This is a genomic window from Nocardioides islandensis, assembly GCF_015352455.1.
GTDB classification, from domain to species: domain Bacteria; phylum Actinomycetota; class Actinomycetes; order Propionibacteriales; family Nocardioidaceae; genus Nocardioides; species Nocardioides islandensis.
Genome location: NZ_JADKPN010000004.1, coordinates 229377 through 285849 on the forward strand (window position 1 = coordinate 229377; position 56473 = coordinate 285849).

At 71.8% G+C, this 56473-nt stretch carries 38 protein-coding genes (1 of these 38 running past the window's edge); 14 read left to right on the forward strand and 24 right to left on the reverse strand.

Features of this window, described 5'->3' with window-relative positions:
- Window positions 1-152, reverse strand: partial view of a DUF3046 domain-containing protein gene (locus ISU07_RS09930; protein WP_194706619.1) — the 5' portion only. 43 nt of this gene lie to the left of the window's left edge; 152 of the gene's 195 nt are visible here — the first part of the coding sequence; it begins with the start codon at window positions 150-152; the stop codon falls past the left edge of the window.
- A 17-nt stretch (window positions 153-169) separates the two neighbouring features.
- Window positions 170-1351, reverse strand: coding sequence for a methyltransferase domain-containing protein (locus ISU07_RS09935; protein WP_228521587.1), 1182 nt, complete (start codon window positions 1349-1351; stop codon window positions 170-172).
- Window positions 1352-1407: 56 nt separating this feature from the next.
- Here ISU07_RS09935 and ISU07_RS09940 point away from each other — a divergent pair, with 56 nt between their 5' ends.
- From ISU07_RS09940 to ISU07_RS09960, 5 genes are all read left to right on the forward strand, one after another.
- Window positions 1408-1920 (forward strand): GNAT family N-acetyltransferase, encoded by a 513-nt coding sequence (locus ISU07_RS09940; RefSeq protein ID WP_194706620.1) that lies wholly within the window; start codon window positions 1408-1410, stop codon window positions 1918-1920.
- On the forward strand, window positions 1917-2714 hold the full coding sequence (locus ISU07_RS09945; protein ID WP_194706621.1) for a hypothetical protein: 798 nt from the start codon (window positions 1917-1919) through the stop codon (window positions 2712-2714). Before ISU07_RS09940 ends, ISU07_RS09945 begins: the two co-directional genes overlap by 4 nt.
- Before the next feature lie 328 nt (window positions 2715-3042).
- Window positions 3043-4959 (forward strand): M3 family metallopeptidase, encoded by a 1917-nt coding sequence (locus tag ISU07_RS09950; protein WP_323742527.1) that lies wholly within the window; start codon window positions 3043-3045, stop codon window positions 4957-4959.
- Between the two features lie 57 nt (window positions 4960-5016).
- Complete coding sequence (locus ISU07_RS09955) at window positions 5017-9582, forward strand: ATP-dependent helicase (RefSeq protein WP_194706622.1); 4566 nt, start codon at window positions 5017-5019, stop codon at window positions 9580-9582.
- A gap of 3 nt (window positions 9583-9585) precedes the next feature.
- On the forward strand, window positions 9586-10389 hold the full coding sequence (locus tag ISU07_RS09960; protein ID WP_194706623.1) for an Fpg/Nei family DNA glycosylase: 804 nt from the start codon (window positions 9586-9588) through the stop codon (window positions 10387-10389).
- A gap of 8 nt (window positions 10390-10397) precedes the next feature.
- On the opposite strand, the gene ISU07_RS09965 is transcribed toward ISU07_RS09960, so the two are convergent.
- Both ISU07_RS09965 and ISU07_RS09970 read right to left on the reverse strand, forming a co-directional pair.
- A complete protein-coding gene (locus ISU07_RS09965) occupies window positions 10398-10712 on the reverse strand; it encodes a helix-turn-helix domain-containing protein (RefSeq protein ID WP_194706624.1) in 315 nt (104 codons plus the stop codon).
- Between the two features lie 63 nt (window positions 10713-10775).
- Window positions 10776-11309, reverse strand: a complete 534-nt coding sequence (locus ISU07_RS09970) for a CinA family protein (RefSeq protein ID WP_323742528.1) — start codon at window positions 11307-11309, stop codon at window positions 10776-10778.
- A gap of 18 nt (window positions 11310-11327) precedes the next feature.
- On the opposite strand from ISU07_RS09970, the gene ISU07_RS09975 reads away from it, so the two are divergent.
- The gene (locus ISU07_RS09975; RefSeq protein ID WP_194706625.1) at window positions 11328-13106 is read left to right on the forward strand and encodes a glycoside hydrolase family 15 protein; all 1779 of its coding nucleotides are present in this window, start codon (window positions 11328-11330) and stop codon (window positions 13104-13106) included.
- Between the two features lie 74 nt (window positions 13107-13180).
- On the opposite strand, the gene ISU07_RS09980 is transcribed toward ISU07_RS09975, so the two are convergent.
- The 7 genes from ISU07_RS09980 to ISU07_RS10010 form a co-directional block, all read right to left on the reverse strand.
- Window positions 13181-15514 (reverse strand): bifunctional metallophosphatase/5'-nucleotidase, encoded by a 2334-nt coding sequence (locus ISU07_RS09980; protein ID WP_194706626.1) that lies wholly within the window; start codon window positions 15512-15514, stop codon window positions 13181-13183.
- A gap of 202 nt (window positions 15515-15716) precedes the next feature.
- Window positions 15717-20882 (reverse strand): ExeM/NucH family extracellular endonuclease, encoded by a 5166-nt coding sequence (locus tag ISU07_RS09985; protein WP_194706627.1) that lies wholly within the window; start codon window positions 20880-20882, stop codon window positions 15717-15719.
- A gap of 131 nt (window positions 20883-21013) precedes the next feature.
- Complete coding sequence (gene pgsA, locus ISU07_RS09990; RefSeq protein ID WP_194706628.1) at window positions 21014-21619, reverse strand: CDP-diacylglycerol--glycerol-3-phosphate 3-phosphatidyltransferase; 606 nt, start codon at window positions 21617-21619, stop codon at window positions 21014-21016.
- Entirely contained in the window at window positions 21616-22995 is a 1380-nt protein-coding gene (rimO, locus tag ISU07_RS09995) for a 30S ribosomal protein S12 methylthiotransferase RimO (RefSeq protein WP_194706629.1), read from the reverse strand. The genes pgsA and rimO overlap by 4 nt, the downstream gene beginning before the upstream one ends.
- A 91-nt stretch (window positions 22996-23086) precedes the next feature.
- Window positions 23087-24079, reverse strand: a complete 993-nt coding sequence (locus ISU07_RS10000; RefSeq protein WP_194706630.1) for a hypothetical protein — start codon at window positions 24077-24079, stop codon at window positions 23087-23089.
- Window positions 24080-24269: 190 nt separating this feature from the next.
- On the reverse strand, window positions 24270-25922 hold the full coding sequence (locus tag ISU07_RS24765) for a helix-turn-helix domain-containing protein (protein ID WP_194706631.1): 1653 nt from the start codon (window positions 25920-25922) through the stop codon (window positions 24270-24272).
- Window positions 25919-28522, reverse strand: a complete 2604-nt coding sequence (locus tag ISU07_RS10010; protein WP_194706632.1) for an FtsK/SpoIIIE family DNA translocase — start codon at window positions 28520-28522, stop codon at window positions 25919-25921. The genes ISU07_RS24765 and ISU07_RS10010 overlap by 4 nt, the downstream gene beginning before the upstream one ends.
- A gap of 202 nt (window positions 28523-28724) precedes the next feature.
- Here ISU07_RS10010 and ISU07_RS10015 point away from each other — a divergent pair, with 202 nt between their 5' ends.
- The 4 genes from ISU07_RS10015 (at window position 28725) to ISU07_RS10030 (ending at window position 39028) form a co-directional block, all read left to right on the forward strand.
- Window positions 28725-31952 (forward strand): M4 family metallopeptidase, encoded by a 3228-nt coding sequence (locus ISU07_RS10015; protein ID WP_194706633.1) that lies wholly within the window; start codon window positions 28725-28727, stop codon window positions 31950-31952.
- 137 nt (window positions 31953-32089) lie between these two features.
- On the forward strand, window positions 32090-34981 hold the full coding sequence (locus ISU07_RS10020; RefSeq protein WP_194706634.1) for a M4 family metallopeptidase: 2892 nt from the start codon (window positions 32090-32092) through the stop codon (window positions 34979-34981).
- Window positions 34982-35103: 122 nt separating this feature from the next.
- Window positions 35104-37419: a glycerol-3-phosphate 1-O-acyltransferase gene (locus ISU07_RS10025; protein ID WP_194706635.1), complete on the forward strand. Its 2316-nt coding sequence runs from the start codon at window positions 35104-35106 to the stop codon at window positions 37417-37419.
- Window positions 37406-39028 (forward strand): HAD-IB family hydrolase, encoded by a 1623-nt coding sequence (locus ISU07_RS10030; RefSeq protein ID WP_194706636.1) that lies wholly within the window; start codon window positions 37406-37408, stop codon window positions 39026-39028. Before ISU07_RS10025 ends, ISU07_RS10030 begins: the two co-directional genes overlap by 14 nt.
- A gap of 108 nt (window positions 39029-39136) precedes the next feature.
- Here the strand turns inward: ISU07_RS10030 and ISU07_RS10035 are convergent, their stop codons facing one another.
- The 5 genes from ISU07_RS10035 to ISU07_RS10055 form a co-directional block, all read right to left on the reverse strand.
- Window positions 39137-39742, reverse strand: coding sequence for a hypothetical protein (locus ISU07_RS10035; RefSeq protein ID WP_194706637.1), 606 nt, complete (start codon window positions 39740-39742; stop codon window positions 39137-39139).
- A 118-nt stretch (window positions 39743-39860) separates the two neighbouring features.
- A complete protein-coding gene (locus tag ISU07_RS10040; protein WP_194706638.1) occupies window positions 39861-41552 on the reverse strand; it encodes a ribonuclease J in 1692 nt (563 codons plus the stop codon).
- A gap of 8 nt (window positions 41553-41560) precedes the next feature.
- Window positions 41561-42463 (reverse strand): 4-hydroxy-tetrahydrodipicolinate synthase, encoded by a 903-nt coding sequence (dapA, locus tag ISU07_RS10045; protein WP_194706639.1) that lies wholly within the window; start codon window positions 42461-42463, stop codon window positions 41561-41563.
- 148 nt (window positions 42464-42611) lie between these two features.
- A complete protein-coding gene (locus ISU07_RS10050) occupies window positions 42612-43550 on the reverse strand; it encodes an LLM class F420-dependent oxidoreductase (protein WP_323742529.1) in 939 nt (312 codons plus the stop codon).
- A gap of 5 nt (window positions 43551-43555) precedes the next feature.
- Window positions 43556-44011 (reverse strand): GNAT family N-acetyltransferase, encoded by a 456-nt coding sequence (locus ISU07_RS10055; protein ID WP_194706640.1) that lies wholly within the window; start codon window positions 44009-44011, stop codon window positions 43556-43558.
- A gap of 63 nt (window positions 44012-44074) precedes the next feature.
- On the opposite strand from ISU07_RS10055, the gene ISU07_RS10060 reads away from it, so the two are divergent.
- From ISU07_RS10060 to ISU07_RS10070, 3 genes are read left to right on the forward strand one after another with little or no spacing between them, the layout of a single operon-like run.
- Window positions 44075-44650, forward strand: a complete 576-nt coding sequence (locus tag ISU07_RS10060; protein ID WP_194706641.1) for an AAA family ATPase — start codon at window positions 44075-44077, stop codon at window positions 44648-44650.
- 10 nt (window positions 44651-44660) lie between these two features.
- A complete protein-coding gene (locus ISU07_RS10065; RefSeq protein ID WP_194706642.1) occupies window positions 44661-45779 on the forward strand; it encodes an FUSC family protein in 1119 nt (372 codons plus the stop codon).
- On the forward strand, window positions 45776-46642 hold the full coding sequence (locus ISU07_RS10070; protein ID WP_194706643.1) for an alpha/beta fold hydrolase: 867 nt from the start codon (window positions 45776-45778) through the stop codon (window positions 46640-46642). The genes ISU07_RS10065 and ISU07_RS10070 overlap by 4 nt, the downstream gene beginning before the upstream one ends.
- A gap of 1 nt (window position 46643) precedes the next feature.
- On the opposite strand, the gene ISU07_RS10075 is transcribed toward ISU07_RS10070, so the two are convergent.
- The 8 genes from ISU07_RS10075 to gcvT are packed head-to-tail and all read right to left on the reverse strand — an operon-like array spanning window position 46644 to window position 54658.
- Window positions 46644-47135, reverse strand: a complete 492-nt coding sequence (locus ISU07_RS10075; protein ID WP_194706644.1) for a dihydrofolate reductase — start codon at window positions 47133-47135, stop codon at window positions 46644-46646.
- A complete protein-coding gene (locus tag ISU07_RS10080; RefSeq protein ID WP_194706645.1) occupies window positions 47125-47919 on the reverse strand; it encodes a thymidylate synthase in 795 nt (264 codons plus the stop codon). Before ISU07_RS10080 ends, ISU07_RS10075 begins: the two co-directional genes overlap by 11 nt.
- A gap of 9 nt (window positions 47920-47928) precedes the next feature.
- Window positions 47929-48771, reverse strand: a complete 843-nt coding sequence (locus tag ISU07_RS10085) for a PhzF family phenazine biosynthesis protein (protein WP_194706646.1) — start codon at window positions 48769-48771, stop codon at window positions 47929-47931.
- A gap of 36 nt (window positions 48772-48807) precedes the next feature.
- Window positions 48808-50358 (reverse strand): sigma factor-like helix-turn-helix DNA-binding protein, encoded by a 1551-nt coding sequence (locus tag ISU07_RS10090; RefSeq protein WP_194706647.1) that lies wholly within the window; start codon window positions 50356-50358, stop codon window positions 48808-48810.
- A gap of 13 nt (window positions 50359-50371) precedes the next feature.
- Entirely contained in the window at window positions 50372-51946 is a 1575-nt protein-coding gene (locus ISU07_RS10095) for a SigE family RNA polymerase sigma factor (RefSeq protein WP_194706648.1), read from the reverse strand.
- A gap of 36 nt (window positions 51947-51982) precedes the next feature.
- Window positions 51983-53272: a TolB-like translocation protein gene (locus ISU07_RS10100; RefSeq protein WP_194706649.1), complete on the reverse strand. Its 1290-nt coding sequence runs from the start codon at window positions 53270-53272 to the stop codon at window positions 51983-51985.
- A gap of 25 nt (window positions 53273-53297) precedes the next feature.
- Window positions 53298-53558 (reverse strand): hypothetical protein, encoded by a 261-nt coding sequence (locus ISU07_RS10105; protein ID WP_194706650.1) that lies wholly within the window; start codon window positions 53556-53558, stop codon window positions 53298-53300.
- On the reverse strand, window positions 53555-54658 hold the full coding sequence (gene gcvT, locus ISU07_RS10110; protein ID WP_194706651.1) for a glycine cleavage system aminomethyltransferase GcvT: 1104 nt from the start codon (window positions 54656-54658) through the stop codon (window positions 53555-53557). Before gcvT ends, ISU07_RS10105 begins: the two co-directional genes overlap by 4 nt.
- A gap of 165 nt (window positions 54659-54823) precedes the next feature.
- On the opposite strand from gcvT, the gene ISU07_RS10115 reads away from it, so the two are divergent.
- On the forward strand, window positions 54824-56326 hold the full coding sequence (locus ISU07_RS10115) for a leucyl aminopeptidase (protein WP_194706652.1): 1503 nt from the start codon (window positions 54824-54826) through the stop codon (window positions 56324-56326).
- Window positions 56327-56473: the final 147 nt, after the last annotated feature.

The window sequence follows — 56473 nt, forward strand, 5'->3', positions numbered from 1 at the left end:
GCCCACACCGACTTCGGGGTGTCGCCGGCGTCCAGGGCCTCCTGCGGCGTGCGTCCGCCGAGCTCGCCGAGGACGGTGTGGGAGGCCCAGTGCCGGGCGTACGCGGCCCCCAGCGCGGACTCCATCCGGGACCAGAACTCGGTGTGGCGCATCGGTCAGGCCCGTCCCGTCACCGTCGGGTCGCGAACACCGCGAGCCACTCCTCGCTGGGGCGTCCGACGGGCTCGCTCATGCCGTGCTGCACCTCGTCGACCTCCCACCCGGCGGCGGCGAGGTGCTCGCGCAGCGGCTCCTCGCGCCAGAACGTGAAGAACCGCGGTGCGCCGACGTTGCCGTGCACGGACCACCGCGCACCGTCGCCGCCCTTGAGCGTCAGGTGCAGCGCGCCCCCGGGCCGGGTCACGTCCGCGAGCCGCCCGAGGACGGCGGGGAGCGCGTCGCGGCGGACATGCAGCAGCGACGCGTTCGCCCACACCCCGTCGTACGGCGCCCCACCGCGCAGCGGGTCGGTCAGGTCGTCGGTGAGCGGGTCGACGAGGTCGGCCAGGAAGCCGCCGGCGTGCAACCGGTCGACGAAGCCCTGGCTGACGTCGGTACGCCGCACGCTCAGCCCGATCCGCTCCATCTCCTGCGCGTCGCGGCCGGGGCCGGTGCCGATCTCCAGCACCCGCGCCTCGGTGCCGACCATGTTCACGAACCGGATGAGGTTGCTGTGCACCTCGTCGGGCATGACAGCCGTGCCCGCGGCGTACTCCTCGGAGTGCTGGTCGTAGGCCGCGATCGTGACGCGGTCGGCGAGGTAGGCGACGTCGTGCAGGTGGTGCTCGATGTCGTGGAGGTGGTAGCGGCCGAGCGAGGCGATGTTGAAGACGCTGCCGTCGCTGCGGACGCCCTTGCGGCCCCAGTCGTCGTCGGGGACGGAGGCGTACACGTCGCCGACGGCGTACGCCGCGGCGACCAGCGTCGGTCCGATGATCGCCGGCACCTGCTGGTCGTAGCGTCCGGCGACCGCCGCGGAGTCCTGGTCCCAGTTGGGGAAGTGCGGCTCGTGCTCGGTCATCATCGCGATCAGGCGCTCGTGGAAGACCTGGTGCACGTCGTGCACGTGGGCGGCGTACTCCAGCGGCGACCACACGTCCGGCTGGGGGCGCTCGGCCACCTCGGGGACGCCCATCAGGCCCAGCCACACGACGGCGTTCGCGCGGATCAGGTGCGGCAGGTCGGCCACGGAGACCGTCGAGGCGTCGTACCCGCACTCCTCGCACGGGCGGTCGAGGACCCAGGTCCAGTCCTTGGTGTCCGGCGGCACCGGTGCCGGTCCGGACACCGGGCCAGACATCGGGGGGGTCATGGGCGTGATCATGTCAGGCGGATGCCTCGCTTGTCGGGAGTGGGCAGAGTGGGGCCATGGAGATCCGAGCCGCCACCGAGGAGGACCTCGCCGAGGTCTCGGCGATCTACGACCACCACGCCCGCACGTCGGTGTCCACCTTCGACGACGAGTCCCCCGGCCCCGAGCGCTGGGCGTGGAAGGTCTCCCCGTCCGCTCGCCCGGGGGAGCACCTGCTCGTGGTGGTCGCCGAGGACGGCGACGTGCGGGGGTACGCCGAGTCGTCGGTGTTCCGCAACCGGCCGGCGTACGACCGGACCCGCGAGGTCTCGGTGTACCTCGGCCTCGACGCGCGCCAGCAGGGCTTCGGCCGCAAGCTGTACGACGAGCTGCTGGGGCTGCTGCGCACCGACGGCATGCACGTGGCCGTCGCGGTCATCGCGCTGCCCAACCCGGCCAGCGAGGCGCTGCACAAGGCGTGCGGGTTCGCGCCGGTCGGGGTGCTGGAGCAGGTCGGGTACAAGTTCGGCGCCTGGGTGGACACCGCCTGGTGGCAGCTGCGCCTGGACGATGAGGATCCCGCCTCGTGATGATCCGGCCCGCGGAGCTGCGGGCGATCCGGGAGGGCACGATCGACCTCGCGTTCCGGCGCTGGGACCGGCCGCGGGTGGTCGTCGGCACGAAGATGCGGACGATGGTCGGGATCGTCGAGGTGACCTCGGTGTCCGAGGTGGACGTGGACACTCTCACCGAGGAGGACGCCCGCCGAGCGGGCTCGGCGTCGCTGGCCGCGCTGGTCGACGCGCTGGCCTTCAAGGCGGACAAGCCGGCCTGGCGGGTCGGCGTCCGCTACGGCGGGGCGGACCCGCGAGCGGCACTGCGGGACGCGGTGCCGACGCGCGAGGAGGTCGCCACGATCGTGGCCCGGCTCGAGCGACTCGACCGTGCCTCGTCGTACGGCGCCTGGACCCGCGAGACCCTCGACCTCGTCGACCGCTTCCCCGAGCGCCGGGCCCCGGACCTGGCCGCACAGGTGGGCCGGGAGACGGCCGCGTTCAAGACCGACGTGCGCAAGCTCAAGGAGCTGGGCCTGACCGAGTCGCTGGCGATCGGCTACCGCCTGTCGCCCCGCGGCGAGGCCGTCGTCGACAAGCTCCGCGGGCGCAAGCGGAAGCGGCCGCCGCGGCCCGTCGGGACGGACCTTCCGCGGGCCATCGGCGCCCCTGCCACCCGCGCCCTGCGCGCCGCCGGCCTGACGTCGCTGGAGTCCCTCGGCGCCGTCACCGAGGCCGAGCTGCTGGCCATGCACGGCGTCGGCCCGATCGCCCTCGCGCGGCTGCGCGAGGCGCTGGACGACGCCGGGCTGGGGTACCGCGCGGAGTGATGCCCCAGACGCGCGAGTTGCGCCCCCGGCACCTGCGAGTTGCGCCCCCGGCACCTCCGAGTTGCGCCCCCGGCACCTGCGATTTGCGCCCCCGGCACCTGCGAGTTGCGCCCCCGGCACCTGCGAGTTGCGCCCCCGGCACCTGCGAGTTGCGCCCCCGGCACCCGCGAGTTGCGCCCCCGGCACCTGCGACCGCACCCGAGGCGCAACTCGACCGTCCCCGAGGCGCAACTCGACCGCGCCCGAGGCGCAACTCAGCCGTCCGCGAGCCGACAGGAGGGGCCGATAACGCGTTGGGTTTGTCGGTGCCATCGGCAAGGATCGCGACGTGACCGACGTGACGCCCGTTGTCCTGCCCGCCGCCGCCGACTTCGCCGACTGGCTCGACCAGCGCTGCGAGACCGGTCTGCGGGCCGCCCGCGCCGCCGTCGACCGGCTCAAGGGCGGCGAGGCGACCTCGGCCATCGAGGCCCTGCGCATCTGGGACGAGGGCCAGACCGGCATGTCCAACGCGATCGCCTGCGGGTCGGTGTTCAGCGAGGTGCACCCCGACGAGGCGGTCCGCGCCCGGGGCGACGCCGCGGTGCAGGAGGTGCACAAGCTCGACACCGAGCTGCAGCTGGACCGTGAGCTGTACGACGTCTTCGCCGCGCTGGACGCCTCGACGCTCGACCAGTCCGCGGCCCGCCTGCTCGAGAAGACGCTGCGCGACTTCCGCCGTTCCGGCGTCGACCGCGACGACGCGACGCGGGCGCGCATCAAGGAGATCAACGAGCAGCTGACCACCGTCGGGCTCCAGTTCCGGCAGAACCTCCGCGACGACAAACGGTCCTTCAGGATCTCCCCCGACCGGCTCACGGGCATGCCGCAGGACTGGCTGGACTCCCACGAGGTCGACGACGACGGCCTGGTCACGCTCACCAGCGAGTACCCCGACGCGATCCCGGTCCGCACGTTCTGCACCGACCGCGAGGTGCGCGCCCAGATGGTCGAGGCCTTCCTCAACATCGGCTGGCCGAGCAACGACGCCCTGCTCAAGGAGATGTTCGAGCTGCGCGAGGAGCTCGCCAAGCTGGTCGGCTACGACACTTGGGCCGACTACGACGCCGACGTGAAGATGATCGGCAAGGGCCCGGCGATCCCGGAGTTCATCGACCGCATCGCCGAGGTGGCGCAGTCGTCCGGCGAGCGCGACCGCGCCGTGCTCCTCGCCCGGCTCCGCCAGGACCACCCCGGCGAGGACTCCATCGGCGGGGTCGACTACCCGTTCTACGAGGAGCTGGTCCGCAAGGAGCAGTACGACGTGGACGCCCAGGTCGTCCGCACCTACTTCGACTTCCAGGCGGTCCGCGCCGGGCTGCTCGACGTGACGGGCCGGCTCTTCGACCTGTCGTACGCACCGGTCACCGATGTCGAGCTCTGGCACCCGGACGTGACGGCGTACGACGTCGAGCTCGCGGGCGAGACGCTGGGGCGGATCTTCCTCGACCTCCACCCGCGCGAGAACAAGTACAACCACGCCGCGCAGTTCACGCTCACCGACGGCATCGCCGGGCGACAGCTGCCCGAGGGCATCCTGGTGTGCAACTTCCCCAAGGGGCTGATGGAGCACGACGACGTGGTGACGCTGTTCCACGAGTTCGGTCACCTGGTGCACCACATCCTGGCCGGGCGGGTGGACTGGTCGCGGTTCTCCGGCGTGGCCACCGAGTGGGACTTCGTCGAGGCGCCGAGCCAGCTGCTCGAGGAGTGGGCCTGGGACGCCGGCGTGCTCCAGACCTTCGCGCGCAACGCCGAGGGCGAGCCGATCCCGGCCGACCTGGTCGCCGCGATGAAGCGCGCCGACGACTTCGGCAAGGGCTACCACGCCCGCACGCAGATGTTCTACGCCGCGATGTCGTACTGGTTCCACACCGACCGCCCGTCCGACCTGACGGCCGCGACGATCTCGCTGCAGGACAAGTACTCGATGTTCTCCTACGTCCCGGGCACCCACATGTCCGCCGGGTTCGGGCACCTCGAGGGGTACTCCTCCGGCTACTACACCTACATGTGGTCGCTGGTCATCGCCAAGGACCTCTTCAGCGCCTTCGACCCCGAGGACCTCTTCGCCCCCGAGGTCGCCCACCGCTACCGGGACCTGGTCCTCGCCCCGGGAGGCACCAGGGACGCCGCCGACCTCGTCGAGGACTTCCTCGGCCGCCCCTACACCTTCGACGCGTACGCCGCCTGGCTCGCGCGCTGACGCCGTGCCCGGCCCGCGCCGAGAGCCCCTGTCGGTGGCGTTTGTCAGGATGAAGGGGTGCACGAGGCCCTGACCCGCTTCAGCGAACCCACCCGGGAGTGGTTCGCGGCTGCGTTCGCGGAGCCGACGACGGCCCAGCAGGGGGCGTGGGAGGCGATCGGGGCCGGGCGGCACGCGCTGGTGGTGGCCCCGACGGGGTCGGGCAAGACGCTGGCGGCGTTCCTGTGGTCCATCGACCGGCTGCTGACCGCCGAGGTGCCGGACAGGGCCCAGCGCTGCCGGGTGCTGTACATCTCCCCGCTCAAGGCCCTCGGCGTCGACGTCGAGCGCAACCTGCGGGCGCCGCTGGCGGGGATCCGGCACGCCGCCGACCGGCTGGGCCTGGAGCAGAAGCTGCCCGACCTCAGCGTCGGCGTCCGGTCGGGCGACACCACGGCCCAGGAACGACGCGCGCTCACCAGCAGGCCCCCGGACATCCTCATCACGACCCCCGAGTCGCTCTTCCTGATGCTCACCTCCCAGGCGAGGGAGTCCTTGAGAGGCGTGGAGACGGTGATCCTCGACGAGGTGCACGCCGTCGCCGGCACCAAGCGCGGCGCCCACCTGGCCGTCAGCCTCGAGCGCCTCGACGCGCTCCTCGACAAGCCCGCCCAGCGCGTCGGCCTCTCGGCGACGGTCCGGCCGCTCGACGAGGTGGCCCGGTTCCTGGGCGGCCACGCGCCGGTCGACATCGTCGCTCCACCGGCCGAGAAGCGCTGGGACCTCAAGGTCGTCGTCCCCGTCGAGGACATGACGGCGCCCGACGGCGACCAGGTCGACAGCGACGCGGACGCCGACGACGGCCGTTCGGGGTCGATCTGGCCGCACGTCGAGGAGCACGTGGTCGACCTGGTCGAGCAGCACCGCTCGACGATCGTCTTCGCGAACTCCAGGCGGCTGGCCGAGCGCCTCACCGCGCGGCTCAACGAGATCGCCACCACGAGAGCAGGCGGGCAGCTGCCCGACGCGGGAGGCAAGCCACCGGCCCAGGTCATGGCCCAGTCCGGGGCGTCCGCGGGCGCCGAGGTGGTCATCGCGAAAGCGCACCACGGCTCGGTCTCCAAGGAGCAGCGGGCCATCATCGAGGACGACCTCAAGCGCGGCCGCCTCCCCTGCGTCGTCGCCACGTCCAGCCTCGAGCTCGGCATCGACATGGGCGCCGTCGACCTGGTCGTCCAGATCGAGTCGCCGCCCAGCGTGGCCAGCGCGCTGCAGCGTGTGGGTCGCGCCGGCCACCAGGTCGGGGAGGTGTCGCGCGGCGTGCTGTTCCCCAAGCACCGCGGCGACCTCGCCCAGACCGCCGTCGCCGTCGAGCGGATGCGCACCGGCGCCATCGAGTCGCTGCGCGTCCCGGCCAACCCCCTCGACGTGCTGGCCCAGCAGGTCGTCGCGGCGACCGCCCTCGACGCCTGGTCCGTCGACGACCTCTACGACCTCGCGCGCCGCTCCGCGCCGTTCGTGAACCTCCCCCGCAGCGCCTTCGAGGCCACCCTCGACCTGCTCAGCGGCCGCTACCCCTCCAACGAGTTCGCCGAGCTGCGCCCGCGTGTCGTCTGGGACCGCGTCGGCGGCACGATCACCGGCCGCCCCGGCGCCCAGCGCCTGGCGGTGACCAGCGGCGGCACCATCCCGGACCGGGGCCTGTTCGGCGTGTTCCTCGTCGGCGAGGGCGCCGGCCGCCGCGTCGGCGAGCTGGACGAGGAGATGGTCTACGAGTCCCGCGTCGGCGACGTCTTCGCCCTCGGCGCCACCAGCTGGCGCATCGAGGACATCACCCACGACCGCGTCCTGGTCACGCCCGCGCCCGGCATCCCGGGCCGGCTGCCCTTCTGGAAGGGCGACACCCTGGGCCGTCCCGCCGAGCTGGGCGAGGCCATCGGCGGGTTCACCCGTGAGCTCGCAGCGCTGCCCTCGAAGCAGGCCAACGCTCGCGCGGCCGAGGCCGGTCTCGACGCGTACGCCGCGGACAACCTCGTCAGCTACGTCCACGAGCAGGTCGAGGCCACCCGGGTCCTGCCCAGCGACCGCACCCTCCTGGTCGAGCGGTTCCGCGACGAGCTCGGCGACTGGCGGCTGGTCCTGCACTCCCCCTACGGCGTCCCGGTCCACGCCCCGTGGGCGCTGGCCATCAACGCCCGCCTGCGTGAGAGGTACGGCGTCGACGGCCAGGCGATGGCCTCCGACGACGGCATCGTGATCCGCATCCCCGACACCGACGTCGAGCCACCCAGCGGCGACCTGGTCGTCTTCGAGCCCGACGAGATCGAGGACCTGGTGACCGGCGAGGTCGGCGGCTCCGCGCTGTTCGCGGCCCGCTTCCGCGAGTGCGCCGCCCGCGCGCTGCTGCTCCCCCGGCGCGACCCCGGCCGCCGCTCACCGCTGTGGCAGCAGCGCCAGCGCGCCGCGCAGCTGCTCGAGGTCGCCGCCAAGTACCCGTCGTTCCCCATCGTCCTCGAGGCCGTCCGCGAGTGCCTCCAGGACGTCTACGACCTCCCGGCCCTGGTCACGCTGATGAAGCGCCTGGACCGCCGCGAGGTCAGCGTCAGCGACATCGAGACGACCACGCCGTCCCCCTACGCGCGCACGCTGCTGTTCGGGTACGTCGCGCAGTTCGTCTACGAGGGCGACTCACCGATCGCCGAGCGCCGCGCCGCCGCGCTGAGCCTCGACCAGGGGCTGCTGGCCGAGCTGCTGGGCAGGGCCGAGCTGCGCGAGCTCCTCGACCCCGAGGTGCTCGAGGAGGTCGAGGCCGAGCTCCAGCGGCTCACCGACGACCGCAAGGCGCGGGACGTGGAGGGCGTCGCCGACCTGTTGCGGCTGCTCGGCCCGCTGACCGCCGACGAGGTCGCCGCCCGGACCGTGCCCGGCACCGACGTCACGGACTGCCTGACCCGCCTGACCGACTCGCGTCGCGCGGCCGTGGTCCGGATGGCCGGCGACGAGCGGTGGGCCGCGATCGAGGACGTCGGCCGCCTGCGCGACGCCCTCGGCGTGCCGGTGCCCCCGGGCGTCCCCGACGTCTTCACCGAGTCCGTCGACGACCCGCTCGGCGACCTGGTCGCGCGCTACGCCCGCACCCACGGCCCGTTCACCGTCGACCAGCTGGCCACGGCGCTGGGTCTGGGTGCCGCGGTCGTCCGGCACACCCTCCAGCGACTCGGGGGCCAGGGTCGGGTGCTCGACGGCGAGTTCCGGCCGGCCGGCACCGAGACCGAGTGGTGCGACGCCGAGGTGCTGCGCCGGCTGCGCCGCCGCTCGCTGGCCCGCCTGCGCCAGGAGGTCGAGCCCGTCGAACCGCAGGCGCTCGCGCGGTACCTCCCCGCCTGGCAGTCCGTGGCCGACGGCACCCCGGGCGGCCGACGGGGCCTGCGTGGCGTCGACGGGGTGCTCACCGCGATCGACCAGCTGGCGGGCGCACCGGTGCCGGCCTCCGCGCTCGAGCAGCTGGTGCTCGCGGCCCGGGTGCGCGACTACGAGCCGGCGTACCTCGACGAGCTGACTGCGGCCGGTGAGGTCATCTGGGCCGGCCAGGGCGACCTGCCCGGCAACGACGGCTGGGTCGCGCTGCACCTCGCCGACCAGGCCCCGCTTACCCTGCCGCCGCCGACCCCGTTCGAGCACTCCGAGTTGCACCAGGCGGTCCTCGACGCCCTGGCGCCCGGCGGCGCCTGGTTCTTCCGCCAGCTCAGCGACCAGGTGGGCGCCTCCGACGACCGGGCCCTGGCCGCCGTGCTGTGGGACCTGGTGTGGGCGGGGCGGGTCAGCAACGACACCCTCACACCCCTGCGCGTGCTGATCCGCGGGGGCAGGACGGCCCACCGCACCCGCCAGGCGCCCGCGCGCACCCGCACGACCGTCTCCGGACGGCCGCGGATGCCGAGCCGTGGCGGTCCGCCCGAGACCGCCGGCCGCTGGGCGGTCCTGCCGGCCCTCGACGACGACCCGACCCGCCGCGCGCACGCCGTGGCCGAGCGCCTCCTCGACCGGCACGGTGTGGTGACCCGCGGCGCGGTGATGAGCGAGCGCGTGCCGGGCGGGTTCGCGTCGGTCTACAAGGTCCTGTCCGCCTTCGAGGAGACCGGCCGCTGCCGCCGGGGCTACTTCGTCGCCTCGCTCGGCGCCGCCCAGTTCGGCACCTCCGGGGCCGTCGACCGGCTGCGCACCTTCGCGGAGGTGCCGGACGACGCCAAGCCGGTCGCCGTCGCGCTCGCGGCCACCGACCCCGCCAACCCCTACGGCGCCGCGCTCCCCTGGCCCGACCGGCCCGAGAAGGCCGAGGGCGAGGGCGTCGGCCACCGTCCCGGACGCAAGGCCGGCGCCATCGTGGTCCTCGTCGACGGGGCCCTGACCCTGTACGTCGAGCGCGGCGGCAAGACCCTCCTGACCTGGCCCGAGGACCCCGAGCTGCTCGAGCCCGCCGCGCACGCCCTGGCCGACGCCGCGCGGCGCGGGGCCCTGGGCCGGATGACGGTCGAGCGCGCGGACGGCGAGCAGGTGCTCGGGACCGGGCTGACGCCGCTGCGGCTGGCCCTGACCGCCGCCGGGTTCGTGTCCACCCCGCGCGGGCTGCGGCTGCGCGGCTGAGGCATGCCCGAGGGGGACGCGGTCTGGCGGACCGCCCGCAAGCTGCACCAGGCCCTCTCCGGCCAGGAGCTGGTGCGCACCGACTTCCGGGTGCCGGCGATCGCGACCACGGACCTCGCCGGCGGCACGGTCACCGAGACGGTCTCCCGCGGCAAGCACCTCCTCACCCGGATCGACCACCAGCCGACCGACCAGCGCTGGACCCTGCACACGCACCTGAAGATGGAAGGCTCCTGGCGCGTCTACGACCGGGGCCAGCGCTGGAACAAGGCGGGCCACCTCGCGCGCGTCGTCCTCGACGTACCCACCCGCACCGCCGTCGGCTTCCAGCTCGGCGTCGTCGAGCTGGTGCTGCGCGAGCACGAGGACCGCATCGTCGGCCACCTCGGTCCGGACCTGCTCGGTCCCGACTGGGACGACGAGGAGGCGGCGCGCCGGCTCACCGCGGACCCGGATCGTCCGCTCGGCGAGGCTCTGCTCGACCAGCGCAACCTGGCCGGCATCGGCACGATCTACCGCAGCGAGCTGTGCTTCCTCACCGGCTACGACCCGCGCTCACCGGTCGGCGTGGTGACCGACCCGCTGCGGATGGTCCGCCTCGCGCACTCGTTGCTCGTGCAGAACCGCAACCTCCCCCAGATCGCGACCACCGGCGACAAGCGCCGCGGGCGCAGCCTGTGGGTCTACGGCAAGCCGGGCGAGCGCTGCCTGCGCTGCGGCACGCCCATCGCGTACGCCGAGCTCGGCGAGCCCGGCCGGGCGCGGGCGGCGTACTGGTGCCCGTCCTGCCAGCCTGCACGCTCGTGATCGCCGGGTCAGGCGGCGGAGCCGACGACCTCGCCGCGGCCGGCGACGCGGGCCCGGACGGCTTCGAGGGTGGTCAGCTGCGCGGCGGCCTCTTCGAGGGCGACGGCGTCGGAGACCTCACGGAGGACGTCCGAGAGCGGGACGTCGAGGGCGTCGCACAAGGAGTAGAGCAGCTCGCTGGACGCTTCCTTCTGGCCGCGCTCGATCTCGGAGATGTAGCCCAGGCTCACGCGGGCCTCGGCGGAGACCTCACGGAGGGTCAGGCCGCGCTGGGTCCGCTTGTCGCGGAGCACGTCACCGAGCAGACGCCGGAACAGCACCATCGCCCTCACCCTTTCCCATGGACAGGTCCTCTGCACACGTTCCTGTGCAGTACCTGCCCAACGCTACCCGAGGCCTGGTTCTTCCCTCCGGAGGTTCCCCCGAACGGTCCCCAGCAGCGCGTCGAGCGCCTCCCGGCAGGTGCGCTCCTGGATCGCGGCACGGTCGCCGACCAGCTCCAGGGCCAGGGCACTCTCTCCGTCCGGCCCTGCCACGCCGACGTACACCGTGCCCACGGGCTTCCCCTCCTGCTCGTCGGGCCCGGCGACGCCGGTGGTGGAGAGCCCGTACGTCGCCCCCGTGAGGCCGCGCACGCCGCGTGCCATCGCGCCGGCGCACTCGGGCGAGACCACGCCGTACCTCTCGACGAGGTCCTCCGGCACGTCCAGCAGGGCCACCTTGAGGGCCGTCGCGTAGCTGACCACGCCGCCGACGTACACCGCCGACGCCCCGGGTACCTCGGTCACCAGCGCGGCCAGCCGGCCCCCTGTCAGCGACTCGGCGGTCGCCAGAGTCGCCTCCCGCTCGCGCAGCGCGTCCACCAGGGCCGAGGCGGCGGGACGACCCCCTCGATCGGGTGATCTGTTGCCCAACCTCACGCGGCTACTGTTCCAGTCATGGCCCTGCCGATCGAGGACTACGCCCTCATCGGCGACCGGCACACGGCGGCCCTGGTCGGCAAGAACGGCTCGATCGACTGGCTCTGCCTGCCCCGGTTCGACTCCCCCGCGTGCTTCGCCGGCCTGCTCGGCGACGACTCGCACGGCCACTGGCAGCTCGAGCCGACGATCGCCTACGACGTGACGCGGCGCTACGTCGACGACTCGGCCGCCCTCGAGACGACGTTCACCACCGAGGACGGCGAGGTCACCCTGCTCGACGTGATGCCGACCGGCGACCACCGCGCCGACGTCGTGCGCGTGCTGACCGGCGTCCGGGGCACGGTACGGATGCGACACGAGTGGGTGGTGCGGATGGACTACGGCGCGATCCGCCCGTGGGTCCGCCGTCGCGACATCCGTGGCGAGGAGGTCATCACCGCCGTCGCCGGGCCGGACAAGCTCGTGCTCCGGGCCCCCCGGCTCCCGGTGGCACACGACGGCACGCACCGCGACGAGTTCCCGGTCGACGCCGGCGACGAGCTGACGTTCTCGATGACCTGGATCCCGTCGTACGAACGCACCCCGCCCAGCGCCGACCCGCCGATCGCCCAGACGATCGCCGACGAGTCGGAGTGGGCGGCCCGGTGCCACCACGACGTGCCGCACGCCGACGTCGTACGCCGGTCGCTGGTCACCCTCCGGCTGATGACCCACGAGCAGACCGGCGGCATCGTCGCCGCGCCGACCACCTCGCTGCCCGAGGACTTCGGCGGCGAGCGGAACTGGGACTACCGCTACTGCTGGCTGCGCGACGCGGCGCTGACCATCGAGTCCCTCATCGACGCGGGCTACACCGACGAGGCGAGGTTCTGGCGGCACTGGCTGCTGCGCGCGGTCGCCGGCGACCCGGGCGACCTCCAGATCATGTACGCCGTCGACGGTGCCCGCCACCTGCCCGAGCACACCCTCGGTCATCTGCCGGGGTACGCCGGCTCGGTCCCGGTGCGCGTCGGCAACGCCGCCGTGGAGCAGCGTCAGACCGACGTGATGGGCGAGGTGATGATCGCTCTCTCCGCCGCGCGCAGCGCCGGGCTCGAGGACGACGACGACGCCTGGAACATGCAGCGCAGCCTGGTCAACGGCCTCTGCGAGACCTGGCGGGAGCCCGACCACGGCCTCTGGGAGATCCGCGGCCCCGCACGACACTTCACCCACTCCCGCGCGATGGTCTGGGCGGCGTTCGACCGCGCCGTGCGCGCTGTCGAGGACGAGGGCCTCAACGGACCCGTCGAGCGCTGGCGCGAGTGTCGCGACGAGGTGTGCGAGGCGATCATGACCGACGGGTACGACGCCGAGCGCAACACCTTCACCCAGCACGACGAGACCACCGAGGTCGATGCCTCGCTGCTGGTGCTGCCGCTGATCGGCTTCGTCAAGGGCGACGACCCGAAGATGCTGGGCACCATCGAGGCCGTCGAGAAGGACCTGCTCCGCGACGGCCTGCTGATGCGCTACCGCACCGAGACCGACATCGACGGCCTCCCCGGCGACGAGCACCCGTTCCTCGCCTGCTCCTTCTGGCTCGTCTCCGCCTACGCCGCCGCCGGCCGTCTCGACGATGCCAGCGCCCTGTTCGACCGGCTGGTCGGCCTGGTCAACGACGTCGGCCTGCTCTCGGAGGAGTACGACCCGGCCAACCACCGCATGGTCGGCAACTTCCCCCAGGCGTTCAGCCACCTGACGCTCGTGCAGGCGGCGTTCCGGCTCCGCCAGTCCACCAGCACGGTGCGCTGACCTTCTCGCGCGACACGGAGGAGGGGCCCGCGCCCCCCGCGCAGACCCCTCCTGACCGTGGTGTCACCCAGAGCTCAGCCGCGAACCACCCACAGGTTGATGAACTTGTAGGCGCGCTTGAACTCCTTGCCGCCGAGGTACTTGACCTTCAGCCGCTGCTTGCCGGTCTTGTTGAACTTCGGCAGCTTGATGGTGACCTTGCCGTCGACCAGCTTGCCCTTGTACTGCCTGCCGCCGATCTTGACCGCGGCCCAGCCCTTCGGGTCCATGCCGGGGACCTTGACCTCGATGCTCACCGAGGTACGGGTCTTGCCCGCGATGGCCCGCTGGGGCGACTTGCTGGTCGCCAGCCGGGGCTTGGCCTTGATCTGGTGGTTGAAGGTGCCGTGGAAGATCCCGACCATCGTGTCCGAGGGCTCGGCGACGACCGACAGCTGCGAGAAGCGGATCCGCGGCGTCCGGAAGTTGAACTTCGCCAGGCCGTTGGCCACCGGGAACTCACCCAGCTTCACCTGGATCGGCTTGCCCTTGACCAGGGTGGTGGCGTAGAGGCCGGCCTCGGTGTTCTGCGGGCTCCCCTGCGAGGTGAGGTCGAGACCGTTGACCCGGAAGGTGTACTTCTTGCCGGGCTTCACCGAGGTCTTCATGTTCTGCGCCTGCACCTGCTGCCGGGCGAAGTCGGGCGCGATGGGGCCCGCCTTCTGGAGGTAGCCGATCCACAGGTCGCGGTCGACCAGGCCGGTGTCCTTGGACGTGCCGTCCTTGAACGCCGTGAAGTTGTCGCCACCGGTGCCGAGGAAGCTGAAGGTGCTGACCGTGTAGATCTTCTTCAGGTCCAGCGGCAGGCCGTTGACGAGCACCGAGGTGATCCGGCTGCCGTAGGGCTTGGTGGCGTCCTGGGTGACGCGGACGTTGTCGGACAGGCCGAGCGCCAGGAACGCGCGGGCGGCGCCAGCCGGCTGCCACTGCTGCTCGAGGACCGTCTTGAGCTGCTTCCCGGTGAGCTGCACGAGCCAGATGTTGTTGACGAACGGCAGCACGCCGTTGGCCTCGGCGTAGGTGACGACGCCGTCGGTGTTGGCCGGGTTCGAGGCCGGGTCGCCCTTGAAGTAGAGCTCGTCGCGCAGGCCGCCCGGGTTCACGATGCCGATGTCGGCCTTGCCCTGGTCGGCGGGGATCCCGTCGCGCAGGGCGTTGGCGACCAGGTCGCCGAGCGTGGACTCCTGCTCACGCACGTCGCGCTCGCCACCGGCGTACCTGCCGCCGGTGTAGGCACCGAACCGGAACGCGGTGGTGATGTCCGCGGTGATCCGGCCGACCGGCTGGTTGCCCACCGTCTTGGCCGCCGCCAGGGCGGCGTCCACGGTGTTCTTGACCTTCTGGAGGTCGGCACCGTACGTCGGGTTGGCGACGAGGTCGGCGTCGCTGGTCGTCACGCGAGCGGTGTTGCTCGCCGCGTTGGCGGTCACCTTGCCGGTGCCGGTGTTGTAGTCGAGGAGCACCTGGCCGACGTTCTCGCCGTACGAGCCGGTCTGCACCATCGGTCGCGTCGGCTGGTCGCCGCCGGTGACGGGCTGGCTGTACACGTACTTCTGGTGGGTGTGCCCGTTGAAGACCGCGTCGATGTGCGGGTCGAGGTTGGCCATCGCCGCGAACTCGCCGCCGGCCGCGAACGCGTCGACGTAGCTCGAGGTCACGTTGGAGCCGGCGTGGAACGTCGCCACCAGCACGTCCGCCTCGTCGTTGCCGGTGTTGCCGTCGCTGAGCTGGGCGGCCACCCGGTTCACCGCCGCGACCGCGGGGCCGAAGTCCAGCGTGCTGATGCCGCCGGGACTGACCAGGCTCGCGGTCTCCTGGGTGACCGCACCGATCACGCCGACCTTGACCGCGTCGCCGTCGGCGTCGGTCAGGTTGTAGATCTTGTACTCGGGCAGCGCCGGGGTCTGGGTGCCCTTCTGGTAGACGTTCGCGCCGAGGTAGTCCCACTTCGCGTTGGTCTTGTTGTTGATGACGCGGTCCCGCAGGTCGGCCCAGCCCTTGTCGAACTCGTGGTTGCCGACGGCCGAGGCGTCCAGCCCGACCTCGTTCATCACGTCGATCGTGGGCTGGTCACCGGCGCTCGCGGACGCGAAGAGCGAGGCACCGATCAGGTCGCCGGCGCCCACCACGAGCGACGCGCCGGGCGAGGTGCCGGACGTGTCGTACTCGAGCTTCTTGACGGTGCCGGCCCACTTCACGGTGTTGGCGTCGATGCGCCCGTGGAAGTCGTTGATGCCGACGAGGTTGATCTTGATCTGGCCGTCTGCGGCCTGGGCGGGCGCCACGGTGCCGGCCACGATGGCGAGAGATCCCGCCAGCAGGCTCACCGAGGCCCCGAACGCCAGCCGCGCATTCATGCGGTGTCGCACAGGTTCTGCCTTCCGGTCGTGGTTGATCCGTGAGAGCACGTACGTCGGCGGCGGCGTGCGAGCACGCGCGAGACCACCCCGTACACCCGCTCCGACGGCCACCGGGCCCGAGAAGTTCGCGACGCGGACCAGAAAAGCAAAGAAGTCCGGCCCGCCCCACGAGTGGGACGGGCCGGACCGGTTGTTGCTTGGTGCTGCGGTGCTACTTGACGAAGTCGACCTTCTGGCGGTCGGCCACCTTGTTGAGCAGGCTGCTACCGAGGTACCTGGCCTTCAGGGTGTAGGTGCCCGCCGTCGAGACCTTCGGCAGCGTGAACGTGGCCTTGCCCTTGACGAGCTTGACCGTGATCTCCTTGCCGGTCCCCTTGATGGTCAGCTTCACCTTGCCGGTGACCGGGACGCCGTTGGCCGCGGTCACCCGCACCACGACCTTGTCGCCGCCGGCCTTGGACACCTCGTCGGCGACCTTCAGCTTCACCGTCGGCGTCGCCTTGCGCACCTTGAACGTGACGGTGCTCTGCGACGGGGCGAACTCGTTCGTCCCGAGGTACTTCACCGTCAGCGTGTGCGTCCCCGGCAGCATCGACTTCGCCGCGAGGGTCAGGCTGCCCACACCCGCCGAGATGGTGGCGGTGCCGATCTTGGCGCCGGACTCGTCGAACACGTCCGCCGAGCCGTTGGCGTCGGAGCGGCTCACCGCGATGGTGAGCAGGCCGGCCTCGCCGTACGGGAAGGCCTTCACCGCACCGGCCACCGTGGTCGGTGCCGGCGTCGGCGCGGGCGGGGGCGGCGGAGGCGGCGTGGTGCCACCACTCACCGTGACCGGGACGATGGCGCTGGTCCCGGAAGCTCCCTCCACCACCAGCTGCGTGGCACCGGGGGCCGTGCCGGCCGGGATGACCACGTCGACCGACGCGGTGCCCACCTCGTCGTTGCTGCTGGCGTTGCCCGGCGGGCTCAGCACGGTCGCGACCGGGAAGGTCCCGAGGGTCGTGCCACCCAGCTTGACCGACACCTGCGTGTCACGAACGGCGTTGTTCTCCGTCATGACCAGCGAGGTCAGGTCGAACGTGACGTGGTCACCCACGGCGTACGACGCCGGTGCGGCACCCGGGAACTTCACCCCGACCGCCTGCTGTGCATAGCTGATCGGCAGCGGCGGGTCACCCGCGCCGGGGTTGGCGAACTCGGCCATGTAGTCGACCATCGCCTGCAGGTCCACCTTTCCGGTGTCCCGCTTCTGCGTGCCCTGGGCGAAGGTGAGGAAGTTGTCCCCGCCCGACGCCAGGAACGAGTTCGCCGTCACCGAGTACGACGTCCCGGACTGGATCGGTGTCCCGTTGAGCCACATCCCGGTGATGCGTGAACCTGCCGGCTTCGACGGGTCGTAGGTGTAGGTGAAGCCCTTCGACGCACCGAGACGCAGGAAGGGTCGCGACGCGCCCGCGGGCTGCCACTGCTCCTCCAGGACCGACTTGATCTGCGCCCCGGTGAGCTTCATGTTCACCAGCGTGTTGGCGAACGGTTGGACGTCCGCCGCCTGCTTGAAGGTGAGCGTGCGCGGGAAGGCGCCGGTGCCGGTCCCGAGCATGTCCTGACGCAGACCGCCGGGGTTCATGAAGGCGATCTGGGCCGAACCCGACTCGGGGTTCTCGGTCGCCCACCGCTGCACCTCGGCGACGAGGTTGCCCAGCGTGGACTCGCCACCCCGGTTCTCGCTGCCGTCGATGAAGCGGGCACGCCCGAACGGACCGCCGATCTGGCCCAGGGGCACCGCGCCCAGGACGCTCGCGTTCGCCACTGCGGCGTCCACGATCGTCTGGGTCGGGGCGTCGACCGGGTAGTTGAAGGGACCGCCGTTGGCGACCTTCAGCCGGAGGACGTTCTGGCGCTTCGAGATGACCTCGCCGGTGCCCGGGTTGACGTCGAACACGATCTGGTTGAGGGCCGCGCCGTACTGGCCGGCGGAGACCACCGGACGCTTGGTGACCTTGCGTCCCTCGTCGACCCAGTCCTGCACCGTGAAGTCGCAGTTGTACTCCAGGTGCGTGTGACCGGACACGATCGCGTCGACGTTCTCGTCGATGCCGTTGATGATGCTGCCGAAGTCCGAGCTCGGGTCGTCGTCCATCGTGGCGCAGTCGGTGCCACCGGCACCCTCGTGCACCAGCATGATGACGATGTCGGCGTTCTCGACGTCCTTCAGCTCGTCGGCCTGGGTGTTCACCGCCGTGACGATGTCGGTGACATCGATGTCGGCGATGCCGGCCGGCGACACGAGCTCCGGCAGGTGCTCGGTGACCGCACCCACGAAGCCGACCTTCACGCCGTTCATGGTCTTGGTCCACGTCGGGGCGATCTCGTCGACGGGGTCGTTGGTGCCCTTCTTCACCAGGTTGGCGGCGAGGTACTCCCAGTTGGCGCCACCCTTCGGGTTGGTGGTCGCGTCGTAGGGAGCCATGACGCGGTTCACCAGGTCGTCGTAGCCCTGGTCGAACTCGTGGTTGCCCACCGAGGAGACCTCGAGGCCGGCCGAGTTCAGCGCGTCGATCGTCGGCTTGTCCTTGTCGATGAACGACTCGAACGTGGACGCGCCGATCAGGTCACCCGCCGCCGCGAACACGGTGTTCGGGTTGTCCGCCCGGAGCTGCTTGACCGCGCCGGCCATCACCGCCGCGCCGGCCGAGGCCGAGGCAGGATCGTTGGCGATGCGACCGTGGAAGTCGTTCGTGCCCAGGATCTGGATCTCGATGCCGTTGTTCGGCTTGTTGATCCCGACGATCTCCGGGTTGTGGTCGGAGGAGGCGTAGATCGTGTTGCGGTTGAACAGCTGCGTCACGTTGTAGTTGAAGCGGCTGTACTGGTTGAACACGAACTCGCTGGCGTTGATGTCGACCACGTCGGCGCCGGTGACGTCGGCGTACGCCGCGTCGTTGGCGAAGATGTGGTCGAGGGAGCCCGACAGGCCGGAGAAGCTGTACGACTCGTCGCCGCCGGGGCCCTCCTCGACCGCGTGGTAGTCGTCGGAGTTGCCGGCGACGTTGTCCGCACCCTGCTCGATCTCCTGGACCGGGTCCTCCTCGCTGTAGGCGTTGAAGTCGCCCACGAGGAACATCCGAGCGATGCCGCGGTCGGTCTTGAACTGCGTCGCGAAGTCGAGCAGCCCGTTGGCCTGCTTGACCCGGTCGGCGTTCGCGTTGCCCTGACCGTCGGGGTCGGGCGTGCCCGAGCCCTTGGACTTGAAGTGGTTGACGATCACGCCGAAGGCGTTGGCGTCACCGGTGCCGCGGACCTTGAACGCCTGGGCCAGCGGCTCACGGGCGTTGTTGAAGTCGGCGTTGCCGACCAGCACCTTGGAGGCACCGACAGGGATGACCTTGGCCGGGTTGTAGATGAAGCCCGTGCGGATCACGTCCTGCTCCGCCAGCGGCGGGAGGTCGGCGGCAGCCGGCGAGGGCACGTAGGCCCAGCGGGTGCTGCCCGCGTCGGTGTTGAGCGCGGCCACCAGCTTGCTGATGGCGTCGTCGCGGCTCCGGCCGAACTGGACGGAGTTCTCCAGCTCCTCCAGCGAGACCACGTCGGCGTTGAGCGCGTTGATCGACTTCACGATCTTGCTGCGCTGGCGGCGCAGGTTCGTGTCGTCCCAGGCACCGCGCGGGCCGTTGGGCGTGCAGGAGTTCACCGCGATCGGGTTGTCGTCGCGGTCCAGGAACGCCGAGCAGGCGTTGGTGGCAGGGTTCAGCGCGACGTACTCCGCGGCCGAGACCGGGAAGAAGTTCAGCACGTTGAACGTCGCCAGCTTGATGTCGCCGCCCACGGCGGCCGCACCGGTCGGACGGGTGTTCGTGAAGTCCACGCCCGCGCTCGAGCCGTCGTCGGTGACCTGCTGCAGCGGGATCAGCCGGCGGGTGCCGAAGCTGTCGCTGTAGATCATCGGGTCGTTGAACGCGACCGACGAGCCCACCCGGATCGGGTTGGTCGGGGTGTAGTACGGGAACGGCACGTCGTCCTGGCCGGTGCCCGCGGTGTTCCAGAAGGTGATGCTCGAGGCGTCGTCGAGGACCAGCTGGTGGGCCTTGTTGTACGCCGTGCGCGTGTCCACGGCCGCGTGGTCCTGCGCGTCGATCTCCTCGGTCGGCGCGACCAGCGGGTCGGTCGAGTTGGCCGCGAGGCCGACCTCGCCGAACATGCTGCTCGACGACGAGGTGCCCCACGCGTCGCCACCGAAGGCCGACCCGTCGAAGGCGTCGGTCACGGTGAAGTCGCCCGAGGCGTCCCAGAGCTCGCCCTCGTGGGCCTCCTGCGCGGCGGCCAGAGCGGCGCCGGTGAGGCAGGTGTTGCCCGGGAGCGCGCAGTCGGTGCCGGGCAGCGCGCCGGTGTGCGGGTCGATCGGGGTGGCCGCGCCACCGTCGGCCAGCGAGCCGCCGGCCGTGTTGATGTCGATCTCGGTGAGGCCGTTGAACTCCTTGACCAGGCCGACCACGTTGGCCGTGTTGCCCACGGCCGGGATCTGGCCGAGCTTGGAGGAGCCGACGTAGACGAAGATCGCGTCCGAGGCGTCGGGCGTCGGGTCGGAGGCGCCACCGGACCCGGCGGTCTGCATGTAGAAGCCGTCGAAGCCACCCGTGGTGTAGCGCGAGGTCACCACGCCGGTGGTGGTCGCGAGGAAGCCGTTCTTGGTGGCGTTGACCCCGTTGCCCTGGATCTCCGCGATGGAGCCGGTGAACGGCGTCGGGTTGACCTGGTTGACGGCGTCGGGCGTCAGGTTGCCCTGCGGCGTGAAGTCCGCGAGGTTCGAGTCGGTGTCCGCGCTCGCCGCGTTGCGGCCCAGGCTGGTCGTCACGTTGTAGCCGGTGCCGGCCGCAGTGGTCTCGGGCGCGTTGCTCGTGCCGTAGCCCAGCTTGTCCACGATGTTCGTCGGGCTCGACGGGTCGACCGGGGTCGTCACCGAGGCGAGCGTGATCGTGCCGCCGGCGGAGCCGCTGGCGTTGAAGCCGGTGGCCGTCTGGTCGCCGCCCGGGACCGCCACGCCGTTGGCGCCGTTGCTGCCGCCGACGAGGGTCCAGTAGCCGTGCGAGGCGATGGAGCCCGTCAGGGGCACCACGGTGGTCGAGTTCCCGGTGCTGCCCGCGGCGCGGTACTGCAGCGAGTAGGTCGACAGGCTGATGGCGCTGCCGGTCGGGTTGTACAGCTCGACGTACCGGTTGGTGTAGGTGGCGCCGGCCGAGCCGCCGTTGAGGTAGGCCTCGTTGATGACGAGCCCGGTGCCTCCGGGGTTCGCCAGTGCGGGTGGGGTGAGAACCGTGAGACCGGCCGCCACCACCGCAGCGCTCGCCAGGACGGCAAGGCGCTTGGGGGATGTGGACATGCGTTTCCTAACGCTCGAGAACAGGTCGTGACACCGCGGGGAAGAAGGCGCACCTCACCCGTTGGACGGATGTGGGCGCCGTCACCCTAACCCGGGGGCGGGGGGACCTCACCCGGCCAAGAAGTGACGAATCAGCGAACAGGCGATTGGCGGATGTTGCCGCGCTGGTGCCAGACGTCGCGGAAGAACTCGTAACCGGACCAGAGAGTCATCGCGACGGCGCCCGCCAGCAGCAGCTGGGCGGCGTAGAAGAGCAGCGTGCCGACCGTCTCGGAGGGCTCGCCGGTGACCTGCCGCAGCGGCAGGCAGAGAGTCGCGAGGGCGGTGGCCTGGAGGGCGGTCTTGATCTTGCCGGACTGCGCGGCGGCGACGACGACCTGCTTGAGGATGGACAGGCGCAGCAGCGTGACGCTCCACTCGCGCAGCAGCACGACGATGGTCACCCACCACCAGATGTCGCCGACGATCGAGAGCCCGATGAAGGCCATCCCGGTCAGTGCCTTGTCGGCGATGGGGTCGGCGATCTTGCCGAAGTTGGTCACCAGGTTGCGGGCGCGGGCGATGTCGCCGTCGATCTTGTCGGTGATCGCCGCGCCGACGAACAGCACGAACGACGCGATCCGCCACCCGACCGAGTCGCCGCCGTCGTGGAGGAGGGCGTAGGCGAAGAACGGCACCATCACGATGCGCAGCCCGGTGAGGACGTTGGGCAGGTTCCAGTTGCTCGCCTCGGTCATCGCGCCACCAGGTCGACGCCCTCGCTGCTCACCACGACCGCGGTGACCAGCTGCCCGACGGTGACGTCGGAAGCGTCGACGAGGCTCGTCGTACCGTCGACCTCCGGGCCCTGGTGCGCGGCCCGGCCGACGACCTCGTCGCCGACCGACTCCACCAGGACCTCGACGACCTCGCCGATGCGCTCCTCGGCGCGCTGGGCGGTGAGCTCCTCGACGAGGGCCGTGACGTGCGCGACGCGCGCGAGGACCTCGTCCTCGTCGAGCTTGTCGGTGAAGCCGGCGGCCTCGGTGCCGTCCTCGTCGGAGTAGCCGAAGACACCGGTGACGTCCATGCGGGCCTGTTGCAGGAAGTCGGTGAGGACCTCCAGGTCGGCCTCGGTCTCTCCCGGGAAGCCGACGATCACGTTGGAGCGGACGCCGGCGTGCGGCGCCTTCGCGCGGACCGTGTCGAGCAGGGCGAGGAAGGACTCGGCGTCGCCGAAGCGGCGCATCCGGCGCAGGACCGGTCCGGAGGCGTGCTGGAAGGAGAGGTCGAAGTACGGCGCGACGCCGTCGGTCTGGGCGATCGCCTCGACCAGGCCGGGGCGGGTCTCGGCGGGCTGGAGGTAGGAGACGCGGACGCGGTCGACCCCGTCGATCCCGGCCAGCTCGGGCAGGAGGGTCTCGAGGAGGCGGAGGTCGCCGAGGTCCTTGCCGTAGGACGTGGAGTTCTCGCTGACGAGGAAGAGCTCACGCGCTCCCTGGCCGGCCAGCCAACGGGCCTCGTCGAGCACCTCGGTCGGGCGGCGGCTGACGAACGAGCCGCGGAAGCTGGGGATGGCGCAGAACGAGCAGCGCCGGTCGCAGCCGCTGGCCAGCTTGAGGCTCGCGGTCGGACCCTTGTCGAGCCTCATCCTCAGGGAAGCCGGCGCGTGCCCGGGGATGCTCCGCTTCGTGTCCTGGCGCTGCGCGGGTGAGATCGCCAGCAGCGTGCGCCGGTCGCGCGGTACGTGGGTCTCGTGCCGCTCGCCCTGGATGATGCCGCTGAGCTTCGCCGCGATGTCCGGGTAGTCGTCGAACCCCAGCACCGCGTCGGCCTCCGGCAGGCTGGCCGCCAGGTCCGCGCCGTACCGCTCCGCCAGGCACCCGACGGCCACGACGTGCTGGGTCCTGCCGGTGCCCTTGAGGTCCGCCGCCTGGAGCAGCGTGTCGACGCTGTCCTTCTTGGCCTGCTCGACGAACCCGCAGGTGTTGACCACGACGGTGTCGGCCTCGGCCGGGTCGTCGACGAGCGTGAAACCGCCGGCCGCCAGGCGGCCCGCCAGCTCCTCGGAGTCCACCTCGTTGCGCGCGCAGCCGAGGGTCACGAGCGCGACGGACTGGCGGGTGGCAGGCATAGGGCTTCGAGTATGACGGGTGGGTCAGCTCGCGCAGGAATCACCGGTCGGCCGGGTATTCCGTCGTCGAGTGACCTGAAAGCCATCGGAATCAGCGTCGCCAGGGTGCGAGAGGGGTCAGTCGACCTCGCGTGGCGGTAGCGGCGACCGACCACAGCTGGGGCAGAGCGCCGGAGCGTCTCCGGGCCGCTGCCATCCGGTCGAGCACCAGGGGTACGTCGTCGATGTCCCGGCCCTCGACGGTGAAGGGCTCCAAACCGACCCGACGGAACCTGTCCTCGCGACCGACGTCGCGCCTGCTCCGCTCGGCTCCGCGGTGGTCGGCTCCGTTGTACTCGCCGAGCACGCCGAAGCGCCAGTCCATCAGGTCCGGGTGCCCGATCAGGCGGTCGCCACCGTCCAGCACGGCTGGGTTGCAGAGTGGGCGATCCCATCCAGCATCGAGGACCCAGATCAGCCGCAGGCGTGTCTCCATCGGCGACCAGGAGTCGTCCACGGCGAGCCCGAGCGCGTCGAGCACGAGCGCACGGTCTCTCGCTCCTCGACGGGTGTCTGCGTGAGCCCGCATCTCGTGGATCGTGAGCAGCTTCGCAGCGGCGGCCATGTCGGCGGCGACGACGGCTTCGCGAAGCTCACCGGTACGCCGCATCTCGTCGAACAGCGCCGGCGCCGGCCGCAGTACACGGACGCCACACACGACGACGACGTCTGCCTCCTCGAACGCCGACCGCGTCACTGCGATCCGGCCGTCCGACCGTAGGCGATCGCCGTTCGCAGCCACCTGCACGCGCAACGGCGTACGTCCGTCACGATCCCATCCGTCGAAGTAGCCGCCACCCCACAGCCGCAGGGCGGCCCACCCGGTGATCGCGCCGGCCCGGAGCCGGTGGCCCTGCTCGATGATGCGCTGTTCAACCGTGGCGAGCCTGCTCGCAGGGGCGTAGAGCCCCGAGGACGTACGCTCCCAGTCCCTGCCCTGCGTCTGGCCACGGGTCGGTCCCGTCACTCCATGCGGATCGATGCGCACCGGCGCGATGAGCCCCGTCGGACGCGGCGCGCGGACTCCCCATCTGCTCTCCCCCATGACCCTGATGCTCCCCGGGACAGTCAGACCTGAACCCGTGCCCGCGCATCTGTGGAGAACGACGAGTGACCTCGATCTCAGGCGAATCCGGGTCGAGGAGCTGCTGCTCGGGTCACTCGCGGCAGCGATCCCCGGTCGACCGGGGATCGCTGCCGTCGAATGACCCAAATCGCACGAACCGACAGCGGCCTCAGCGCACGACGAACGTGCCCGAACCCGGGGAGCCGGAGGTGCCGAGGGGGCCGCGGTCCTCGCCCTTGACCGAGACCGTGACCGAGCCGTCGCTGGCCTGGACGCGGACCGGCGGGGAGACCGAGAGGGTCTTCGAGGCGCCGAAGGCGACGTCGCCGCTGAAGACCACGGAGCCCCCGCCGTCGCGGACGATCACCCGGGCACCGGCGCCCGGAGCGGAGATCACCACGGGGACGGCGGGCGCCAGGGCGGCACCGCCGTGGTTGGGGCCGCCGGAGCCGTTGAGGACCGGGTCGTCGCGCAGGTCGACCGGTCCGTCCATCACCAGGCGGGCGATCGACCAGGCCAGCACGAGGGCCATCACGGCGGCGACGAGCACCGACCAGTTCGGCCCGCCCCGGGTGGCCTTGATGCCGCCGCTGTGGGCCAGCTCGGCCTCGAAGACGCGGCGCGGGTTGACCGGCGCGTCGGCGTACCTCTCGTCGTACGACGCCAGCAACGGCGCCGCGTCCACGCCGAGGACCCGGGCGAGGGTGCGGATGTGGCCGCGGGCGTAGAAGTCGCCGCCGCACGGCACGAAGTCGTCGGCCTCGACGGACTCGATGACGTGCGGGCGGATCCGCGTGCGCTCGGCGAGCTGGTCGACCGTGAGGCCGAGACGCGTACGGGCGGCGGCGAACTCCGGTCCGATCACCGGGTCGTCCGCGGGCTCGATGGCGAAGTCCTCGATGACGACCGTCTCGAGCGCCTCGCCCGGCACGGCGATGGGGCGGACGTCCTCGTGGACCGACCAGTCGTCGACATCCGGGCGGCGCAGCTCGAACGCCTCGGGCAGACCCGCGGCGGAGGAGGACGTCGACGCGAGGTCCGCCTTCAGGGCGTTGGCGCCTTGGACGAGCTCGCGGGTGACCTCCGTACGCCGCCCGGTCACCAGCGACCGCAGCGGCGACGGGGTGGCACTCGCGACGACGACGGGTTCGGGGTGCAGGACCTCCTCGGAGGCCGGCTCGTCGACGGGCCGGTTGCGCAGCCGGGCGGCCACCAGCGAGATGCCGTGGGCCAGGGTCGGCCGCGGGTCGGGGAGGTGGTGCTCGACCTCCTCGACAGGACCGCCGTCCCCCACCTCCGTCTCGTCGTCGGCCAGTGACCTCAGGGAGCCGAGCAGGTCGGTCGTCCCCGTGACGCGGGTGGACAGCGACAGCGGGACGCCGAGCGTCGGTCGGTCGGCGTTGCGCGGCGTGGCGACCAGTCGGCCGTCGCGCAGCCCGTGGCTCGCCACGACGTCGACCCGGCGCAGCGATCCCCACGTGAGCCCCGCCCACGTGCGGCCGGTGCGCAGCCGGAGCCCCTGCTCGTCGGCGACCAGCAGCGGCGTGCGCGCGTCGACGAGCACCCCGAGGTACGCCAGCGCCACCAGGCCGAACAGCGAGAACACCGCCCACGCCAGCCCGGAGCCGGAGTCCAGGGCACGTGTCAGGTACAGCGCCGCGACGCCTGCCGCGAGCACGCCGATGAGCGCGGCCAGCCCGGCCCGCCGGCGTACCTCGACCACGACGGGCTCGGGATCGGGCTCCGCGAGCGGACGCGGCAGCGGACCGAAGTCGGTCGGCACGTCGAACTCGACGATCTCGTCGTCACAGAAGTCGGTCACATCTCCCCCTGAAGTGTCGCGATCACACCGTCGATCTCGTCGGGCTTCACCAGCACGTCGCGCGCCTTGGAGCCCTCGCTCGGCCCGACCACTCCCCTGCTCTCGAGGATGTCCATCAGCCGGCCGGCCTTGGCGAACCCGACGCGCAGCTTGCGCTGGAGCATCGAGGTCGACCCGAACTGTGTGGACACGACGAGCTCCACGGCCTGGATCACCAGGTCCATGTCGTCGCCGATGTCGTCGTCGAGCTCCCGCTTGGACGCCGCCGGCGCGGTGACGTCGTCGCGGTAGGTCGGCCCGAGCTGCTGCTTGCAGTGCTTGACGACCTGGTGCACCTCGGCCTCGGTGACCCAGGAGCCCTGCACACGCACGGCCTTCGAGGCACCCATCGGGAGGAACAGCCCGTCACCCTGGCCGACCAGCTTCTCCGCACCGGGCTGGTCGAGGATGACGCGGCTGTCGGCCAGCGACGACGTCGCGAACGCCAGCCGCGACGGCACGTTGGCCTTGATCAGGCCGGTGACCACGTCGACCGAGGGTCGCTGGGTCGCCAGCACCAGGTGGATGCCCGCGGCCCGCGCGAGCTGGGTGATCCGGACGATAGCGTCCTCGACGTCGCGCGGCGCCACCATCATCAGGTCCGCGAGCTCGTCGACGATGACCACGAGATACGGGTACGGCGTGACCTCGCGCTCGCTGCCGGGCGGCACCGTCACCTTGCCCGCGCGCACCGCCTTGTTGAAGTCGTCGACGTGGCGGAAGCCGAAGTTCGCCAGGTCGTCGTACCTCATGTCCATCTCGCGCACGACCCACGCCAGCGCCTCGGCGGCCTTCTTGGGGTTGGTGATGATCGGCGTGATCAGGTGCGGCACGCCCTCGTAGGCGTTCAGCTCGACCCGCTTGGGGTCGACCATGATCATCCGTACCTCGTCCGGCGTGGACCGCATCAGCAGCGACGTGATCATCGAGTTGATGAAGCTGGACTTGCCGGAGCCGGTCGCGCCGGCGACCAGCAGGTGGGGCATCTTCGCCAGGTTGGCGACCACGAACCCGCCCTCGACGTCCTTGCCGAGACCGACCACCAGCGGGTGGTGGTCGGAGCGTGCGGTGCCGGAACGGAGCACGTCGCCGAGCGACACGATCTCCTTGTCCACGTTGGGGATCTCGATGCCGATCGCGGACTTGCCCGGGATCGGCGACAGGATGCGCACGTCCGCCGAGGCGACGGCGTAGGCGATGTTCTTCGACAGCGCGGTGACCTTCTCGACCTTGACGGCCGGGCCGACCTCCACTTCATATCGGGTCACCGTCGGCCCGCGGGTGTAGCCCGTGACCTGGGCGTCGATGCCGAACTCCTCCATCACCTGGGTGAGCCGCTCGACCACCTCGTCACTGGCCTTGGAGCGCGCCTTGTGCGGGGAGCCCGCGCGCAGCACGTCGTTCGCCGGCAGCGAGTAGGCGATGTCGCCGGACAGCGCGAGCTGCTCGACGCGCTGCGGGAGAGGCGTGTGGGGCGGGGGTTCGAGTCCCCCGTCGGACTCGTCGACCGCGGCGACCTCGGCCGTCACGTCGGCGTCGACGTCCTTCTTGCGGCCGCGCCGTCGCATCTCACGGTCCTCCAGGACCGGCGAGTCGTACGCCGGGTCGCCCATCTCCGGGTCGATGCCTGTGTCGCTCATCGATCCGACGCGAGAGCGGCGCGAGCCGCGCACCCGGATCGGCTGGGTGGGCTCGCCCTCGTCGAGCGCGTCCTCACCCTCGGGCCGCGAGCGGCCGAGCAGCCGGTCGCGCAGCGCGCCGAGCCGCGACGGCACCTGGTAGACGGGCGTCGCGGTGATGACCAGCACCCCGAACAGGCAGAGCAGCGTGAGCAGCGGGACGACGACGTACGCCGTCCGCAGCAGGTCCAGCAGCAGCGACGCGACGACGTACCCGACCGCGCCGCCGGCCTGCTGGAGGTCGGAGGAGTCGCCCAGCTCCGGTTGCGGGTTGCCGTTGGCGATCTGGACGATCCCGAGCACGCCGAACGCGAGGGCCGCCCAGCCGACGACCTGGCGACCGGCCGGGCCGTTGCGCTCGGGGTCGCGCATGTTGCGCCACCCGATGAGCACGAGCACCAGGGGGACGAGCCAGCCGACCTTGCCGACCGAGCCGGCCACCACGGTCCGGGTGGACTCCATGACGGCGCCGGGCAGCTGCCACCAGACGGCGGCCGCGGCGACGACGGCCAGCCCGATGACGAAGAGGCCCACGCCGTCGCGGCGCTGCTCGGGGTCGAGGTCGCGGGCGCTGCGGCCGATCGAGCGGGCCAGCGCGCCGATGGCGTGGGCGATGCCCAGCCACACGGCGGCCACGCCCCGGCCGAGAGCGGCGAACGCGCGGAAGACCGGACCCGGCCCGCTGCGGACGGCGCGCGGGGCTGCGCGCCGCGTCCGGGTGGGCGCGCGCTTGCTCGAGGACCGCCGCTTGCGGCCGGTGCTCGTACTCCGTGTCCGGGTGCCCGAGCCGCCACTGGCCGACCGTCCCTTGCTGCTGGACCGGCCGGACGTGGACGTGCTCCTGCTCCGCGAACCCGGCGGGGAAGACGTACGGGTCGCCATGACACCAAACGTATGCCACCGTCACTCCTGTCCCACGGACCACACACCCGTGTCGGCCGGTGGACCAGCCCGCCGACCCGTTTCGTCGAACGAGTCGGCGCGGGGTGCTGGACCACACCCCCGTGTCCTCCTAAGGTTCGCCCGGGGACCCGCCGCTCGGGCGCGCCCCGTCGACACCCATCACCTCGAGGGGAAGCACCACGTGAAATCACTCAGGTACGTCGTCAGCCTCGCCTTCGTGGGCGCAGCGCTGACGATCGTTCCGGCGGTCGTGCAGCAGTCGGCCGCCCAGAACGCACCCGCGGCGAAGGAGCCCACGCTCCTCTCGCGCATCAAGGAAGGAGCGCGCGGCTCGATCAAGGTCAGCACCGCACGCGCCACCGGGCAGGCCTCGTCGATCCGGGCGGGCCGCAACGGCGACCTCTTCCCTGCCAGCCACGCGAAGCCGGCCGCCAAGGCCGACGCGTTCCTGCGGCAGTACTCCCGCGCCTTCGGCGCCCCGCGCGCCCAGCTGGTCCGCGACCGCGTCGCCACGGACAAGCTCGGCTACACCACCGTCACCTACGTCCAGCGCTACCACGGCGTCCCGGTCTTCGGGTCCATGCTGCGGGTGCACCTCGACCGGCACCGCAACCTCACGTCGGTCAACGGCGTGCTCGCCCCGGTCAAGGGTCTCTCGCTGGGCCGCGACACCAGCCGCAAGGAGGCTGCCGCCCGCGCCGTCGCGCTCGTGCGCGCCCAGCCGCCGGGCGTCGACGGCCGCCACCTGTCGACCCAGGGCATCAAGGCGGTGAGCACCAAGCTGGTGGTCTACCGCCACGGCCTGGTCCAGGGCATCGACAAGGGCCGCACCGAGCTGGCCTACCAGGTGACGGTGAGCAACAACCGCAACGTCCGCGACGTCGTCTTCGTGACCGCGAACGCCGGCAAGGTGATCAACCGCTACTCCCTCATCGACGACGCGCTGTTCCGCGTTCTCTACGAGGCCAGCCTCAAGCCGAACGGCACCATCCAGTTCAAGAAGGTGTGGCAGGAGGGTCAGCCCCAGAACAAGCTGAACACCGACCAGAAGAACATGGAGGACTCGACCCAGGAGGCCTACTGGTTCTTCCACAACGCGTTCAACCGCGACTCCTACGACGACGCGGGCCACCAGATGGTGACGGTCAACAACGACCCGCGCATCGACTGCCCGAACGCCAACTGGAACGGCTCGACCACCAACTACTGCGACGGCGTCTCCTCCGACGACGTGGTCGCGCACGAGTGGGGCCACGCCTACACCGAGTTCACCGACGGCCTGCTCTACCAGTGGCAGCCCGGCGCGATGAACGAGGCGTACTCCGACATCTGGGGCGAGACCATCGACCTCATCAACGGCCGTCAGGACGAGGGCGAGGGCGACATCGACGCCGCGCGTCCCGTGGGACAGTGCTCCACCCACTCCTCCGCGCTGCCGCTCCTGACGATCAACGCCCCGGCGGCAATCGCCAAGGACTGCCTCACCGGCGGCGCGTCGTTCGGCGCCCCGCTGACGCCCACGGGCATCACCGGTGACGTGGCCCTGGCCGTCGACACCATCGAGCCGGTGACCCCGGACAACCCGGCGCCCGGCACGACGACCGACGGCTGCTCGCCCTACACGAACGCCGCCGACGTGGTCGGCAAGATCGTCATGGTCGACCGCGGCTACTGCTCGTTCCAGTCCAAGGCCGACGTCGCCACGGCGGCCGGCGCGATCGCGCTGATCATCGGCAACCGCGACCCGGCACCCATCGGCATGTCCGGTGACGGCAACACCGCGATCGTGTCGACCGTCAGCATCGGTCTCACCGACCGGGAGGCGATCCGCTCGGCCATCAACGGCGGCGACACCGTCAACGTGACGATCAAGGACGCCGGCGGCACCCGGTTCGACTCCTACCGCTGGCTCATCGGCGAGAAGTCCGACGGGTTCGGCGGCGCCATCCGCGACATGTGGGCGCCCACCTGCTACGGCGACCCGGGCAAGGTGTCCGACGCGGAGTACAAGTGCTCCGAGGACGACAACGGCGGCGTGCACGGCAACTCCGGCGTGGTCAACCACAGCTACGCGCTGCTGGTCGACGGTGGCACCTACAACAACGTCGCCGTCACCGGCATCGGGCTCGACAAGGCCGCCAACATCTACTACCGGGCGCAGACCGAGTACCTCACGCCCGTGAGTGGGTTCCCGGAGCTGGCTGACGCTCTCGAGGACTCGTGCGACGACCTGGTCGGCCAGCCGATCAACCAGCTGAGCACGGCCGCGGACGACACGCAGACGGCCACCGACCTCATCACGTCGGCGGACTGCGCCCAGGTCACCAACACCGTGGCTGCGGTCGAGCTCCGTGCGGACCCGACCGGTCAGTGCGGCTTCGGCCCGCTGCTCCAGCCCGGCGACCCCGCCACCACGTGCGGGGCCGGCACCAACCTCACGACCGTCTTCTCGGAGGACTTCGAGGACGGCCTGGCCGGCTGGGACGCGAGCAGCACCGGCAACAGCCTTCCGTGGCAGTCCGTCGACGCGCCTGCCGGACACGGCGGCAAGGTGGCCAAGGGTCCCGACCCGGACGTCCACTGCGCCACCCAGGACCCGACCGGTGCGGACTTCCTGGCGAGCGGGGACATCGTGATCCCGGCCGACGGGGTGGCGCCGAAGCTGTCGTTCGACCAGTACATCGCCACCGAGGCGGGCTTCGACGGCGGCAACGTGCAGCTACGCGTCAACGGGTCGGCCTACACGCCCATCCCCGCGGCGGCGTACACGTTCAACGCGCCGACGAACCTGACCACCCTCGCGGCGGGCAACGCCAACCCGCTCGCGGGCCAGCCCGGCTTCAGCGGGTCGGACAACGGTTCGGTGTTCGGCACGTGGGGCACCTCGCAGGTCGACCTGGCCGCGGCGGGCGTGGCTCCGGGTGACACCATCCGGATCCGCATCGCCAACGGGCGCGACTCCTGCACGGGCAACGACGGCTGGTACGTCGACGACATCGCTGTCGTCGTCTGCACTCCGGTGGGTGGCCCGACCGGCACCCCGACCGGCACCCCCACGGTGACGCCCACGGTGGCGCCCCCGCCCGCGCCTACCACCACGCCGACGACCACGCCGCCGGTGAAGGCGGTGACCGTCACCAAGGTCAAGAAGCCCAAGAACGCACCGACGTTCAAGCAGGACTTCAAGATCAAGGTCACGGTGACCGCGGCCGGCACCACCCCGAAGGGCCGCGTCGTGCTGCTCTACAAGGGCGTGAAGATCGGCAAGGGCAAGCTGGTCAAGGGGAAGGTGACGATCACGGTCACCAAGAACCTCAAGGTCGGCAAGCAGAAGCTGGTGGCGAAGTACAAGGGATCGCCCACCACGCTGAAGAGCAAGAAGCGCTTCACCATCACGATCGTCGCCTGACGACCTGACCATCGAGGCCCCGCCGGATCCGTCCGGCGGGGCCTCGTTGCATGTCCGGACCCGGGGCCGACGTGGACCTCGCGGGCACCGCCGCCTAGGGTGACCCACCTCACCACTGATCCATCTCGGGAGGAAATGTGAGACCTATCAGGCTTGTCCTCAGCCTGGCGCTCGCGGGAGCGGCCCTCTCGGCCGTCCCGGCGCTCCAGAGCACGGCGGTCGGCCAACCGGCCGCCGCCTCGTCACCGGACACCACCATCGGCCGGATGAAGGCGGAGGCCGACGGGGCCGTCCGGCTCACCCGCCAGCGCGCCACCGGCGCCGTCGGCATGGTGCGCACCTCGGGCGACCTGATGCCCGACCGCACCGCCGACTCGAGGGCGTCCGCCGGCCGCAAGGCGGCGACGTACGTCCGCACGTACGCCGCGGCGTTCGGCGCCGCCGCCGACCAGCTGCGCCGCTCCGGCGTCAAGTCCGACCGCTACGGCTGGACCGTGTCGTTCACCCAGCACTACCGGGGCGTCCCCGTCTTCGGCGCCCGGCTGATGGCGAACCTCGACCGCGACGGCCGGCTGACGTCGGTCAACGGCTTCGTCGCACCGAACCTCCGGCTCGGCACGACCCCGGCGATCGGCAAGCAGGTGGCCGCCGGCCACGCCGTGGCGCTGGTCCGCCAGCAGCCGCCGACGTCCGACACCGGCAAGGCCGGCAGTGTGAAGGGCCTGCAGGCCGCCCACACCCGGCTCGTCGTCTACCGCATGGGCGCGGTCAAGGGCGAGGCCGGCCGTGCGGTGCTCACCTACATGGTCGAGGTCACCAACCGCGCCAACGTGCGCGACATGGTGTTCGTCGACGCCCGGACCGGCAAGCCGGTCAACCGCTACTCGATGGCCGCCGACGCCCTCGAGCGGCACCTCATCGAGGCCAACGGCAGCCGCGACCCCTCGACGTTCCACGAGGTCTGGAAGGAGGGTGACCCGTTCCCGGGCACCCTCAACGCCGACCAGCAGCGCGAGGTCACCGGCACCGGCATGGCCTACTGGTTCTTCAAGGACACCTTCGGCCGTGACTCGTACGACGGCCTCGGCCACTCGATGACCACGGTCAACAACGACGGCCGGATCAACTGCCCCAACGCCAACTGGAACGGCGTCACGACCAACTACTGCAACGGCGTCACGTCCGACGACGTGGTCGCCCACGAGTGGGGCCACGCCTACACCGAGTACACGTCCGGGCTGATCTACCAGTGGCAGCCGGGAGCGCTCAACGAGTCCTACTCCGACGTGTGGGGCGAGACCGTCGACCTGGCCAACGGCCAGCAGGACGAGGGCGAGGGCGACCTGACCGCCAAGCGCGCCGACAACGCGTGCTCGACGCACAGCCCCGCGCTGCCCGTCGTGGTCATCAACTCGCCCGCGTCCGCCGCGAAGGTCTGCCAGGCCGGAGCCGCGGCGTTCGGACCGCAGGTCGACGCCACCGGCGTCACCGGCGACATCGTCCAGGCGCTGGATGCCGCCGACGCCACGGGCCCGAGCACCACCGACGCCTGCACGGTGATCACCAACCCCGCCACCGTCGCGGGCAAGGTCGCGCTCGTCGACCGCGGGTCGTGCGGCTTCGCGATCAAGGTCAAGAACGCCCAGAACGCCGGCGCCATCGGCGTCGTCGTCGGCAACAACGTCGACGTGGTGGCCGGCATGGCCGGTGCCGACCCGACGATCACCATCCCGGCGGTGCTCATCCGGCTGTCCGACCGCAACCGCATCGTCACCGCGCTCGGCACCGGACCGGTCAACGTGACGCTGAAGGACAACGGCGGCACCCGCACGGACTCCTACCGCTGGCTGGTGGCCGAGAAGTCCACCGCGTTCGGCGGGGCGATCCGCGACATGTGGCAGCCCACCTGCCTCGGCGACCCGGGCAAGGTGTCGGACGCGGAGTACTTCTGCGACACCTCCGACGCCGGCGGCGTGCACTCCAACAGCGGGGTGCCCAACCATGCCTACGCCCTGCTCGTCGACGGCGGCAGCTACAACGGCGTCAACGTCACCGGCCTCGGCCTCGACAAGGCGGCCAACCTGTGGTTCTACAACCAGACCCACTACCTGACGCCGACCTCGGGCTTCCCGGAGTTCGCCGACGGACTGGTCGCCTCGTGCAGCGCGCTCGTGGACCAGCCGATCAACGAGGTCCAGGTCGCGGAGAACGGCACGCCCCAGCCGGCGACGCCGATCGCCGCGGGTGACTGCCAGCAGGTGGCCAACGTCATCGCCGCCACCGAGCTGCGCCGCGAGCCGACGCAGTGCAACTTCCAGCCGCTCTTCAGGCAGGACACTCCGGGCACCTGCGGCGCGGGCACGAAGCGCAACGTCGTGTGGAGCGACGGCTTCGGGTCGGGCCTGGGCCAGTGGACGGCGGGCCAGGAGATCAAGTTCCCCGGTGGCATCGGCTTCCCGTGGAGGACGACCACCGACGCTCCCGACCACCAGGGTGCCGTGGCCTACGGCCAGGCGACCGACGACGGCGTGTGCAGCAACGGCGCCGGCGACGCGTCCAGCCGGGACTGGATCACCAGCCCGTCGATCCTGATCCCGGGGGCACCCCAGAAGTCGCCGCGGCTGACGTTCGACCACACGATCGCCAGCGAGTTCAACGTCGACGGCGGCAACGTGAGCATCTCCGTCAACGGCGGGGCTTTCACGCTGGTCCCGACGGCGGCCTACGCCTTCAACGGGCCGAACTCGACGCTGCTCACGGCGGCGGCGGGCAACACCAACCCGAAGGCCGGCCAGCGCGCCTGGACCGGCACCGACGGCGGCAAGGTCACCACCAAGTGGGGCCAGACGATCGTCGACCTGTCGGCGGCGGGCGTGGCTCCGGGCGACACCATCCAGGTGCGCTTCGACATGGGTCGCGACGGCTGTGGCGGTCTGTTCGGGTGGTACGTCGACAACGTCGTCGTCTCCACCTGCAAGCCGCACCAGGCAGGCGCTGCTCGCGAGGAGTCCTCCTCGCGCGAGGGCTGACCTGGTCTCGTGACGGGCGCTGGCGCGCCTTGCTCGACCAGCAGGCACGAGGGCCCCACCGGAACCTTCCGGTGGGGCCCTCGTTCTCTGACAGGATGAAGACCTGCCCGGAAGGAGTGCTGGTGAGCCCAGTGGGTGTGCCCGGTGAGGCATCGGTCCCGGTGATCGCCGTCGCGGTCGACGCCGCGTCGGTGGAGCGGCCCGTCATCGAGGCGTGGGCCCGCGAGCACGACCCCGAGGTCTCGGAGGTGCTCGACGCGGTCAACGGCACCGGCGCCGGTCTGGGTGCGGCCCTGGCGGCGTACGACGAGGCGCTGGTCGTGCCGGTGCGCGTGGCCTGGCTGCCCACCGTCGAGCGGCGACCCGGCATGTCACGGCTCTCCGAGCTCGCGCTGCTGGCCACGCCCAAGCGGCCGGCCACCTGGCTCTCCCGCCGGCTGGCAGCCCTCTCCCCCGGCCGTCGGCGGGTCATCGACGGCGAGCCCGCCCTTCTGTCCGAGCTGCGCAAGCGCTTCACCGATACCTCCGGTGACGCGACGGACCCCGAGTCGTTCGGCGCGTTCGTCCGGCGGTCGGCCGTGGTCACCCTCGAGCGCGAGGAGCGTGCGGAGATCGGCAACCGCTACAAGGTGCCGCACGCCGTCAGCGAGGAGATCCTGGCCCGCAAGGAGTTCCGCGACGAGATCGCCGGCGTCGCCGCGGAGATGGGCCTCACCGCGGCCGAGGGTCTGGAGAAGGCCGAGGAGTGCCTCGACGAGCTGGTCGCGGTGCAGAGCCGCGCGGCGGTCGACATGTTCTACGCGATGATGGAGCCGCTGCACTCCTCGACCTGGCACGTGCTGGCCGACGAGTCGGGGCTGGCCCGGCTGCGGGAGCTCAACAAGCGCTACGCGCTGGTGTTCCTTCCCGCGCACCGGTCGTACGTCGACACGCTCGTGCTCGGCGACGTGCTGGCCCGCAACGACTTCCCGCGCAACCACGTGATGGGCGGGGCGAACCTCCGGATCTGGCCGATCAGCGACCTGGCTCGGCGCGCCGGCATCGTCTTCATCCGGCGCAGCTTCGGCGACGACGAGATCTACAAGTCCGTGGTGCAGGAGTACTTCGCGTTCCTGCTGTCCAAGCGCTTCAACCTGGAGTGGTACTTCGAGGGCGGCCGCTCGCGCACCGGCAAGATCCGCACGCCGAGGTACGGACTGCTCCGGTACGTCGCCCAGGCGGTGCAGAGCGGGCGCGTCGAGGACGTCTACCTGGTGCCCACGTCGATCACCTACGACCGCCTGTTCGAGGTCTCGAAGATGGCCGCCGAGCAGGCCGGCGCCAAGAAGCAGGCCGAGGGCCTGAAGTGGCTGGCCGAGTACGCCCGCTCGCAGCGGCGCACCCACGGCGGGTCGGCCCACGTCCGCTTCGGCGAGCCCATCGCGATGCGCTCGTGGCTGCCCGGGGCCGGCGCGTCGGACGACGACAACCGGGCCGCGCTGCACAAGATCGCCTTCGAGGTCGCGGTCGGCATCAACCGGACCTCGCCGCTGACCGCCAACGGCCTGCTCGCCCTGACCCTCCTCGGCGTCCGCGACCAGTCGCTCACGCTCACCCAGATCCAGCAGATCCTGCGGCCGGTGCTCGCCTACATCGAGGCCCGCGCGCTCCCGTCGACGGGGCTCGAGCTGCTGTCCGACGCCGACGGCCTGAGCAGCGTGCTCTCGGACCTGGTGCGGGCGAAGGTCGTCACGGTCTTCGACAAGGGCGAGGAGCCGATCTACGCGATCGAGCGCGGCCAGCACCTGGTCGCCGCCTTCTACCGCAACAACGCCATCCACTGGTTCGTGAACCGGGCGATCCTGGAGCTGTCCCTGCTCTGGACCTCCCAACGGCTGGCGCAGCAGGACTCGAAGAACCCCGAGCTGACCGGCTGGACCGAGGCGAAGCGGATCCGGGACCTGCTCAAGTTCGAGTTCTTCTTCCCCGACCGGGACACGTTCGAGCGGGAGCTGCGCGAGGAGCTCGCGCTGCTCGCCCCCGGGGCCACCGACCCGCTGGAGGCGCTGCGCGGCTCGGGTGTGCTGATGGCGCACCGCGTGCTGCGGTCGTTCCTGGACGCCCAGCTCGTGGTCGCGGACCGGCTGGCGCACCTCGACCCCTCGGCCCCGGTGGACAAGACGGCCCTGCTCGACGACTGCGACCGGGTGGGTCAGCAGATGCTCCTGCAACGTCGGCTGCACTCCCCCGAGTCGGTGTCGCGGGAGCTGTTCGCCTCAGCCCTGGACCTCAAGGACAACTTCGGCCTGCTCGCCCCGCGTGACACCGAGACGCCCGCGGACCTCGAGCGCCGGCGTACCCATCATCTGGAGTTCGTCACCAGCCTGATCGAGCGGGCCCAGGTGATCGAGTCCCTCGACGCGGCCAACCGAGCGGAGGTCACCGGTGTTGTTGTCTGAGCGTCTCGAGCAGGTGTACGCCGGCCCGCAGGGGCCGGACGTGGCGGCGTTCTTCGACTTCGACGGCACGCTGATCCACGGGTTCTCGGCCGTCGACTTCTACCTCGACCGCATCCGCAGCGGGAAGGTCGGCCCGCTGGAGGCGATCCGCACCACGGTGATGGCCGTGCGCGGCGTGGAGACCGAGGAGGACTTCGAGAAGCTGGTCGCCATCGGCCTCAGCGGGCTCGACGGGCACCACATGGACGACGTGTCGGCGGTCGGCGAGCGGGTGTTCGCCAAGAAGCTCGCGGCCCGCGTCTACCCCGAGGCCTGGCAGCTGGTGCAGGCCCACCACCGGATGGGGCACACCGTCGTGCTGGCCTCGTCGGCGACCCGCTTCCAGCTCGAGGCCGCCGCGCGGACCCTGGGCATCGACCACGTGCTGAGCACCGCCCTGGAGGCCGGCGAGGACGGCGTCCTGACCGGCCGCGCCGACGGGCCGACGCTGTGGCGCGCCGGCAAGGCTCGCGCGGTGCGCGACTTCGCCGAGCTGCATGGGGTGGACCTCGCCGCGTCGTACGCCTACTCCAACGGCAACGAGGACATCGACTTCCTCAGCCAGGTGGGCTTCCCGGCCGCGACGACCCCGGAGGACCGGTTGCGCGAGCACGCGACCTCGGAGGGCTGGCCGGTGCTGGACTTCCGCTCGCGCGGGCTGCCCAGCGTGGCGACCATCGCCCGGTCGGCCGCGGCGATGGGCGGGATCCTGACCGGCATCGGCACCGGCGCGGCGTTCGGGCTGCTGAACGGCAGCCGGCGCACGGCCATCTCCTCCATCATGGCGCTGTCCTCGGAGTACTCCCTGGCCCTCGCCGGCGTGAAGGTCGACATCGTCGGCGAGCAGCACGTGTGGGAGCAGCGGCCCGCGGTGTTCGTGTTCAACCACCAGAGCCAGCTCGACGTGTTCGTGATCTGCTACCTGCTGCGCCGCGACTTCACCGGCGTGGCCAAGCAGGAGCTGACCAAGGACCCGATCTTCGGTCCGGTGTTCAGGTTCGCGGGCGTCGCCTTCGTCGACCGCCAGGGCGGCCGCAACCCGCGCGACGCGCTCGCCCCGGCCGTGGCCAAGCTGCGCGACGGCATCTCGGTCGTCATCGCTCCGGAGGGCACCCGCTCCTTGACGCCCACGCTCGGCACGTTCAAGACCGGCGCGTTCCACCTGGCGCGCGAGGCCGGCGTCCCCGTCGTGCCCGTGGTGATCCGCAACGCCGGCGAGCTGATGTGGCGCGACGCGCTGACCGTGAAGCCTGGCACCGTCCAGGTGGCCGTGCTCCCGCCGATCGACGTCTCCGCGTGGCCGGCCGACCAGATCCGCAACAAGACCCGCGAGGTCCAGGCGCTGTTCGAGGACACCCTCGCCCACTGGCCCGGCGAGCCCCGTCCCGCTCCCAAGGAGCCCGCGCCGCCGAAGCAGACACCCGCCCGGAAGGCCCCTGCCAAGAAGGCCCCTGCCAAGAAGGCCCCTGCCAAGAAGACGGCTGCCAAGAAGACGGCTGCCAAGAAGACCGCGAGCAAGAAGACCGCGAGCAAGAAGTCGGCCTCGACCCGCCGCCGTACGGCCGAGTGACCCGTACGACACCCGAAAAGCCATCTCGAGCCTGCGTTGCGGGTCACTCGTGGTCGGAACACCCGGCTGACCGGGTACTCCGCCCACGAGTGACGCGAATGGCAGGTGTCAGGCGCGGCCGCTGAACCAGGGGTCGCGCAGGTCGAGGTAGGTGATCTCGCTCATGTCGCCCATGACCTTCTGGAACTCCTCACCCACGTCGGCGGGCATCTCCTGCTTCTCGCCCTCGCGGGCGGCGGCCTCGGAGGTGAAGTAGATGGTCTGGGTGAAGTCGCCGTCGTCGGCGACGGCGGTGGTGCCGCCGATGATCTCGGGCCGCATCTCCTTGAGGCCGTCCATCGGCTGGTTGCTGAACGCCCGGAAGCCGTCGGCGTCCGAGACCTTGCCGCGCATCACCTGGACGAAGCCGGCGTCGTCGGAGCCGCCACCCAGCCACGTGATCGCGTCGTCGTAGTCGCGGAAGCCGACCTCGCCGTCGTAGCAGCCTTCGGTCTCGCGCCACCACGCGTCCTGCTCAGGACGGGCCGAGTTCCGGTCCGCCGCGTCGCGGGACTCGAAGCGCACCACGGCGACCGCCGTACCGTCGTCGGTCACTCCGCCGGTCGAGCCGAGCCACCCGTCGGCGCCGGGTCCGATCTCCTGCTCCCACAGGTCCAGCTGCTTCTTGAGCCGGTCGGCATCGGAGCACCGTCCCTGGATGACCTGGATGAACATCGCTGCCTCCTCTTCCCCCGAAAGGTCTGCCCGAGAGGCCGCTTCGCCGTGAAGTGGTCGAGGTACGACGCTACGCCCGGTCCGCGGTTCCGGACAGGTGGCAGAGGTGACGCTGGCCTTACGCCTCGATGACGACCGGGATGATCATCGGGCGGCGGCGGTGCTCCCGGTTGACCCAGCGGCCCACGACGCGGCGGATGACCTGTTGGAGCTGGTAGGCGTCGTTGTTGCCCTCTGCCCCGGCCCGGTCGAGCGCGTCGATGATCGGCTGCTTGATCTCGTCGAACGTCGAGATGTCCTCGGCGAACCCGCGGGCGTGGATCTCCGGCCCACCGGACACCTTCCCGCTGACCGAGTCCACGACCACGATCACCGAGATGAATCCCTCGGACGCCAGGATCCGGCGGTCCTTCATCGAGGACTCGCTGACGTCGCCGATCGAGGAGCCGTCCACGAAGACGTAGCCGCAGTCGACCTTGCCCGCGATCGAGACCTGCCCGTCGACCAGGTCGACGACCACGCCGTCCTCGGCGATCACGACGTTCTCGGCGGGGACGCCGGTACGCCGGGCGAGCGCGGCGTTCGCCTGCATGTGCCGGATCTCCCCGTGCACGGGCATCACGTTGCGCGGCTTGACGATGTTGTAGGCGTAGAGCAGCTCGCCGGCGCTGGCGTGGCCGGACACGTGGACGAGCGCGTTGCCCTTGTGCACCACGGTCGCGCCCCACCGGGCCAGGCCGTTGATGACGCGGTAGACGGCGTTCTCGTTGCCCGGGATCAGGCTGCTGGCCAGGATGACGGTGTCGCCCTCCTCGATGTGCACGAGGTGGTGGTTGCGCTGGGCGATCCGGCTCAGCGCCGAGAGCGGCTCCCCCTGGCTGCCCGTCGAGATCAGCACCTGCCGCTCCGGGGGGAGCTCCGCGAGGTCCTTGACGTCGACCAGCACGTCCGCCGGCACGTGCAGGTAGCCCAGGTCGCGGGCGATCGCCATGTTGCGGACCATCGAGCGGCCGACGTACGCCGCCTTGCGGTCGTGCGCCACGGCGGCGTCGAGGATCTGCTGGACGCGGTGCACGTGGCTGGCGAAGCAGGCCACGATGATCCGCTGCTGGCTGGTGTGGAAGACCCGGTCGAGCACCGGCCCGATGTCCTGCTCGGGCGTGGTGAAGCCGGGCACCTCAGCGTTCGTCGAGTCGGTCAGGAACAGGTCGACGCCCTCCTCACCGAGCCGGGCGAACGCCCGCAGGTCGGTGATCCGGCCGTCCAGCGGCAGCTGGTCCATCTTGAAGTCGCCGGTGTGCAGGACCATGCCCGCCGGCGTGCGGATGGCGACGGCGAGCGCGTCGGGGATGGAGTGGTTGACCGCCACGAACTCCAGGTCGAACGGGCCCAGCGCGAGCCGGTCGCCCTCCTTGACCACGTGGTGCACCGTCTCCTTGAGGCGGTGCTCGCGGAGCTTGGAGTCGAGGAGCGCCAGCGTCAGCTCGGACCCCACGAGCGGGATGTCCTCACGCTCGCGGAGGAGGTACGGCGTGGCGCCGATGTGGTCCTCGTGACCGTGGGTCAGGACCAGGGCCTCGACGGCGTCGAGCCGGTCCCGGATGGCCTCGAAGTCGGGGAGGATCAGGTCGACGCCGGGGTGGTGGTCCTCGGGGAACAGGACGCCGCAGTCGACGACCAGCAGCCGGCCGTCGTACTCGAAGACCGTCATGTTGCGGCCGACCTCGCCGAGGCCGCCCAGCGGGGTGATCCGCAGCCCACGGTCAGCCAGGGGTGCCGGCGCCGAGAGCTCGGGGTGGGGATGACTCAAGAGATTCCTTAGGTGATGAGTCCGGAGGCGACCAGACCCTCGCGGAGGGCGGCCACCTCCTCGTCGGTGAGCGGCACGAGAGGGCCGCGGACGTTGCGGTTGTCGAGCACGCCGAGCAGCTGCAGGGCCGCCTTGGCGGTGGTGGCGCCGTAGTTGGGCACGCCCATGACGGCGTCGGTCGCGGGCAGCAGCGTGGTGTAGGTCGCCAGCGCGGCGTGGTGGTCGCCGGCGAGGAAGTCGCGGATCATGCCGGCGATCTGGTCGCCGGCGGCGTGGCCGACCACCGACACGACGCCTTGGGCGCCGTGGGCCAGCCACCCGAGGGTGGAGACGTCGTCGCCGGAGTACAGGTCGTAGCCCATCTGCATGATCTTCACACCCCGGGCGTAGTCGCCGACCGCGTCCTTGACCGCGACGACGGTGTCCCACTCCTTGGCGGCGGCGTAGGTCTCCAGCGCGATCTGCGTGCCGGTGCGTCCGGGCACGTCGTACAGCATCACCGGCACGCCGGTGCTCTCCACGACGGTGCGGAAGTGGTGGAGGACGCCGGCCTGGCCGGGCTTGTTGTAGTACGGCGTGACCAGGAGCAGCGCGTCGGCGCCCAGCTTCTCGGCCTGGCGGGCCAGCTCGACGGAGTGGGCGGTCGCGTTGGTGCCGACGCCCGCGACGACCACGGCCCGGTCGCCGACCGCGTCCTTGACCGCGCGCAGGATGTCGCCGTCCTCGGCGACCGTGGTCGTGGGGCTCTCCCCCGTCGTGCCGCTGACCACGACGCCGTCGTGGCCGTGGTCGACGAGGTGGGCCGCGATGCGGGCGGTGCCGTCGAGGTCGACCGAGCCGTCGTCGTGGAAGGCGGTCGCCATCGCGGTCAGCATCCGCCCGAGGCGGGGACCGGATGCCGGGGACGTCATGGCCCCCAGGCTATCGGGTGCTCATCTCTGGGTGGTTGAGGTGTGAGGAGCGCCAGCGACGAGCCTCGACACCACCATCCGTCGAGCAGGAGGTGGTTTCGAGGCTCGGCCGTGAACGGCCTCACACCTCAACCACCGAAAGAGGGGTTCAGAGGTGGGGCATCACCTCGGTGGCCACCAGCCGCAGGTGGTCCAGGTCCTGGAGGTCGAGGGTCTGGAGGTACAGGCGGGTCTGGCCGGACTCGACGTACCGGCCGACCTTGTCGACCACCTCGCTCACGGTCCCGCCGAGCTGCTCGCGGCGCAGGGTGTCGGGGTCGTGCCCGATGTTCGCGGCCCGACGCCGGAACTCCGCCTCGTCCGCCCCCACGCACAGCACCAGGGCGCTGGAGGTGGTCATCGTCGCCGGGTCGCGGCCGGCCTCCTCGCACGCCCGGAGCACGCGGGCGAGGATCGGGAGCCCGTCCTCGAAGGCCTCGAACGACACGTTGTACTCGTCGGCGTACCGGGCCGCGAGCGCCGCCGACCGCTTCTTGCCGGCGCCGCCCATGATCACCGGTGGCTTGGCCTGGTGCGGTTTCGGCAGACCGGGCGAGTCGACGACCGAGTGCCGCTTGCCCTCGTAGGTGAACCCGGCCCCGGACACATGATCGGTCGCCCACAGCCCGGTGATGATCGCGAGCTGGTCCTCGAGCATGTCGAAGCGCTCCGAGGGCCCGGGGAAGTCGAACCCGTACGCCGCGTGCTCGCGGCCGAACCAGCCCGCACCGATGCCGAGCTCGACGCGGCCGCCGCTCATCTGGTCGACCTGCGCCACCTGGATCGCCAGCAGCCCGGGCGATCGGAACGTGACGCTGGTGACCAGGGTGCCCAGCCGGATCCGGCTGGTCTCGCGGGCGATCGCGCCGAGCGTCACCCACGAGTCGGTCGGGCCGGGCAACCCGTCGGTGCCCATGGCAAGGAAGTGGTCGGAGCGGAAGAACGCCCCGAAGCCCAGCTCCTCGGCCGTCTGCGCCACGCGCAGGAGGTCGTCGTACGACGCCCCCTGCTGCGGCTCGGTGAACACCCTCAGCTCCATGCCGGCCATGCGACTCAGCCTGTCAGGGTCTTGGTGAAGAACACCCGGTGGTACGGGCCGATCTGCTCGCGGTGGGTCTCGACGTACCCGTGCCGCGGGTAGTACGCGAGGTTCTCGGTCATCACGACGTTGGTGTAGAGCCGCACATCGGGCAGGCCCATCGCCCGGGCCTGCTCGTCTGCGACGCCGAGCAGCCGGGTGCCGATCCCGGTGCCGTGGTGCTCGGGCGCGACGCCGACGATGTCGAGCAGCAGGTGGTCGTCGTGCGGCTCGAGCACGAGCAGGCCGACCACCTCGCCGCCGTCCTCGGCCACCCAGGTGTGGCCCAGCGCGACCTTCTCGGCGTAGTCGACGTGCATCGGCCAGGGCTCGATGGTGCCGAGGCGGCCGATGTACGGCGAGAACGCCGCGTGCGCCACCGCCGTCAGCCCGTCGACGTCCTCCGGACGGGCGGGCCTGACCACGGTCATGTCAGCTGATGATGCCGTGCCGGAAGCCGAGGCTTTCAGGGGACCCGCGGTTACGGTGCTGGCGTGCTGGTGCAGCTGTCGGGAGTGCCCGGGTCCGGGAAGTCCACGCTGGCGCGAGGACTGGCGGCCGGCCACGGCCTGGTCGTGCTGGACACCGACGTGGTCAAGAGCGCCCTCCTGGAGCGCGACCTGTCCGTCGCGGACGCCGGCCCGGCGGCGTACGGCGTGGTGCTGGCGCTCGCGGCCGACCTGCTGGCCCAGGGGCACGGCGTCGTCGTCGACTCGCCGTGCCGGTACCCGGCCCTGCTCGCGGCCGGTCAGCAGGTCGCCGAGGAGGCCGGGGTCGGGTACCGGTTCGTCGAGCTGTGGGCCGACGACCCGGCGACCCTGCTCCCCCGCCTCGACGGCCGACGCCCGCGCCCGTCGCAGGTGGCGTCGAGCACCGACGCCGCACCGGGCACCGCGTGGGAGCACGGCACCGCGGTCGCCACGCTTCGTGCCTGGCAGGACGAGCTGGTCAGGCCGGAGGCGGGGTACGTGCGGCTGGACGCTGCGTTGCCTCCTGACGAGCTGCTGCGTGCAGCGTCGAACCACCTGGCGTCGGGGCGAGCGCCGGGCTCAGCACGCGCACGTGACTAGCCTCGACGTCATGTGGGCGCGGAGCATGTCGAGGCTGCGCGACCCCGTGTTCTGGAACGACGTCGTGCAGCTGGCCAAGACCGTGCTGGCGGCCGTCGTCGCGTGGGTCGTCGCGGCCGACGTGCTGGACCTCTCCCAGCCCTTCCTCGCACCCTGGGCCGCCCTCCTCGTCGTCCACGCGACCGTGTACCGGACGTTCTCCCGGGGTGTGCAGCAGGTCGCGGCGGCCGTCGTCGCCGTCGTCCTCGCCTCGGCGATCGGCCACGTGCTCGGGCCGACCACGTGGGCGGTCGCGACCCTCATGGTGGCGTGCCTGGTGATCGGCAGCGTGCGGTGGTTCGGCGGCGACATCACCATCGTCGCCACGACGGGGCTGGTCGTCCTCACCACCGGGTTCGGCAACGACGCGGTCCTGCTGACCCGGCTCGTCGACACGGGTATCGGGGTAGGCATCGGGCTGCTGGTCAACGTGCTGGTGTGGCCGCCGCTGAGGTCGCGCACGACCATCGCGGCGATGGACCGCCTCGACGACGGCATCGGCGAGCTGCTGCTCGACATGGCAGGCACCCTCCGCGAGGGAACGGCCACCACCGAGACCGTCACGGAGTGGATCGACCACACCCGCGACCTCGACGAGGCGATCGACCACACCTGGTCCCTGGTGCGCCAGGCACAGGAGAGCTCGCGCATGAACCCGCGGCGGCGGGCGCGCGACGTACGCGATCCTCAGGGATGGCAGGACCTGCTGCGGCGGATGGAGCAGGCGGTGGCCGAGGTACGCAGCCTGGCCAGGACCTGGGGCGCCGAGCTCGACCGCGGCGAGGTGCCGGACGCCGACTTCCTCGAGCAGTGGAGCTCCCTGCTCGGTGACGCCGGCCGCGCGACGTGCGAGGCCGACCCCGAGGCTCTGCACGCCGTACGCCGCCGGCTCGACGCGCTCGTCGACAGCCTGGGCTCGCGGGCGCAGCTGTCGCCACGGTGGCCGGTGCACGGGGCCCTGATCGTCAACCTGCGCAACATCCTCGACGCCATGGACGAGGTGGCCGCGGCCAACCCGATGCGTCAGCCGCCGGTCCCGCTGAGCCTGCGCCGAGGCGCTCGCGCCCGGGTGGCACGATCACGTCCATGACCACCATCACCCTGTCCGACGGCCGCGGGCTCGACATCGACGACGCGGGCGGGGACGGGACACCGCTGGTCTTCCACCACGGCACCCCCGGCTCGGTGACCCCCCTGCCGCAGATCGCCGAGGCGGCCGAACGGCACGGGCTGCGGATGATCACGTACTCGCGCGCGGGGTACGGCTCGTCGACGCGGCACGCCGGCCGGTCGGTCGCCGACGTGGTGGCCGACATCGACCAGGTCCTCGACCACCTCGGAGTCGAGCGGTGCGTCACCGGCGGGTGGTCGGGCGGCGGCCCGCACGCCCTGGCCATGGCGGCGCTGCGGCCCGAGCGCACGGCCGGCTGCCTGGTGATCGCCGGTGTCGCGCCGTACCGCGCGGACGGACTGGACTTCATGGCCGGGATGGGCGAGCAGAACGTTGCGGAGTTCAGCGCCGCTCTCGAGGGCGAGACGGCCCTGCGTGCCAACCTCGATGGGCAGCGGCCCGGCCTCCTGGAGGCCGACGGTCCCGGGATCATCGAGTCCCTCTCCACGTTGCTGCCCGAGGTCGACCGCGCGCTCCTCACCGACGACTTCGGGGAGGCCCTGGCCACCAACATGCACGAGGGACTGCGCACCGGTGTCGACGGCTGGCTGGACGACGACCTCGCGTTCATGCGCCCCTGGGGCTTCGGGCTCGGGTCGATCAGCGTGCCGACGTCGGTGTGGCAGGGCAGCGAGGACCTCATGGTCCCGTTCGCCCACGGCGTCTGGCTGGCCGACCACGTCGCCGGCGCGACGCCCCACCTGCTGGAGGGCGAAGGTCACCTGTCGGTGGGCGTGGGTGCCCTGGACGAGATGTTCACCGACCTGGCCGCCACCTGGTGAGTCACGGCCGGGTGGCGGACGCCCGCTCCCACCAGACCCACTCCAGACCGGGACCGGGCTCACGACGTACCTCGACCCACTCGGACCTGTCCCACGAGGGGTAGAACGTGTCGCCCTCGGGCGAGAGGTGCACCTCGGTGAGCACCTGGGCGTCGGCGACCGGCAGCGCCGCGGCGTACACCGCCGCTCCCCCGGCCACCATCACCTCGCCGGGCAGGCCGGCGGCGAGGGCGAGCGCCTCGTCCAGCGATGCGGCGACGAGCACGTCGGGGGCCGACCACACCGGGTCGCGGGTGAGCACGATCGTGGTGCGGCCGGGGAGGGCGCGCCCGATCGAGTCGTAGGTCGCGCGGCCCATCACCAGGGTGTGGCCGAGCGTCACCCGCTTGAAGTGGGCGAAGTCCTCCGGGATCCGCCACGGGATGCCGCCGGAGGCCCCGATGACCCCGTTGTCCGCGACTGCGGCGACGAGGGTGATGCGGTCAGACGGCAATGGGGGCCTTGATCCCGGGGTGCGGGTCGTAGCCCTCGACCGCGATGTGCTCGAGGTCGAAGCCGTCCAGCTCGGTGACCGACGGGTCGAGCACCAGCCTCGGCAGCGCGCGGGGCGAGCGGGTCAGCTGGAGCCGAGCCTGCTCCAGGTGGTTCACGTAGAGGTGTGCGTCGCCGAGGGTGTGCACGAAATCGCCGACCCGGAGCCCGGTGACCTGGGCGACCATGTGGGTGAGCAGGGCGTACGACGCGATGTTGAACGGCACGCCGAGGAACACGTCGGCGGACCGCTGGTAGAGCTGGCACGAGAGCGCACCGTCGGCGACGTAGAACTGGAACATCGTGTGGCACGGAGCGAGGGCCATCTGGGGGATGTCGGCGACGTTCCAGGCCGAGACGATGTGCCGCCGGCTGTCGGGGTTCTCGCGGATCTGCTGCACCACCTCGGCGATCTGGTCGACGTGCCGGCCGTCGGGCGTCGGCCACGAGCGCCACTGGTAGCCGTAGACCGGGCCGAGGTCGCCGTCGCTGTCGGCCCACTCGTCCCAGATCGTCACACCGCGGTCCTGGAGCCACTTCACGTTGGTGTCGCCGCGCAGGAACCAGAGCAGCTCGGCGAACACCGACCGCGTGTGGATCTTCTTGGTCGTCACCAGCGGGAAGCCCTCGGTCAGGTCGAACCGCATCTGGTGCCCGAACACCGACAGCGTGCCGGTGCCGGTGCGGTCGCTCTTCGCCGCGCCCTCGTCGAGGATCCGCTGGAGGAGGTCGAGGTAGGCCCGCATGGCGCCAAACTACTCGCCGAGACCGACGGTCCCGGTGATGGAAGTCCGCGCGTCCCCGCCGACCCAGACGGTGTCGCCCCAGCTCTCGGGACGGCGGTCGATGTACACCCGGCCACGCCGGCCCAGGACGGTGCCCTGGGAGGCGACGTACGACGCCGGCAACCGGTCCCCGGCCAGCCACTGCGCCACGCCCGCGTTCAGGCTGCCCGTGACCGGGTCCTCGCTGATGCCGTAGCCCGGGCAGAACGCGCGGATCTCCACGGCGCACTCGCTGCCCTCGGGGTAGGACCCGACGACGCCGATGTCCATGCCCATCGCCGCCGACCAGTCGGGCTCGATGGCCAGCACCTCGTCCGCGGAGTCCAGGAGCACCCCGACCCAGCCGGGCCCGTTGTCGATCCACTCCAGGTCGCGGACCTGCGACGGGTCGATCCGCAGCGCCCGGACGATCCGCTCCCGGTCCTCCTCCGACACCGCGCCCGAGCGGATGAACGGTGGCCCGGCGAAGGCCAGCCTCTCCCCGGACCGCAGCTCCACGAGCCCGGCCCCGCACTCCTGTACCAGGCGGCCCTCGGTCCGCGGCGTGCCTCCCGCCTCCAGCCACGCGTGGGCCGACCCGATCGTGGGGTGCCCGGCGAAGGGCAGCTCGGCGCTCGGTGTGAAGATCCGCAACCGGTAGTCCGCGTCATCGGTCGTCGGACTCAGGAGGAACGTCGTCTCCGACAGGTTCGTCCAGTTCGCGAACCGGGCCATGTCCTCCTCGGAGAGCCCGTCGGCGTCGTGCACCACGGCGACCGGGTTGCCCCGGAACGGCTCGGCGGAGAAGACGTCGACCTGGCGGAAGCTGCGCATGGGGCATTCAACCGCTCGCCGGCCAGATCGTCGCCGTCAGGTCGACGGCACCAGGCCCGGCTCGCCGCCCGCCAGCACGGGCACGCCGTGGAGGTCGAGCCGCGGTGTGCACGGCTCCGAGTCGACGGCGAACGAGTTCACGTATCCCCGGGCCACCAGGCAGTCGATGAGGGTGTAGGACCCGACCCGCGACACCGACCACACGACCCGGCCCTCCGAGGTGAACGCGGCCGCCATGGGCGTCCAGTCGTCGGGGAACCAGGTCCCCATCGCCTCACCCGTGGCCGCGTCGTACGCCGCGGGGCCGCCCGGTCTCCCGACGGTGACGACGAAGCGACCGTCCGGCGAGAGCTGGCCCGAGGTGCCGGGCACCACGACCTCGGCGCGGTCCACCGGGTGCACGACCGTGAGGGAGAGCCCGCGCTCTGGCCAGAGCTGCACTTCGGCCGCTACGTCCACCAGCGGACCGAGGGCCCCGCTCACGGGCGGCGACACCGTGGAGACCACGAGCTCGTCACTCCCCACGGTCAGCGACTGGTCGATGAAGTCGTCCCGGAAGTAGAGGCGGTCCCGGTCCCAGCCGACCAGCACGGTGTCGCGGACCGTCGGCAGCGTGCCCACGACCCGGCTGCCGGCGGCCGACCACACGACCAGGTCGCCCTGGTCGGGCTCCAGCCAGGCGACCAGACCCGCGCGCTGCGAGGAGACCAGTGACGTCCCCACGTCCATGGTGCCCAGCACCTGACGGGAGCCGTCCTCCCCGACCGCGACCACCTGCCCGTCGCCGTCCCCGTACACGACCAGGTCACCGGACTCCACCAGATGACGGACCCCGGAGACTCGGACCGTCCCCGTGTCCAGGTGCAGGGTGCCGCCGAGCCACCACGCGACGCCCACGGGGTTGTCCGCCGGCGTCACGGGGAGCGGGTCCAGCGTGGGCTCGGGAGCTGGCCGGACGAGAAGGGTGACGCCGGCTGCCACCAGGACCACCGCGGCCCCGATCGCACCGGACGCCAGCCACCGACGGCGGCGGCTCGCGCGGAACCGTGCCTCGATGCCCGCCAGGTCGGGCGGCGACACGCCGATGGCGGCGGCCGCCTCGGGGCACGCGAGGCCCAGCGACCCCAGGTCCAGGGTGTGCGCGGCGTCCTGGACGCGGTACCGGACGGCGGCCGGCGTCGCGCCGAGCACGGCCGCGACCTCCGCCAGGTCGAGGCCCAGGAGGTGGTGGAGGACGACCGCCAGCCGTGTGGTCTCGTCGAGCCCGGCCAGCCCGTCGCCCAGCCGCACCAGCAGCGCCATCCGTTGCTCGAGCTCGGAGGTCAGCAGCAGCGGGGTCGGCACCATCATCGGCTGGGGAGCGGGCTTGGCTCCGGCCCTCGCCCACCGGTCCACCACCACCTGCGCCAGCTCGACACCCAGGTCGCCGTCGCGCTGCAGCGAGCCCCAGCGGGGCAGCACCTCGGCGAACACCTCGCGGGTGAGCGACTCGGCGACCGCCACGGGCACGCCGAGCAGCACGTACGCCCGCGCGACCAGCGGCCACCGAGCGAGGACGTACGCCGTGAAGTCCCGGTCCCTGGTCACGTGTCGGCTCCCGTCAGGACCCGTCCGGGACGAGCCCCGGCCGCACGTCGGCGAGCACCGGCACCCCGCTGACGTCGAGCGGGCGGTCGCAGCGCTGCGCGTCCGGGTCGAACGCGGTCACCAGACGCTCCTCGACCTGGCAGTCGACCAGCCCGTAGGACCCGTTGTGCTCGTCGGCCACCCACACCACGCGGTCGTCGCGCGTGAACGCGGCAGCGACGGGTCCCCACGTGGGGTCGAACCAGGAGGGGTACCGCTGGCCGTTGCGCGCGTCGTAGGCCGACGGCACCCCGCTTCCGTCGAGCGTCAGCACGTAGTTGCCGTCCGGCGACAAGGCGCCGGTGAGCCCCGAGACCGGCGGCGAGACGCTGAAGAACGGCTGCGTGGTGGAGAGCACGCCGTCCTGGCGTCGGAGCTCGGCCCCGGACGCGACGTCGACCAGCTGCGAGGTCGGGAGGTTGTCCGGCGGGTCGACGGTCGTCACCTCGGAGCCGCTCAGGTTGATGAAGTCCACCGAGTGGTCCCGACCCTCCTGGTGGAAGTAGAGCCGGTCCCGGTCCCACCCGATCAGCCGGGAGTCGGTCGCGCGGGGCCGGGCCAGGACGACGTCCTGAGCCACCGCCGACCAGACGACGAGGTCTCCGCTCCCGGGCTCGAGCCACGCCACCCGACCCGCGGACCCCTGCGCCACGAGAGCGGTCGCGGTGTCCAGGCTCCCGATGCGCTCGCGCCTGCCGTCGTCGGTGAGCCAGACGACGTTCCCGTCGGAGTCTGCGTACGCGATCCCGAACCCGGCGTCGGCGATCTGCACGACGTCGGGCACCGGGGCGGTGCCGTGGGCGAGGTGCAACGTCCCGTCCAGCCACCACACGGCGCCGACCGGGTTCTCGACCTCGGTGACGTCCAGCGGGTCCAGCGCCCGCACGCGCGGCGGGTCGGGACGCGTGATGACGAACGCCGCGCCGACGACGAGCACCAGGGCGGCCGCGGCGCCGGCCGACACCAGCCAGCGGCGCCGACGGGTGGCGGCCGCCGTCGCGACGACGCGGTCGACGGGAGGCGGAGGTACGTCGATGGCACCGGCGGCCGCGTGACAGGCGGGGTCCAGCGGCACCAGGTCCAGGGCGAGGGCGGCCGCGGACAGCCGGCGGCCGACCTCCGCGGGCGGCTCGCCGAGGACGTCACCGACCTGCTCCACCTCGAGCTCGCCCAGGTGCCGGAGCACGACCGTCAGCCGCGTCGTCTCGTCGACACCGGCCAGACCGACGGCGAGCCGGTCGAGCATCGCGAGCTGCTCCTCGAGCTCGCGGGTCAGCACCCGGCCGGCGGCGACCGGCGTCCGCTCGCGCTCCGCGGGCTCGGACGCCGCGCCGCGCTGCCGGGCCCAGGCGTCCAGCACGACGCGGCCCAGCTCGACGTCCACGTCGCCCTCGCGCCGCATCCGGGCCCAGTCCGGCAGCAGACGGGCGAACGTCTCCACCGCGAGCTCGTCGGCGCGTTCCGGCGGCACCCCGAGCACGACCAGCACCCGCACGGCAGGCGCCCAGCGCGCGACGACGTACGCCGTGAAGTCGGGGTCGGCGCGCACCCCACCATCCTGCCGCGTGCTCCCAGGGATCGGGTCCTAGCCGGTGGTGTCCCTCGCGATGACCGGGGTTCCCTCGGCGTGCAGGTCCTCGGGCGTCGAGCAGTCCATCGGGGCCCCCGGCGACCCGCACACGACCAGGAACGCGCGTCCGTCGTCGCGCTCGGTCAGCCACGCGACCCGGTCGTCGTCGACGAACGTGGCGTCGAGGAGGCGCCAGCCGCCGGGGTACCAGGTGTCGAGGCGCTCGCCGGAGTGCGCGTCGTACAGCTGCGGCTCACCGCCGACCGGCCGGGCCAGGACCCGTCGACCGTCCGGCGAGAGCGCGCCGTCGACGAAGCCCGGGAAGTACGTCATCCGGCCGGTACGGGTGTGCACCACCCGCATCGTCCAGCCGACCTGCTCCAGTCGGCTGCCCACCACGGTGTCCACCAACGACGTCCACTCGTCGCCGTCGGCCTTCGGCGCACCGTCGCCCGTCTGGCGCGGGTCACCACCGCGCGGGTTCCACACCCAGTCCGTGGTGCCGATGCGGAAGGTCAGCCAGCCGCCGTCGAAGCCGGTCGGCTCGGTGCGCAGCCCCGAGACCACGACGCCGGCGACCTGGCGCTCCGCCGTCAGGTCCCAGACGACCAGCCGCTGCACCGCCGGCCGGCTCGCGTCCACCCACGCCACCAGGCCGACCGGGGAGGACACCAGCGACGAGCCCGACGTCGGGCGGCCGAGAAGGGTGCGGTGCCCGTCGGGGTACGCCGCGACCAGCCGGCCCTGGCCGTCCAGGTACGCCGCCGCTCCACCTGCCGCCACCAGACGGCGCACGTCGCCGACCTCCAGCGCGACGTCGGCGAGGTGCAGGGTGCCGTCGGCCCACCACACGACGCCTGTGTCGTTGGGCACGGCCGCCACGGCCACCCTGCCGAGCGAGTGGTCGGGCTTCCGGGGCGGCGGCTGAGCGGAGCCGGCGACCAGCGTGGCCACCACGAGGGCGATGGAGGCGGCCCCCGTCTGCGCACCGGCGATGCGCCACTGCCGCCGCCGGCGTCGTGCCAGGACGGCGCGGACCCGGTCGTAGGAGAACGGCGCCGGGGGCGGGACCGACTCGTCGTCGAGCAGCGCGGCGATCTCACCCGGTGCGAACAGGGCCTCGTCCACGTCCCCCCAGTGCACGAGCTCGTCCCAGTCGCCGCGCAGGTCGGCGAACGCCTCCGTTGCCGCGGACTGGGCGCGGGGCAGGGGCAGCCCGCGCACGACGAGGCAGCGGACCAGCGTCGGGCCGCGGGCCTCGACGTACGCCGCGTAGTCCTGCTCGCGCGACGATCGCTGGGGCACACCCCCAGTGTGCGCCCCTTCGGGGTCAGCCGGCGGAGAGCGACATCGGCCCGTAGACCGCTCGGTCCCCCTCGAAGAGCGTCACGCCGGCGACGCCCTCCTCGGCGAGCTCGGCCCACGTCTCGCCCACCCACGACTCGGCGTCGGCCTGGGACACGAACCGCTGGCCGGCGTACTCCTCGGTGACCTCCACCTCGGCCCCGCCGTCGTCCTCGAGGCGCCACCACCACGGCCGCTCCGCCGCGGACGGCGGTCGGAACGTGGGCGGCTGCTCGGGGAGGTTCACGACTCACGCACCGAGGGGTCGACGAACGGGACCTTGGCCGAGCGGAACAGCTCGCGGCGGCCGCGGACGTCCACCGTCAGCTCGGCCTCCGGGTTCACGAACGACGGCAGCAGGGCCATCCCGATCCCTTGACGCAACGTCGGGCTGAACGTGCCGGAGGTGATGGAGCCCAGGGGTACGTCGGGGGCCAGGAAGACCAGCATGCCCGGACGCGGGATGCCGCGGCCCGCGGCGACCAGGCCGCGCAGCAACCGCGTCGGACCCGCTTCCTTCTCGGCGAGCAGGGCCTCGCGTCCCCAGAAGCGGTCCTTCTTCCAGCCGACCGCCCAGCCGAGGCGCGCCTGGTTGGGCGTGACCTCGATGGTGATGTCCTGGCCGTGCAGCGGGTAGCCCATCTCGGTGCGCAGGGTGTCCCGGGCGCCGAGGCCGCACGGCAGCATGCCGTGCTCCTGGCCGGCCGCCAGCAGCGCGTCCCAGAGCTCGCCGGCGACCTCGTTGCGGGCGATCAGCTCGTAGCCGCGCTCGCCGGTGTAGCCGGTGCGGCACACGACCACGCCGCTGCCGCCGAAGTCGGCCTCGACGAACGACATGTACGCGTGGCCGGCCGGCAGGCCGACGGCGGTGAGGACCTCGTCCGACTTCGTGCCCTGCACCGCCAGCACGGCGTACTCCGTGTGGTGGTCGACGACCTCCACGCCCGCGGGCGCGGCTTCGGCCAGGCGGCGGACCACCTCGGCGGTGTTCGCGGCGTTCGGCACCAGCAGGACGTGCTCGTCGTCGTGGAAGTAGGCGATCAGGTCGTCGACGATGCCGCCGGTCGCGTCGTCGCAGCACAGCGTGTACTGCGCCTGGCCGGGCGCGATCTTGCCCAGGTCGTTGCTCAGCGTGGCGTTGACGTGTGCCGCCGCGCCGGCGCCGGTGACCATCGCCTTGCCGAGGTGGCTGACGTCGAAGATGCCGACGGCCTCCCGGACGGCGGTGTGCTCCTTCACCACGCCGGAGGGGTACTCCAGCGGCATGCTCCAGCCGCCGAACTCGGCGAACTTCGCGCCCAGCGCGACGTGCCGGTCGTGCAGCGGTGACGGCAACAGGTCGGCCATGTGAGCGACCCTAGTCGGGCACGACGAAGGAGTGCACGACGTGGGTCGCCAGGTCGAGCAAGCGGGCGACCGAGCGTGCGAGGTCGCCACCGCGCGTCGAGACCCGCGAACCCTACCCAGACCGGGACGAGCGGCAGGACGGGCGCGCGTGGCTAGAGTGCGCGGGTGACGACGTACCACCTGCGCAGCGCCAGCCCGGCGAAGACCCGCTCCGACGTGGTCGTCGTGGGTGCCGAGCAGTCCGGCAAGGACGTGCGGCTGGCCGCCGGCGCGGAGGACGTCACCGAGGCGTACGGCCGCAAGCTGCGTCCGCTGCTCTCGACGCTCGGGTTCGGCGGCAAGCCCGGCGAGGTGGTGAAGCTGCCCACGAACGGCGTGATCTCCTCGCCGCTGCTGGTGATCGTCGGCCTCGGCGAGGACCCGGGGCACGTCGCGCTGCGACGCGCCGCCGGCGTCGCGTCCCGGTCGATCAGCAACGCGTCGTCGGTCGCGCTGGCGCTGCCGGCGGACACGCCCGAGCGGGTGCGCGCGGTCGCGGAGGGCTTCGACCTCGGCGCGTACACGTTCACGGCGTACAAGCACAACGGAGCGAAGGGCTCCAAGGACAAGGGCGCCAACACGGTGGCCCTGCTGTCCCCGATCGCCCGGCAGCAGGCCGCCGTCACGGCGATGGACGAGGCGCTGCTGGTCGCCGAGGCCGTCCGCGACGCGCGGGACTGGGTGAACGTGCCCGCCGCCGACCTCCGCCCGCCGGAGTTCGCCGACGCCGTCACGGCGGCCGGCAAGAAGCTCGGCCGCGGCGTGAAGGTGCAGGTGAAGGTCTTCGACGAGAAGTCGCTGGCCGAGCTGGGCTGTGGCGGCATCCTCGGCGTCGGCCGCGGGTCGTCGGCGCCGCCGCGGATGGTCGAGCTGACCTACGAGCCCGCCGACGCGGTCGCGCACCTCGCCCTCGTGGGCAAGGGCATCACCTACGACTCCGGCGGTCTGTCCATCAAGCCCGCCTCCGGCATGACGACGATGAAGTGCGACATGGCGGGTGCGGCGGCGGTGGTGCAGGCGACGTTCGCGATCGCCAAGCTCGGCCTGCCCATCAAGGTGTCCGCGTTCGCGCCGATGGCCGAGAACATGGTCTCCGGCAGCGCGATGCGCCCGGGCGACGTGATCACCCAGTACGGCGGCACGACCATCGAGGTGATGAACACCGACGCCGAGGGCCGGCTGATCCTCGCCGACGCGATCGTCCGCGCCACCGAGAGCAAGCCGGACGTGATCATCGACGTCGCCACGCTGACCGGCCACATGGTCATCGCCCTGGGCGACCGGGTCGCGGGTGTGCTCGGCTCCGACGAGGTCGTCGGCGCGGTGCTCGCCGCCGGCGACTCCGCCGGCGAGGGGCTGTGGCCCATGCCGATCCCCGACGCGATCGTCGACCGGGTCAAGTCCAGCAAGATCGCCGACCTGCTCCAGCACGACGGCATCCGCTGGGGCGGCGGCCTGTTCGCCGCGGCTTACCTGCGCGAGTTCACCGCCGGCCTCCCCTGGGCCCACCTCGACATCGCCGGTACGGCGTTCAACACCGGCGGCCCCTACGGCCACGTCACCTCCGGCGGTACGGGCTTCGCCGTCGCGACTCTGGTCGACTACGCGAGGTCGCTCGTCGACGCCTGAGCCATGGTTTCCGCCGCTGGCGGGGTTGTCTGGGTTGTTGTTCTTGGTTCGCCTGCGGCGGGCTTCGGGACCGTGGTCGCCGGCGGCTGCACGAGAAGATCCCGCCGCCTACCCACTCGTCGCTCGTCCCTCACGACGAGCCGCCAG

Excerpts from the sequence above, each read along its gene's own strand:
- ISU07_RS10065 (WP_194706642.1), top strand. The coding sequence starts at position 44,661 with ATGTGGGCGCGGAGCATGTCGAGGCTGCGCGACCCCGTGTTCTGGAAC.
- ISU07_RS10010 (WP_194706632.1), bottom strand. The coding sequence starts at position 28,522 with ATGGCGACCCGTACGTCTTCCCCGCCGGGTTCGCGGAGCAGGAGCACG.
- ISU07_RS09975 (WP_194706625.1), top strand. The coding sequence starts at position 11,328 with ATGGCCCTGCCGATCGAGGACTACGCCCTCATCGGCGACCGGCACACG.
- ISU07_RS10035 (WP_194706637.1), bottom strand. The coding sequence starts at position 39,742 with ATGTTCATCCAGGTCATCCAGGGACGGTGCTCCGATGCCGACCGGCTC.
- ISU07_RS10085 (WP_194706646.1), bottom strand. The coding sequence starts at position 48,771 with ATGCGCAGCTTCCGCCAGGTCGACGTCTTCTCCGCCGAGCCGTTCCGG.
- ISU07_RS10050 (WP_323742529.1), bottom strand. The coding sequence starts at position 43,550 with ATGGCCGGCATGGAGCTGAGGGTGTTCACCGAGCCGCAGCAGGGGGCG.
- ISU07_RS10080 (WP_194706645.1), bottom strand. The coding sequence starts at position 47,919 with ATGCGGGCCTACCTCGACCTCCTCCAGCGGATCCTCGACGAGGGCGCG.
- ISU07_RS09935 (WP_228521587.1), bottom strand. The coding sequence starts at position 1,351 with ATGACCCCCCCGATGTCTGGCCCGGTGTCCGGACCGGCACCGGTGCCG.
- pgsA (WP_194706628.1), bottom strand. The coding sequence starts at position 21,619 with ATGACCGAGGCGAGCAACTGGAACCTGCCCAACGTCCTCACCGGGCTG.
- gcvT (WP_194706651.1), bottom strand. The coding sequence starts at position 54,658 with ATGGCCGACCTGTTGCCGTCACCGCTGCACGACCGGCACGTCGCGCTG.
- ISU07_RS10055 (WP_194706640.1), bottom strand. The coding sequence starts at position 44,011 with ATGACCGTGGTCAGGCCCGCCCGTCCGGAGGACGTCGACGGGCTGACG.
- rimO (WP_194706629.1), bottom strand. The coding sequence starts at position 22,995 with ATGCCTGCCACCCGCCAGTCCGTCGCGCTCGTGACCCTCGGCTGCGCG.
- ISU07_RS10000 (WP_194706630.1), bottom strand. The coding sequence starts at position 24,079 with ATGGGGGAGAGCAGATGGGGAGTCCGCGCGCCGCGTCCGACGGGGCTC.
- dapA (WP_194706639.1), bottom strand. The coding sequence starts at position 42,463 with ATGACGTCCCCGGCATCCGGTCCCCGCCTCGGGCGGATGCTGACCGCG.
- ISU07_RS09965 (WP_194706624.1), bottom strand. The coding sequence starts at position 10,712 with ATGGTGCTGTTCCGGCGTCTGCTCGGTGACGTGCTCCGCGACAAGCGG.
- ISU07_RS10070 (WP_194706643.1), top strand. The coding sequence starts at position 45,776 with ATGACCACCATCACCCTGTCCGACGGCCGCGGGCTCGACATCGACGAC.
- ISU07_RS09940 (WP_194706620.1), top strand. The coding sequence starts at position 1,408 with ATGGAGATCCGAGCCGCCACCGAGGAGGACCTCGCCGAGGTCTCGGCG.
- ISU07_RS09960 (WP_194706623.1), top strand. The coding sequence starts at position 9,586 with ATGCCCGAGGGGGACGCGGTCTGGCGGACCGCCCGCAAGCTGCACCAG.
- ISU07_RS09985 (WP_194706627.1), bottom strand. The coding sequence starts at position 20,882 with ATGTCCACATCCCCCAAGCGCCTTGCCGTCCTGGCGAGCGCTGCGGTG.